This is a genomic window from Neisseria sp. HMSC061H08 (assembly GCF_001836795.1).
GTDB classification, from domain to species: Bacteria; Pseudomonadota; Gammaproteobacteria; order Burkholderiales; family Neisseriaceae; genus Neisseria; species Neisseria subflava_A.
Window position 1 is genome coordinate 33,628 of sequence record NZ_KV830576.1, and the last position, 42,802, is coordinate 76,429.

General features: G+C 49.2%; 33 protein-coding genes, 1 tRNA gene, 2 pseudogenes and 1 CRISPR repeat array. Of the genes and pseudogenes, 16 read left to right on the forward strand and 20 right to left on the reverse strand.

Features of this window, described 5'->3' with window-relative positions; genetic code table 11:
- A CRISPR array of direct repeats spans nt 1–614; the repeat unit is 29 nt; unit sequence GCCGCCTTCGGGCGGCTGTGTGTTGAAAC.
- 275 nt (nt 615–889) lie between these two features.
- The 3 genes and pseudogenes from HMPREF2675_RS06840 to fghA form a co-directional block, all read left to right on the forward strand.
- Nucleotides 890–1,150: pseudogene (locus HMPREF2675_RS06840) on the forward strand (CRISPR-associated helicase/endonuclease Cas3); the annotation flags it as partial.
- Between the two features lie 120 nt (nt 1,151–1,270).
- Nucleotides 1,271–2,380, forward strand: a complete 1,110-nt coding sequence (locus HMPREF2675_RS06845; RefSeq protein WP_210399853.1) for an S-(hydroxymethyl)glutathione dehydrogenase/class III alcohol dehydrogenase — start codon at nt 1,271–1,273, stop codon at nt 2,378–2,380.
- A gap of 8 nt (nt 2,381–2,388) precedes the next feature.
- Entirely contained in the window at nt 2,389–3,216 is an 828-nt protein-coding gene (gene fghA, locus HMPREF2675_RS06850; protein WP_070814516.1) for an S-formylglutathione hydrolase, read from the forward strand.
- Nucleotides 3,217–3,367: 151 nt separating this feature from the next.
- On the opposite strand, the gene rtcR is transcribed toward fghA, so the two are convergent.
- The 3 genes from rtcR to HMPREF2675_RS06865 all read right to left on the reverse strand — a co-directional run bounded on the left by rtcR (nt 3,368) and on the right by HMPREF2675_RS06865 (nt 11,184).
- A complete protein-coding gene (rtcR, locus tag HMPREF2675_RS06855) occupies nt 3,368–4,990 on the reverse strand; it encodes an RNA repair transcriptional activator RtcR (RefSeq protein ID WP_070814517.1) in 1,623 nt (540 codons plus the stop codon).
- An 88-nt stretch (nt 4,991–5,078) separates the two neighbouring features.
- Nucleotides 5,079–10,406 (reverse strand): RecQ family ATP-dependent DNA helicase, encoded by a 5,328-nt coding sequence (locus HMPREF2675_RS06860; RefSeq protein ID WP_070814518.1) that lies wholly within the window; start codon nt 10,404–10,406, stop codon nt 5,079–5,081.
- Nucleotides 10,407–10,428: 22 nt separating this feature from the next.
- Nucleotides 10,429–11,184: a tRNA(His) guanylyltransferase Thg1 family protein gene (locus tag HMPREF2675_RS06865; RefSeq protein WP_070814519.1), complete on the reverse strand. Its 756-nt coding sequence runs from the start codon at nt 11,182–11,184 to the stop codon at nt 10,429–10,431.
- Between the two features lie 830 nt (nt 11,185–12,014).
- On the opposite strand from HMPREF2675_RS06865, the gene HMPREF2675_RS11400 reads away from it, so the two are divergent.
- The 3 genes from HMPREF2675_RS11400 to HMPREF2675_RS06875 all read left to right on the forward strand — a co-directional run bounded on the left by HMPREF2675_RS11400 (nt 12,015) and on the right by HMPREF2675_RS06875 (nt 15,633).
- Nucleotides 12,015–12,084 (forward strand) — tRNA-Gly (locus HMPREF2675_RS11400).
- Nucleotides 12,085–12,493: 409 nt separating this feature from the next.
- Nucleotides 12,494–14,065: a TROVE domain-containing protein gene (locus tag HMPREF2675_RS06870; protein ID WP_070814520.1), complete on the forward strand. Its 1,572-nt coding sequence runs from the start codon at nt 12,494–12,496 to the stop codon at nt 14,063–14,065.
- 89 nt (nt 14,066–14,154) lie between these two features.
- Nucleotides 14,155–15,633: an RNA ligase gene (locus HMPREF2675_RS06875; RefSeq protein WP_070814521.1), complete on the forward strand. Its 1,479-nt coding sequence runs from the start codon at nt 14,155–14,157 to the stop codon at nt 15,631–15,633.
- Between the two features lie 32 nt (nt 15,634–15,665).
- Here the strand turns inward: HMPREF2675_RS06875 and HMPREF2675_RS06880 are convergent, their stop codons facing one another.
- Nucleotides 15,666–16,109 (reverse strand): RpiB/LacA/LacB family sugar-phosphate isomerase, encoded by a 444-nt coding sequence (locus tag HMPREF2675_RS06880; RefSeq protein ID WP_070585581.1) that lies wholly within the window; start codon nt 16,107–16,109, stop codon nt 15,666–15,668.
- A gap of 89 nt (nt 16,110–16,198) precedes the next feature.
- On the opposite strand from HMPREF2675_RS06880, the gene HMPREF2675_RS06885 reads away from it, so the two are divergent.
- From HMPREF2675_RS06885 to HMPREF2675_RS06895, 3 genes are all read left to right on the forward strand, one after another.
- Nucleotides 16,199–16,852, forward strand: coding sequence for a metallophosphoesterase (locus HMPREF2675_RS06885; RefSeq protein WP_070461665.1), 654 nt, complete (start codon nt 16,199–16,201; stop codon nt 16,850–16,852).
- A gap of 137 nt (nt 16,853–16,989) precedes the next feature.
- The gene (gene nudB, locus HMPREF2675_RS06890; RefSeq protein WP_070461666.1) at nt 16,990–17,454 is read left to right on the forward strand and encodes a dihydroneopterin triphosphate diphosphatase; all 465 of its coding nucleotides are present in this window, start codon (nt 16,990–16,992) and stop codon (nt 17,452–17,454) included.
- An 84-nt stretch (nt 17,455–17,538) separates the two neighbouring features.
- On the forward strand, nt 17,539–18,072 hold the full coding sequence (locus HMPREF2675_RS06895; RefSeq protein ID WP_003678634.1) for an inorganic diphosphatase: 534 nt from the start codon (nt 17,539–17,541) through the stop codon (nt 18,070–18,072).
- A gap of 200 nt (nt 18,073–18,272) precedes the next feature.
- Here HMPREF2675_RS06895 and HMPREF2675_RS06900 read toward each other — a convergent pair whose 3' ends face one another.
- A complete protein-coding gene (locus HMPREF2675_RS06900; protein ID WP_070814522.1) occupies nt 18,273–18,899 on the reverse strand; it encodes a hypothetical protein in 627 nt (208 codons plus the stop codon).
- A gap of 296 nt (nt 18,900–19,195) precedes the next feature.
- On the opposite strand from HMPREF2675_RS06900, the gene cysI reads away from it, so the two are divergent.
- Nucleotides 19,196–20,953 (forward strand): assimilatory sulfite reductase (NADPH) hemoprotein subunit, encoded by a 1,758-nt coding sequence (cysI, locus tag HMPREF2675_RS06905; protein WP_070814523.1) that lies wholly within the window; start codon nt 19,196–19,198, stop codon nt 20,951–20,953.
- Between the two features lie 128 nt (nt 20,954–21,081).
- Here the strand turns inward: cysI and HMPREF2675_RS06910 are convergent, their stop codons facing one another.
- The 7 genes and pseudogenes from HMPREF2675_RS06910 to HMPREF2675_RS06940 form a co-directional block, all read right to left on the reverse strand.
- The gene (locus HMPREF2675_RS06910; RefSeq protein WP_070814524.1) at nt 21,082–21,654 is read right to left on the reverse strand and encodes a hypothetical protein; all 573 of its coding nucleotides are present in this window, start codon (nt 21,652–21,654) and stop codon (nt 21,082–21,084) included.
- Between the two features lie 90 nt (nt 21,655–21,744).
- The gene (locus tag HMPREF2675_RS06915) at nt 21,745–22,251 is read right to left on the reverse strand and encodes a hypothetical protein (RefSeq protein WP_070814525.1); all 507 of its coding nucleotides are present in this window, start codon (nt 22,249–22,251) and stop codon (nt 21,745–21,747) included.
- A gap of 448 nt (nt 22,252–22,699) precedes the next feature.
- Complete coding sequence (locus tag HMPREF2675_RS06920; RefSeq protein WP_070814526.1) at nt 22,700–24,490, reverse strand: assimilatory sulfite reductase (NADPH) flavoprotein subunit; 1,791 nt, start codon at nt 24,488–24,490, stop codon at nt 22,700–22,702.
- A gap of 171 nt (nt 24,491–24,661) precedes the next feature.
- Nucleotides 24,662–24,982, reverse strand: a complete 321-nt coding sequence (locus HMPREF2675_RS06925) for a DMT family transporter (RefSeq protein WP_070814527.1) — start codon at nt 24,980–24,982, stop codon at nt 24,662–24,664.
- An 86-nt stretch (nt 24,983–25,068) separates the two neighbouring features.
- Nucleotides 25,069–25,218, reverse strand: coding sequence for a hypothetical protein (locus HMPREF2675_RS11695; RefSeq protein WP_349268257.1), 150 nt, complete (start codon nt 25,216–25,218; stop codon nt 25,069–25,071).
- Nucleotides 25,215–25,820, reverse strand: a pseudogene (locus HMPREF2675_RS11040) (ABC transporter six-transmembrane domain-containing protein). Before HMPREF2675_RS11040 ends, HMPREF2675_RS11695 begins: the two are co-directional and overlap by 4 nt.
- A gap of 11 nt (nt 25,821–25,831) precedes the next feature.
- On the reverse strand, nt 25,832–26,257 hold the full coding sequence (locus tag HMPREF2675_RS06940) for a MarR family winged helix-turn-helix transcriptional regulator (RefSeq protein WP_070814529.1): 426 nt from the start codon (nt 26,255–26,257) through the stop codon (nt 25,832–25,834).
- A gap of 182 nt (nt 26,258–26,439) precedes the next feature.
- Here HMPREF2675_RS06940 and yddG point away from each other — a divergent pair, with 182 nt between their 5' ends.
- Both yddG and HMPREF2675_RS06950 read left to right on the forward strand, forming a co-directional pair.
- Complete coding sequence (gene yddG / locus HMPREF2675_RS06945) at nt 26,440–27,351, forward strand: aromatic amino acid DMT transporter YddG (RefSeq protein ID WP_070814530.1); 912 nt, start codon at nt 26,440–26,442, stop codon at nt 27,349–27,351.
- A 101-nt stretch (nt 27,352–27,452) separates the two neighbouring features.
- Entirely contained in the window at nt 27,453–28,763 is a 1,311-nt protein-coding gene (locus tag HMPREF2675_RS06950; RefSeq protein ID WP_070814531.1) for a sulfate adenylyltransferase subunit 1, read from the forward strand.
- Nucleotides 28,764–28,833: 70 nt separating this feature from the next.
- Here the strand turns inward: HMPREF2675_RS06950 and glyA are convergent, their stop codons facing one another.
- Both glyA and HMPREF2675_RS06960 read right to left on the reverse strand, forming a co-directional pair.
- Nucleotides 28,834–30,084, reverse strand: coding sequence for a serine hydroxymethyltransferase (gene glyA / locus HMPREF2675_RS06955; RefSeq protein WP_070814532.1), 1,251 nt, complete (start codon nt 30,082–30,084; stop codon nt 28,834–28,836).
- A gap of 134 nt (nt 30,085–30,218) precedes the next feature.
- Nucleotides 30,219–30,590 (reverse strand): hypothetical protein, encoded by a 372-nt coding sequence (locus HMPREF2675_RS06960; RefSeq protein ID WP_070814533.1) that lies wholly within the window; start codon nt 30,588–30,590, stop codon nt 30,219–30,221.
- A 221-nt stretch (nt 30,591–30,811) separates the two neighbouring features.
- Between HMPREF2675_RS06960 and HMPREF2675_RS06965 the strand changes: the two genes are divergently transcribed.
- Both HMPREF2675_RS06965 and HMPREF2675_RS06970 read left to right on the forward strand, forming a co-directional pair.
- Complete coding sequence (locus HMPREF2675_RS06965; RefSeq protein ID WP_070814534.1) at nt 30,812–31,030, forward strand: HP1242/YdcH family protein; 219 nt, start codon at nt 30,812–30,814, stop codon at nt 31,028–31,030.
- Nucleotides 31,031–31,262: 232 nt separating this feature from the next.
- The gene (locus HMPREF2675_RS06970; RefSeq protein WP_070814535.1) at nt 31,263–33,464 is read left to right on the forward strand and encodes a FepA family TonB-dependent siderophore receptor; all 2,202 of its coding nucleotides are present in this window, start codon (nt 31,263–31,265) and stop codon (nt 33,462–33,464) included.
- Nucleotides 33,465–33,644: 180 nt separating this feature from the next.
- Here the strand turns inward: HMPREF2675_RS06970 and HMPREF2675_RS06975 are convergent, their stop codons facing one another.
- The 4 genes from HMPREF2675_RS06975 to HMPREF2675_RS11405 all read right to left on the reverse strand — a co-directional run bounded on the left by HMPREF2675_RS06975 (nt 33,645) and on the right by HMPREF2675_RS11405 (nt 36,573).
- Entirely contained in the window at nt 33,645–34,307 is a 663-nt protein-coding gene (locus tag HMPREF2675_RS06975) for an NAD(P)H-dependent oxidoreductase (protein WP_070814536.1), read from the reverse strand.
- Nucleotides 34,308–34,549: 242 nt separating this feature from the next.
- A complete protein-coding gene (gene aspA, locus HMPREF2675_RS06980; RefSeq protein ID WP_070585608.1) occupies nt 34,550–35,947 on the reverse strand; it encodes an aspartate ammonia-lyase in 1,398 nt (465 codons plus the stop codon).
- A gap of 89 nt (nt 35,948–36,036) precedes the next feature.
- The gene (locus HMPREF2675_RS06985) at nt 36,037–36,237 is read right to left on the reverse strand and encodes a hypothetical protein (RefSeq protein WP_003685538.1); all 201 of its coding nucleotides are present in this window, start codon (nt 36,235–36,237) and stop codon (nt 36,037–36,039) included.
- Between the two features lie 189 nt (nt 36,238–36,426).
- Nucleotides 36,427–36,573, reverse strand: coding sequence for a hypothetical protein (locus HMPREF2675_RS11405; protein ID WP_003685706.1), 147 nt, complete (start codon nt 36,571–36,573; stop codon nt 36,427–36,429).
- 298 nt (nt 36,574–36,871) lie between these two features.
- Between HMPREF2675_RS11405 and HMPREF2675_RS06990 the strand changes: the two genes are divergently transcribed.
- Both HMPREF2675_RS06990 and mfd read left to right on the forward strand, forming a co-directional pair.
- Nucleotides 36,872–37,564 carry a VIT1/CCC1 transporter family protein gene (locus tag HMPREF2675_RS06990; RefSeq protein WP_070814537.1) on the forward strand — a complete coding sequence of 231 codons (693 nt, stop codon included), beginning with the start codon at nt 36,872–36,874 and terminating at the stop codon, nt 37,562–37,564.
- 132 nt (nt 37,565–37,696) lie between these two features.
- A complete protein-coding gene (gene mfd / locus HMPREF2675_RS06995) occupies nt 37,697–41,101 on the forward strand; it encodes a transcription-repair coupling factor (RefSeq protein ID WP_070814576.1) in 3,405 nt (1,134 codons plus the stop codon).
- Between the two features lie 219 nt (nt 41,102–41,320).
- On the opposite strand, the gene HMPREF2675_RS07000 is transcribed toward mfd, so the two are convergent.
- Nucleotides 41,321–41,749, reverse strand: a complete 429-nt coding sequence (locus HMPREF2675_RS07000; protein ID WP_283127808.1) for a hypothetical protein — start codon at nt 41,747–41,749, stop codon at nt 41,321–41,323.
- A 274-nt stretch (nt 41,750–42,023) separates the two neighbouring features.
- On the reverse strand, nt 42,024–42,650 hold the full coding sequence (locus tag HMPREF2675_RS07005) for a hypothetical protein (protein WP_070814538.1): 627 nt from the start codon (nt 42,648–42,650) through the stop codon (nt 42,024–42,026).
- Nucleotides 42,651–42,802 lie beyond the last annotated feature (152 nt).

Genomic DNA, 42,802 nt, shown 5'->3' on the forward strand with positions numbered 1-42,802 from the left:
GCCGCCTTCGGGCGGCTGTGTGTTGAAACAGACGGCATGAGCAGCCTCAAAAACTGGGTAAAAGCCAGCCGCCTTCGGGCGGCTGTGTGTTGAAACTGTTGAACCTTTTTCCTGCAATTTCTCACAAATCCAGCCGCCTTCGGGCGGCTGTGTGTTGAAACAGAAAATTAGATTCTATGCTTTATGCCTTGTTATGACCAGCCGCCTTCGGGCGGCTGTGTGTTGAAACTCGTCAAGCAGTTTGCCGATTGTCTTGGCTTTTGCCAGCCGCCTTCGGGCGGCTGTGTGTTGAAACTACAAATGGCGTAGGGTTTGCATCAATAGAAGGGCCAGCCGCCTTCGGGCGGCTGTGTGTTGAAACACTTTATCAAGTCTGCTCATTTTCTTACTCCCAGCCCAGCCGCCTTCGGGCGGCTGTGTGTTGAAACTGTGATTAAAACAAACATCAGCAAAAACATTATCCCAGCCGCCTTCGGGCGGCTGTGTGTTGAAACGCCACGTGGCAGGCGGGCAGGAAATAAAAGCCTTCCAGCCGCCTTCGGGCGGCTGTGTGTTGAAACAACGAAGCAGAATTTAAAGGCACAGCGGTGTTGGCCTGGGCTGTGTGTTGAAACTCCAGCAACTACGAATTCTATGCAGACCTATTCCGTCAGCCACCTGAAGGTGGCTGTATGTTCAAATATCGTCCAAGCAGGCCACTTTTCTTTTGATCCTTCGCTTTCCGAAGCTTTAGTGAAAGCAGTGGAGGATATTAGAAGCAAGTTATAAAGATTAATAAATGACAATGCCGTCTGAAAAAGTTTCAGACGGCATTTTTTCTATTTACATGTTAAATTTAATATCATATTATCATTGCATGATATCAGTCTGAATTTTTTAGAATTTCAATATGAAACCTCTAATTTACTACGCTCATTCCGCGCAAGACGAACTCGGTAATCTCTTACCTTACGAACATTGGCAAACCTTGCAAAGCCATTCGGTCAATGTTGGGGAAATGGCGGCGGAGTTTGCTCGGGTATTTGGTGCGCAGGAACAGGCCTGCCAGACAGGACAGCTTCATGACTTAGGGAAATATTCGGAACCATTTGACCGCCGATTGCATGGTGGCCCATCAGTCGATTATGCTACCGCTGGAGTGAAAATTGCAAAAATGCTTGCTTTATAGTGGAGGTCAGAGTATAAGCTGTTGTTATCTTACTTTGGCTAGATAACTTTTTTAATGAATTAAAAGGCAAAAATAATGGAAAATAAACAAACCAATTCAACCATCAAATCTCGTGCGGCGGTGGCATTCGCACCAAATCAACCCTTACAAATTGTGGAAATCGACGTAGAAATGCCACGCAAAGGCGAGGTGTTAATTCGTAACACGCACACGGGCGTGTGCCATACTGATGCATTTACGTTATCAGGAAGCGATCCTGAAGGCGTATTCCCAGTGGTGCTTGGACACGAAGGTGCGGGTGTGGTTGTTGCTGTGGGCGAAGGTGTGTCAAGCGTAAAACCGGGTGATCACGTTATTCCTCTTTATACCGCTGAATGTGGCGAATGTGAGTTTTGTCGTTCAGGTAAAACCAACTTATGCGTCTCAGTGCGTGATACGCAAGGTAAAGGTTTAATGCCGGACGGCACGACGCGTTTTTCTTATCAAGGCCAGCCGATCTATCACTATATGGGCTGTTCGACTTTCAGTGAATACTCTGTTGTTGCAGAAGTTTCACTGGCAAAAATTAATCCAGAAGCCAACCATGAACAAGTATGTTTACTCGGCTGCGGCGTTACCACAGGTATTGGTGCGGTACATAACACAGCAAAAGTGCAAGAGGGCGACTCTGTTGCTGTGTTTGGCTTGGGGGCGATTGGTTTGGCGGTGGTGCAAGGTGCGCGTCAAGCCAAAGCCGGCCGCATTATTGCTATTGATACCAATCCCTCAAAATTCGAGTTGGCAAAACAGTTTGGTGCAACTGATTGTTTGAACCCGAACGATTACGATAAACCGATTAAAGATGTGTTGTTAGACATCAATAAATGGGGCATTGACCATACCTTTGAATGTATCGGCAACGTAAACGTAATGCGTCAGGCCTTAGAAAGTGCACACCGTGGCTGGGGACAATCCATTATCATCGGCGTAGCGGGTGCAGGCCAAGAAATTTCAACTCGTCCGTTCCAGTTGGTAACAGGTCGTGTTTGGAAAGGCTCGGCGTTTGGTGGTGTGAAAGGTCGCTCTGAACTGCCGAAAATGGTGGAAGATTCAATGAAAGGCAACATCGAGTTAGAACCATTTGTGACCCACACAATGACACTTGATCAAATCAATGAAGCCTTTGATTTAATGCATGAAGGTAAATCGATCCGTGCTGTTATTCATTACTAAGGTACGCGATGAAACTGATTGAACAACATCAAATTTTTGGTGGTTCGCAACAAGTTTGGGCACATCATGCCCAAACGCTTCAATGCGAAATGAAATTTGCCGTCTATTTGCCGGATAATCAGGAGAATCGACCGCTTGGTGTGATTTATTGGCTTTCCGGCTTAACGTGTACGGAACAAAATTTCATTACCAAATCAGGCTTTCAGCGTTACGCGGCAGAACATCAAGTGATTGTGGTTGCCCCCGATACCAGCCCTCGCGGGGAGCAAGTGCCGAACGATGCTGCTTACGATTTAGGGCAGGGTGCGGGCTTTTATCTGAATGCGACCGAGCAGCCTTGGGCGACGAATTATCAAATGTATGATTATATTTTGAATGAGTTGCCTAGTCTGATTGAGGAAAAATTTTCTACCAACGGCAAACGTTCCATTATGGGACATTCAATGGGCGGACACGGCGCATTGGTATTGGCACTGCGAAACCGAGAACGTTATCAAAGTGTTTCTGCCTTTTCGCCCATTTTGTCGCCAAGCCTTGTGCCTTGGGGAGAAAAAGCCTTTTCTGCCTATTTAGGAAAAGATCGCGAAAAATGGCAGCAATATGATGCCAACTCGCTCATCCAACAAGGCTATAAAGTGCAAGGTATGCGCATTGATCAGGGCTTGGAAGATGAGTTTTTGTCAACACAATTGCGTACCGAAGATTTTATTGAAACCTGTCGTGCGGCAAATCAACCGGTCGATGTGCGCTTCCACAAAGGCTATGATCATAGCTATTACTTCATCGCCAGTTTTATTGGTGAGCATATTGCCTATCATGCGGCATTTTTGAAGTAAACCAAAGAAGTGATTAGTGAATCGATCAAACGTTGGTATGAACGTTTATTTTTCATGTTAACGAAAATAAAAGGCATCAAATTGATGCCTTTTATTTTTTATAAATGATGAAAAATAATGCGATTAAAATGAGCTAGCTTGCACACTCTATTTAAATATCCCCCCATTCCAGTCCAAACCGTTGCAAATACTTTCTCAGTCGGTCGCTGTCATTGACTTTTGCCCTTTCTGTTCGGGAGACATTGAACAATGCACGGCCGGCAGCGGCCATATTGGGGTGTTTGCGGCATTCATCGATAACGTGTTGTAGTTGTAGTTTGTCGAACAAATCCAATGTGTCCCAATCGACTTTATCGGGGTAGTCTTGTGTTTTTTCAGACGGCCTTTTATGTAGGAGGCCGTCTGAAAAGGGTTCTTCCGACCATAACCATTTGAGGCGTTCGATTTCAGCTTGGACTTGTTCTACTTGTATCCTGCCTTGCGGCGCGAGTGTGGCCAGGCGCATGATGCTGGCGGCGAGGTCGCGGAAGTTGCCGCGCCACGGTGCTTGGTTGGAGTGGGCAAAGTCGAGGTAGGCGGCCAGGGCTTCTTTGTTGAAGCGGGTGGTTCGACCGAGTTCTTGCGAGGCTAGGGCAAGCTGGTGTTCGACGTTGGGTTCGATGTCTTCGCGACGGTTGGCGAGTGCAGGTAGTGGGTAATTCCAGATGTTGATACGGGCGAACAGGTCTTCTCGGAAGCGTCCGGCGCGAATTTCGTGGCGTAAGTCGCGGTTGGTGCCGGCGATGAGTTGGAAGTCGCTTTTGACTTCGCTGTCGCTGCCAACGGGATAAAAGTGTTTCTCTTCAATGGCTTTGAGTAACATGGCTTGTTCGTCCAAGCCCAATTCTCCAATTTCGTCTAAAAACAATACGCCGCCGTCGGCAGTTTTTAGATAGCCTTCACGTTTTTCTGCGGCGCCGGTAAAGGCGCCTTTTTTGTGGCCGAACAGGGCAGATGCTGCGCCGTCGCCGCGAAGGGTGGCGCAGTTTACATCGACAAATGTGCCTTTAATCAGATGGCGCGCTTTTTTCAACTCAAAAATCCTGCGTGCCAACATAGATTTGCCTGCGCCTGTCGGGCCGGAAAGCAGAATGGGGGAAGGGGAGTTGAGCGCGACTTGTTCGATTTCGGCAATCATGCGGTTGAAAGCGGCGTTTTGGGTGGAAATACCGCTTTTCAGGTAGCGCACTGCGTCATCGCGTACGGCGGCAAGGCGTTCTGCCAGTACGTCGTAACGAGCCAAGTCTAAATCGATGATTTCATAACTGCCGACATTGCCGTCCTCCATACTGCGTCTTTGATTTTTCGGCGGCGCAGTCTGCAACAGCACGCCGGGGATTTGACGCGATTCCACCAATAAAAACAGGCAGATTTGGGCAACGTGTGTGCCTGTGGTGATGTGGGTGAGATAGGTTTCTTCTTCTGTATCAAATGGATAGCTCGCCGCCCAATCGTGCAGTTTGGTATAAACCTCAGAGAAATCCCACGGGTTTGCCAGCTCCATAGGTACAAGATTGACGACCGTGTGCGGCGACACCTGCTGAATATCGGCTTTTACATGCTCCGCCAGGTCGCGATATTTCTCCGCATAAAACAGCTCCATGCGGTCAAGATGAAAATCTTGACGCTGATTCATGGCGACATTCGGCCGCCATTTCAACCAACGCCCTTGACCGAAACCGCTGTCCAATACCGTACCGAGAAAGCTGACGGCGACTTGTTTTTTGTTACTCATCTTTTATTCCGTTTATTCCGTTCGAGTCTCAGACAGCCTTGTATTCAAGCTGCCTTCTTCATGTTTGAGATAGCCTGAAAAACTCTTTTTACTCAGGCGGTATCACTAACATAGGAATAACAAGCGTCCATTTTTCCAGCTGTTTAGTACCGATTTTTTCTGGGATACGTTGGCGAAATGATTCTCCTACTTCGTCTAAATAACGTACTCTGAAAGTGTTGGCGTAGGCGGTAGTTTTTGTCGGCAACGGTGGTAATTTAACGGTACGGGCAACTTCAATATCATCAGAAAGGAAAATATATCTGCCATCCTCCGTTCGTTTCATTTCCAGTGGATCGTCTTTTTTCAGTTTCGCAGCAGTAAACAGGCGTTGTTTCACAGTTTCGACATTGTTGTGACAGACGATGAAGTCGATATCCAAATCACTTTTGCTGTCGACTTTTCCCTCGGCTGCCGTGTTTCGATAAGCCGCCAAACGTCTGTATTCGGTATTCAAATCAGGTAATTCGGTAAAGATTTGAGCTACTCTTTCAATATTATCAGGTAGCTTTGCCATCCAAGGATGCTCTGGAGTAGTTTGCAGTAGGGTCAATGTTTCTATGGCACGAGTCATAGCGACGTAATAAAGCCTCTGTTCGGCTTCGTCAGCTCCCTGCCAACCTCCGTCTAAAATGAAGACGTGCTTAAACTCCAATCCTTTGACTGCATGTGCCGTGCCTAGAAATATACCTTCCGAACGGGTTTCATGTTCATCACCTACATATTCGTAGAGCCAGCTTTTCAGAAAGGCAGACGAATATCGGTTAACAGTGCCACTACCGTTTTCAGACGACCCGTTGTCTTCTATGGGCGACGCTTGGATTTCTGCCTCACGACTCTCTGCAAGGTTATCCGACTTTTCAGGTAGCTTCTCATCTTGCAGTGGATATTCGTTTAAGAAATCAGTTTGTAATTGCCTAAACCAAACGCACCAACTGCCACCACTTTTTTTCACTTGTTCACTAATAAGTTCTGCGAAAGCTTGTGATGTAAAGCCTTCGGTTTGTTTTTCCACTCCTTCAATCAGGCGGACAAACTCACGGGTGTGGCGCAATTTGATTTTGCTGCTTTTGTCGGCACTCAAAAAATAAGGTATGCCGTTTTGTTCACACCATGCCTGCAGAGGTTTGAGACTGGCATTATGACGGGATAAAATTGCAATTTCATTCCATGCGACTTCGCTCAAGGTTTTCAGACGACCTATTTCAGTGATAACAGCTTGTCCCTGTATGTTGCTGCTGCTACCGAACGGCAGGCTGATGTGGCGCACACGCCCCTGCCGTATGCTGTCTGTTGCAGCCCATACGCCACCGTTGGGCTGTGTTTGACGTTCAGGGTTGATAACAATCGGATGCAGTGTTTTCAGACGACCTGTCAGACCATTTATCACGCTGTTGGCAGCGCTGATGATGTGCTGCGTACTGCGGTAGTTGTAGGTCAAATAGTCAGGTTGGGCAACGTCGTAGTCTTTTTGGAAACGGTGGATGTACTCGTTGCTGGTGCCGTTGAAGGCGTAGATGTTTTGGTCATCGTCGCCAACCGCCAGAATGGTCAGCTTGTCTTCTTCAGCCCGCTTCCTACCCGCAAGCGCAGAAACAAGCTGGTAGTGTTCTTCACTGATGTCTTGGTATTCATCTACCAGAATATAGCGGAAGCCCGCCATGATACGTTCGCGTGTTTCATCGTTACCATCATCGTTTTCAAGGTCGCCTGAAAGCATAGCGGCAGCCTGCCTGCACCATTCTTTAAACTGACTTTTGCCGTATTCTCGGTTGTTGCCGTCAAAGCGCACACCCAAAAGCCGCATTGCCATACCGTCATAAGTCATAACCGTAACGGCAGCAGCAAGAGGGCCGACCAGTCCGAACAGGCGGCGCTTGACCTCCTGCGCCGCCAAACGGTTGAAAGTCAATACAATGATGGCGGATGCGGGAACATGTTGCACCCGTAAAAGGTAGGCAACACGGTGTACAATAACTCGCGTTTTTCCTGAACCCGGTCCGGCAAGAATAAGACGGTTGCTGCCGCTTTGGTCGGTAACAACGGCTTTCTGCATCTCATTCAGCCCGTCTGTAATTTCACGCAGGGTTTGTGGCGATGCAGGCTCGTCCAATTCTTTCAGACGACCTTTAAACCATTTATTCTTAAAATTCTTTTCTTCCAAGCCAAAGTAATCACGCACCAAATTCAACCCTTCAGTAAGATTTTTCAGTGCGCGAAGGGCATATTCCTGCATCACATGGATTTGAAAGCGTTTTTCGCCGTAAAAAATGGAAAGCGGTTTATAGTCCTCCGCAAGATACTGGCGTTTAGCTGAGAGTGCTTTTGGATTGGGTGTAATAGTCATGGCATGTCTCAGAATGGTCATACCGTGATTGAGTTTGATAATGCCTTGTTTGTGCATAAACAGCAGTGTCTGCCTGAGCAGAAGCTCGCGACGGTCAGCCGGGATTTGTACCGATAATACCAAATCGTCGGCAAGCTGCTGCACCAATTCACCCATACGGGTTTCAACCATTACGTCTTTTTGACGCACTCCATTGGTTTTTGTCATTAGGAATGGTAAAAGGCACAGACCGATATTACGGCGAAGTTCGGCATTGTTTTGTAGGTTTTCCCAACTGTCGCTTTGGGGATTCTTGAAACGTACTTTCAAAAGGTTGTTGCCAACATCACGGATTTGGAAACTTCCACTGCTGTTTGTTCGCTCTGCTGCTTTATCATCGGCAAGCGACTGCATCAGAAGTTTGATTTCAGCAGGATTGGTTTCTAAACCTACCTCATGCATTTGGTGGCAGACAGCGCTCAATGAGAGGTTTTGCCAAATACCTTGATCTGCTTCTGGAATTTCGTTTTTTAAAATCTGCCAGAGTTTTTCCTCACAGGCGATAACTTGTGCCAGACGTTTGTCGGCAGGCTTTATGTTATCGGTACGCAAAATGATCGTCATATGCGTATCGTTGGTAAGGATACCCAATTCCTCCAGCTTTTTTAGATGACCTCGCAATTCGGTGAAACTACATGCTGTTGCCTGCACCAAATCATCGGTACTCAAAGGCGCGTCCTCTGGCGCTTTAAACACAATTTCGGCAATCGTTTGGTAAATTTCCGAGATACGCTTGCTGAACTTGTTTTTTTCAATAATTGCCAGCACCTCATCTAGATTCAGACGACCTGAGCGTGCGGGGAAAATACGGGTTTGATTTTCCTTACGTTCCAATAAGTCTGCACGTTCCAACCATGCCAATACGGTTTTGACTTTGGTATCTGCCTGTCTATCATCGCTGTCAAAACTCATGTACTCCTCGGTGTCGCGCAAAATTTCGCCACCTGTTGCCACGATTTCACCGCAATGGTCTTTGCCGTATGCCGCCTGATTCAGCCAACCAACTTTCTTCCACACTGATTTCAAATCGCGCAATTCGATTTGCGACATTTTGCTGATGGAAAACTGCGTATCCACGTCTTTGCCGTCATACAGCAACACGCATTTTGCCTCTGCCTGATCACGCCCTGCTCTGCCCGCTTCCTGCAAATAATTTTCCAGCGAGCCGGTGATTTCAGCGTGAATAACCAAGCGTACGTCAGGTTTATCCACGCCCATACCAAAGGCGTTGGTGGCGACAATAACGCGCAAATTACCGCCAATAAACTGGTTTTGAATATCGGCTTTTTCGTTGTTCCCCAAGCCTGCGTGGAAATGCTCACATGCCCAGCCTTGTTCTTTCAGATAATCTGAATAGGTTTCCGCACTTTTCCGCCGCCCGACAAATACCACTGCACCTCCGCTTTGATGATCAAGTTCACGATGCAACAGTTCGTTGATTTTTTGCTTTTTAAGGTCATCTGAAATTTCCAGCACATCATAAAACAGATTGTCGCGCTCGTTGTCACCAATAAATTGGCGGAATTCAATACCAGCCTCTTCACGGAAATGGTTAGTGATGTCGGCGAGGACATCAGGTTTGGCAGTAGCAGTAAAACAACTTATCGGAGCAACCGTACCGTTGTTTTTGCTGTGTTTAGCGATAAATTTGACTGCGTATAGATAGTCTGGACGGAAATCATGGCCCCATTTAGACAGACAATGTGCCTCATCGAATACCCAGCCGTTGATTTGGCGTTGCGAAATAGCGTTAATAAAACTGGTGTTGCGGAACTGTTCAGGCGCGACAAACAAAATGCCGATATCGCCTAAGGCTATTTTGTCTAAAATTTGGGCGCGCTCAACCACCTCAACCAAGCCGTTAAGCATAGCAGCGCAGGTAGCTCCTTTTTTCTCCAAACCGTCCAACTGATCTTTCATCAGCGATTGCAAAGGTGAAACAACTATTGTCAAGCCTCCGTTGCGGTAGTAGCGGTTGAGTGCTGGCAACTGATAACACAAGGATTTGCCGCCGCCCGTGGGTAGCACCGCCAGCGTATGCAACCCCTTCATACCTGATTGCACCACAGCACGTTGTCCACCATCAAATCCTTTTACATCGCGAAAAGTAGGTAGTTTGAAATAACGCTGTAACTGCGCTTCAGGATTGAGTGTATCCTGACAATAACGGCATTCCGTACTACCGCAATCATGGTCGCGCAATTCGGCAATCAGCCGAGCCGTATCGGGAAACTGGTGCCTCACCCACGGAGCTAACACAGAATTACCACCAGAGACATTTAACCAAGATAAGGCATAGCTGAGGGAAGGATATATGGCAGGATTGCGGATGTCAGTTTTCATTAACTCCAAAAAACGTGTACGGCAGACTTTCAGACGACCTTGATCATTGTTGTCCTGCATCATCAACCAAATAGTGTCGATCAGTTTCTTGACATCTGGCGATGTATCACGCTCGGGAATCATAATGTCTTCTGAAAGACGATACGGCAGGGGTATATCAGACAGGGCTGTCCACAGCGCAAACTCCTCGGGCTTTTCGGCTTTGATTTTTCCGAACGCAGTGCATTGGTCTTGAAAAAGCTGCCAGCAAGCGTGACAGTCGGCAAGCGGGGAATTAATTTCAGAAGAGATGATTTTATGGTTTTTGATTAGTCGGTGATACGGATTTTGCGGAAATGCCAAAGGCGAGAGCCATAGCGTATCGATAACAGGCACTTTAAGCCATGCGGCTTCGGGCACTACGGCCTTCAAATATTTTAAATCGTGCCCGAGGATGTTGTGCCCCATCAGCCACTTTAATCCACTGGTCAGATGAGCCATTTCACACAAGGCGGTATGAAAACCCTTTTCTCCACGAAAAGCTTTTTCAAAAAACAAACCTGAGTCGGGGCGGAATGCACCAATTTTGAACGGCTTGTCGGTTTTTGGATCGACTTCCAAATCAATGATAAGAACAGCGGGGATTTGTCCTTTTGTAGCAGTATTCATTTTTAGACGATCTCTAAACAATTTAAACAATTCTTTCCAAGACAAATGCGCCGTAATCATCGCCCAACGGCAGCTCGAAATCCGTATGCAGGATTTGGCGTTTGACTTGTACGGTTTCGTCAGTTTTCGGATTAAAACCTTCTTTTAAGGCCGTCTGAAAATACACACCGAAGCCACGTTTCTGCCACGCAGGCAGTTCGTTGAAATTGATATTGTTTTCAAATAACAAATCGTGCTTTTGCACGCGTGTCAGGCCGCTGACGGCATCTGTAGCGCGGGACACGCTTTCTCCTTTCTTGCGCAACATCCAATAGCAGTGGGCGTTGAGCGCGTTACGGTATGAGTCTTCATGCCGCCAGCGGAAGTAATCGACCACCAGTTTCTCATTCGGCAAAACGCAAACCCGTGCATCAAAAGCGGCGGGCTGCCCGTGTGCCACCGAAAAGGCGGCGCTGGCTTCGCCCGCCAATACCGAAATGATTTTGCGCGTTTTGCGTTTGAACGTATCGTCGTCGCGGCGCAACAGCAGCGAGATTTCGTCGCTTTCGGAATAGCCGTACGCCACATTGAAGCCGCACTGCATCAGATGGCGGACAGTGTGTGCCATCAAATCGCGGAAACGGATGTCGAACGGGGCTTCAAACTGCCAAATTTCCTTGGTCAGCCGTGTAAAACCGCGCCCGTCCAAGCGCACTACAATGAAATTTTCCTGCGGCACGCAGAAATCGTAAGCGGTTTCGTATTGCCGCAGGCGTTTGTCCAAATCGTCGAATCGCATCGCGTTTCCTCCGTATATCTTATCTTCTATATTAGTATCTTAAAATCTATTTTTCGGCATTCTACGCCTTCCGCAGCAAAAGGCTACCTGAAAATATCTTCTTTTTATTTTCAGTATATTATAAACAATTTTCTCTATTTTTCCCACGCTTGGCACGGCTATTGCAATATGGTTTTCAGGCACCGGCAAATGCCGGAGGAATTACAGCCTACCGATGCTCGAGGTCGCGGGTTCGAATCCCGCCTCTGCCGCCAACGATGGCAGAGTAGCTCAGAGGATAGAGCGCGTAACAATTTCTCCACCTCTAGTTGCCGAGGTGCCCCCTACGGGCGGATGCCGGCAGGATTACATTGTCTGGAAACAGCGGGTTCGATTCCCGCCGCCGGAAACGGCGAAATCCTGCCAATCTAGCCGCCCACCTTTTTTCGCGGCATGGAAAAACAAATGCTTTGGAAACTACATTGGTCGCAGGTTCGAGTCCTGCCCCGCTTTCGGCGGGTAGCTCAGTCTGGTAGAGCGGTTAAACGTTTCCCAAAAACTCGTTGTTTGCTGTGCCGCCCCTTTAAATATTTTCAGGTGGCCTGAAACAGGATGTTTGTTATGAACACTTGGCAAATCATCGATGTATACATGATTGAAAGCAAAAGGCCGTCTGAAAGCGTAACTTCAACAAAGTTGCCGAAAGAAGCAGAGTTTCTGCGGAGTTAAAACCAATATACGCAAGTTTTACGGGCGGATGCCGGCAGGATTACATTGGATAAACAATCGTCGTACTAATAATACGAAGCAGGAATCCTGCCACAGCCTAGCTGCCCACCCTTTTCCGGTACGGCAGACAGATGCCGGAGGAATTACATTCCACGTCCGAAGGTCGCGGGTTCGAGTCCCGCCCTGCCGCCAACAAACTTCTATGGCAGGATAGCTCAGGGGTAGAGCATCGGAAGAGAATTTCTCCAACACCTAGCTGCCTGCTGTACCACCCCTTTCCGGTACGGCAGACAGATGCCTTGGGAAACTACAGTTAATCCGCGTGTCGCAGGTTCGAATCCTGCCCCGCTCCAAGCGGGTAGCTCAGTTGGTAGAGCATCGGCTGTTTCCCAAAAACCTAGCTGCCCGCCGTACCCCCTTTTTACGGCGGCAGGCGGATGCCTGAAGAGATTACATTAACCTTCCACGTTAAAAAACCGTATCTCTTCAAATACTAACCGCCGCGCCGCCACCCGTTCGAGGCCGTCTGAAAGCACAGCTTCAATGAAGTTTCTACGGAGCTAAACCCCCAGACCACCCAAAACCAACAACACAAAAGGAAATGAAAATGGCTAACACCACCTTGTTCCAATCCGTTAAAACCCGTTTGACTGCCGCCAATACCCGCAACGAAGCAGGCGGCATCGCCTACACGCTGACACCCAAACAACAGCTCGCCCAGCTTGCCGCCACCGGCTGCCTGAACAGCACTTACTACACCGATGCGCAAGACCAGCTTGAGCAAGTATTGGAATTGGCGGAACAACTGGATGCCGAGTTTATCGCCAAAACCGCCGTGTACGCGCGTCAAAAAGGTTTCATGAAAGACATGCCTGCGCTGTTGCTTGCCGTATTGGCGCAGAAAGATGTGAACATGCTTGCCCGCGTATTCGACCAAGTGGCGGACAACGGTAAAATGTTGCGCAACTTCGCACAAATCATCCGCAGCGGCGCAGTCGGCAGAAAGTCCTTCGGCAACCGTCCGAAAAAACTGATGCAGACTTGGCTTTTGACCGCCACCGAAAAACAACTGTTGAACGCAGCCGTCGGCAATTCGCCGTCGCTGGCGGACGTGGTCAAAATGGTGCATCCCAAACCGCGTGAAGCATGGCGTGCCGCCTGGTTTGCGTGGCTTATCGGCAAACCGTACGACCGCGAAGCATTGCCGCCCATCACCCGCGCTTTTGAAGACTACAAACAAAGCCGCCAAGGCGCATTGCCCGACGTTCCGTTCCAAATGCTCACTGCCTTGGAATTGAACAGCGGCGACTGGACGCAAATCGCCCGCAACGGCTCATGGCAGCAGGTTCGCCAAAACCTGAACACATTCCTGCGCCACGATGTGTTTGCCAAAAGCAAAAACATCAAAATGGTGGCAGAAAAACTACGCGACAAAACCGCCATCCGCCGCGCCCGCGTCCTGCCTTACCAATTGCTGACCGCATATCAGGCGACATCCGAACAGATGCCGTCTGAAATCCGCGAAGCACTGCAAGATGCGATGGAAACCGCCGTACAAAACGTACCGGCCATCCGAGGCAAAGTCGTGGTTTGCCCGGACGTCTCCGGCTCCATGCACAGCCCGGCTACCGGCTATCGCGGCAGCGCGACCAGCAGAACCCGCTGCATCGACATCGCCGCACTCGTGTCTGCCGCCATGTTGCGTACCAATCCGCAAGCCCGCGTAATACCGTTTGAACAAATCACGGTAAACGTGCAGCTCAACCCGCGCGACAGCATCATGACCAACGCCCAAAAACTCGCCAATATCGGCGGCGGCGGAACGGCATGCAGCGCACCGCTTGCCCTGCTGAACCGCGAAAAAGCCGATGTGGACTTGGTCGTCATCGTGTCTGATAACGAAAGCTGGGCAGACCTCGGACAATGGGGCGGCAAAACCGGTCTGATGAAAGAGTGGGACATCCTGAAACAACGCTGTCCCGAAGCCAAACTCGTCTGCTTGGACATCCAACCCTACACCACTGCACAAGCGCAAAACCGCCGCGACATCTTGAACATCGGGGGCTTCTCCGACCAAGTGTTCACGCTGATCGGCTCGTTCGCCGAGCAAGGTATGGGCGCGGATTTCTGGGTGGAAGAGATTGAGAAAACCGAGCTGGCGGCGGTGAACTGAAGCTAAAGGCCGTCTGAAAATAGGGTAGAAATATTTTTCAGACGGCCTATTTATTCAGGGCAAGCTGAGAAAAAGAATAAGGAAACAAAATGCAAAAATTCATCTTAATCCGTGGACACCAAGGTTCGGGAAAATCAACTTTCGCCGAACAAAAAGCCGCCGAATTTAAAGCGAAGTACCGTGATGCCGAAATCGTCCGCATCGAAAACGACTTGTTCATGACCGATGAAAACGGCGTGTACCGCTGGTCGGGCGAGGCGGTGGATAAGGCGCAGAAACGCGGTAATGCTTTGATGACCGAAACCTTGAAAGTCGGACGCCAAAATCCGAACCGCAACATTTTAATCATCCATTCCAACACCAACCAAAAAGCTTCGCGTTGCCGCCATTTGTTGGATCTGGCGAAAAAGAGCGGTTTTGAAACAGAAATCTACCGTATGCACAATTTCTATCCCAACCTGCACGGCGTGAAAGAGCATGACGTGTTGGCGGCGTATATCAAGCTGAACCAAAACCGCGTGGCAAACGAAATCCACGTCGATGCCGTGCAGCCCGCCAGCGCGGAACAACTGGAAAAAATCAAGCAAATGCAGGCTTTCGAGCGGCAACCCCTGCCGTTTGACGAAGCGCAGCAAACCTTCGTCACCGAAAATTATCTGCAACACGGCAGCCGCAACTTTACCGCCAAAGCATCCAAGCGTTATCCCGAATTGCGCGTGTTGAAATACGCCCGCAGCGTGTTCTACGACAACCGCTTCGACGATGCGCTGCTGGAAATGCGCGGTTTGATTATCGACGCGCACAACCGCATCATCGTGCGCCCGTTTAAAAAAGTGTTCAATTATTCGGAGCGTATTGCCAAAGGCAGCCGTTACCCGATCCGCGTCGGCGACGAGCGATTGGTGGATGCGGTCGTAAAAGTGAACGGCTTCCTCGGCTGCTGCACTTTCGTCTCGCTTTCAGACGACCACCCGTCCAAAGGCGCGGCGTTTGACGGCAAAGTGCTGTATTCGACCACCGGTTCGCTTGATAGCGCGTTTGCAGACATGACCGCCGCACACTGCGCACAATACGAAACCCTGTTCCGCGCTTATCCGAATCACACTTTTTTGTTTGAAATCACAGACGCAAAAGACGTGCACATCATCCGAGAAGAATTGGGGGAAACCTTAATCGGCTGCATCGACGTGGCGAGCGGCCGTCAATTTTCTGAAGCGGAATTGGACGAGATCGGCAAACAATACGGCATCCGCCGTCCAGAAATGCTGAAAAACATCACGTTCGGCGAGCTGAAAGGCCGTCTGAAAAATGTGGAACACGAAGGTTTTATGGTGTTTGATGCCCAAAACGGCGAAATGCTGTTCAAACTCAAATCGCCGTATTACCTGATTTCCAAGTTTCTGGGACGAAGCAACGAAGGCAACATCGGACGCAAGCTCGACAAACGCCACGTCGATGAAGAGTTTTATCCTTTAATCGACTACATCCACGAGCATCAGGAAGCGTTCAACGCTATGCCGGAATTGGATAAAATCGCGTTTATTCAGGCGTTTTTGAAGCAGTTGTAAGGCTGTCTGAAAATATATGGAGCAATGCGTATTTATTTTCCGCGCTCATACGCTTCGATTTCGCCAACCTTAGGTGCATAGCCGCTGCTTGTGTCGTGGCGCAAGTCAAACCAGATATCGACCAATGCCCAAGCGGCCGGAGCGGCAATGACGTTTTGCCCCATACATAAAACCTGCGCATCATAATTTTCCACCGAGCCGCGGAGCGTAAGTAAATCATGCGCTGTCGCCGCCCGTATGCCGCGCACCTTATTGGCGGCGATTGCCGTGCCCACGCCGGTGCCGCAAATCAACAGCGCACGGTCGGCGCGTCCTGCCGCGACTTCTTCGGCCGCGGCAAACGAGAGTTGCGGATAGCTTCCTTCGGGTGAGGATAAATCGACCAAGCTGCTGACGCGCGGGTCGTTTTGCAGATGCGCTTTGAGCGCGTCTTTCAATATTGCGCCGTTGGCCGGCGCGGCAATAACCAAACGCATACGAACTCCTTGAAGCATATAATAATAAACATTCCTCAGCATACGCCCGCGCGTGATACGATTCAAGCTTGCAACGCAGAGAGCACGGCATGAGCAAAACCTACTTCACATCAGACCTACATTTCTCACATAAAAACATTGCCAAATTCTGCCCGCAATTTCGACCGTTTGATAACGTGGAGCAGATGGATGAATTTTTAATCCAAACGTGGAATGAAACCGTTACGCCTGAAGATACGGTGTACAACTTGGGCGATTTTTCCTTTGCCCAAGACCATAAGCAGATAGAGCGCGTTTTGTCGCGTTTGAACGGGCAGCATCACTTGATTTACGGCAATCATGATCATGTGATTCGGCAGCATGCCGATTTTTTCCGCAGCCAAACCAAGCATGACGGCCATCCGCTGCTGTCGTCCATACGGCCGTATTTGAAACTCAAATTGCCGGAAATTAAGAATACGCTGGTTCTCTTTCACTATCCGATACAGGAATGGGACGGCTGCTATCAGGGTTGGTATCACTTGTATGGCCATTTGCATGACAGGGTGGCGGAAATCAAAGGGCGTGCTTTAAATGTCGGATTCGATTTGCACGGCCGCTTTTTGACGGCAGAAGATGTCGATAAGTTTTTGTGTGATTTGCCTAAAATTTCGTATTTTGGCGAAGCAGGGTTGAAGGCCAAGTCGCCGGAAGAAGCAGCAGAGCTGGTGTCTCGGAAACTGGCGCAATTAAATCAGGTATAATTTCAGACGGCCTTTGCGGATTTACGGCAAAGGCCGTCTGAATATCAATTTCCCATTTTTGAGTGATACATGGAAAACCTTTTGGTTTACTTACTACAAAAAATCAGCCTCCCCAACCAAACCGGCAAGGACAAGTCATGAGCGGTAAGCCTTTGAAGTATCCCGTTTCCGCTTTGGTTGTCTTGCATGATGAAGACGGCAATATCCTGCTGATTGAACGCACGGCGCCGCAAGGTTTTTGGCAGTCGGTTACCGGCAGCTTGGAAGAAGGCGAGCGTATCGAAGAAACCGCATGGCGCGAAGTGTGGGAAGAAACCGGTATCCGCCTTGCAGACGGTCTGCTGGAAAACTGGCACGACAGCACCGTTTATGAAATCTATCATCACTGGCGCCATCGCTATCCCAAAGGTGTGTTTGAAAACCGCGAACACATCTTCTCCGCCCAAATTCCGCGTGATACGCCCATTGTCCTGCAACCGGACGAACACGTTGCCTACGGTTGGTTTGGTGCGGAAGAAGCGGCGGAAAAAGTGTTTTCGCCTTCCAATAAACGCGCAATTTTAGAATTGATTAAAAGGCTGAATGCCAAAAAGGCCGTCTGAATACGACAGTTTCACATTTTCAGACGGCCTTGGGTTTGTTATACTTTCGCCGTTTGACTCTCTTTAAAATCAAAGGAAACCATCATGGCAGACTTCAACAAAATCCTGACCCCAGGCGATGTGGATGGCGGCATCATCAACGTTGTCAACGAAATCCCTGCGGGCAGCAACCACAAAATCGAGTGGAACCGCAAACTGGCCGCGTTTCAACTCGACCGCGTTGAACCGGCAATTTTCGCCAAGCCGACCAACTACGGCTTCATTCCGCAAACTTTGGACGAAGACGGCGACGAATTGGACGTATTACTGGTGACCGAGCAGCCTTTGGCAACCGGTATTTTCCTGGAAGCACGCGTTATCGGCGTAATGAAATTCGTTGACGACGGCGAAGTAGACGATAAAATCGTCTGCGTTCCAGCCGACGACCGCAACAACGGCAACGCCTACAAAACTTTGGCCGATTTGCCGCAACAACTGATCAAACAAATCGAGTTCCACTTCAACCACTATAAAGACCTGAAAAAAGCAGGTACCACTAAAGTTGAATCTTGGGGCGATGTAGAAGAAGCGAAACAAGTCATCAAAGAATCTATCGAACGTTGGAACAAACAAGCCTAATCAGTTTGTCCCATCCAATATCAAGGCCGTCTGAAAGCAAAGTTCAGACGGCCTTTTTATGTCTCAGCAGCCTATTAATTTCTTCAAGAATTTTCAAACTGATATTTCAAATGAATCAATCATATTATTTTAAATAATTGTTTCTTAAAGTCAAAATTTCAGACGGCAGAGAATAGGTTTTTTAGATTGCAATTACAGCATCAGCCCCAAAACGCTTTTTCAAATCCTGCTGCGCATTCCGGTGGCAGTTCCCGTTGTAGTAAATCATGCAGAGCAGAATATAATGCTGAAGGTATGTCACAGCTTTCTTCATCGTAAAACTCTCCGCCTGCTTTCCGCCATTCGCACTCAAAATCATAAATTGCCAATAAGGTTTGCATTAGTATTGCTATGGAAGGAGCGACAAGGCGGCGGTTTTCTATCGTACCGTAACCTGTTATCAGCCAATAAACAGGACTGTCAGGGGCGGCAGTATCGGCAAAAAGAATTGAATCGTCGAACATTATGCCAAATATCGCCCATTCTTCACGCCAGCCTTGTGTAGGCAGATATTGCTTGGTCTTCCTATCCCAGCTGAAGGCCCAATCGTGCCAACTGTTGGGCAACTTGGGATAAGTTACCCAATGTAAAAACAGAGTTTCCATCTCCAGCCAATAATCGGCAAGCGGATTGTCGGAATGCCATGTACCGTCCATATGGCGGTAGAAATCTGCTAATGCACCCAAATGTAGATGACGGTTGTCTTCCAGAGGGGGCAGTTCTTGCAACGTTTCTGTATAGGGAAAACCAAAAGTTTGAGCGAAGGTGCGTATAAGGGAGTGAGACATAAAGTTTGCTTGCTGTATTTTTACGGTTTAAGCCCGTGGAAAATAATGGATTATAGTGGATTTAATTAGAATCGGGCTTGATGCAGGCTAATGATGTAAGCCATTTGTTTAATTTATTTCTAATCTGCCAACGTTCATCAGTCAGAACATAAATATAGTAAATTCAAATTAGCTATAGGTAAGTGCGGCATTTTACCAATATAACAAAATCGTCTTTAAAACAAACAAACCATTCTTTCCCATTTTCAGACGGCCTCATTAAAGTAACGCCTATACCAAAAATAAGGAGTACTTCAATGACTGCTACCACGACCGACCCGCGCGCCAAACTGCCTGATACACCGCTTTCCGGCAACGAAGCCTTGAAAGAACGCAGCGATTATCTGCACGGCACCATTAAAGAAGAGTTGAAAGACGACTTTACCGGCGGCTTTACCGCCGACAACTTTCAACTTATCCGCTTCCACGGCATGTACGAACAGGACAACCGCGATATCCGTGCCGAGCGTACCGAACAAAAGCTTGAGCCTTTAAAAAACATGATGTTGCGTTGCCGTTTGCCCGGCGGCATCATTACGCCGAAACAGTGGCTGGGTATCGACAAATTTGCCGGTGAAAATACGATTTACGGCTCTATCCGCCTGACCAACCGCCAAACCTTCCAATACCACGGCATTTTGAAAACCGATTTAAAACAGGCACATCAAGCATTGCACAAACTAGGTCTCGATTCCATTGCCACAGCCAGCGATGTCAACCGCAATGTGTTGTGTACCAGCAATCCGGTGCAAAGCACTTTGCACCAAGAAGCCTATGAATGGGCGGCGCGCATCAGTATGCACCTTCTGCCACGCACGATGGCATATGCCGATGTGTGGCTGGACGGTGAAAAAGTGTTCACGACCGAGCCGACCGCGCCGCGCAATAGAGAAATTGCCGACGATGTAGAGCCGATTTTGGGCAAAACCTATTTGCCGCGCAAATTCAAAACCGCCGTCGTAATTCCGCCTGATAACGATGTGGACATTCATTCCAATGACTTGGGTTTCGTGGCGATTGCAGAAAATGGCAAGTTGGTGGGCTTCAATGTATTGGTCGGCGGCGGTTTATCCAGCGAACACGGTAATACCAAAACCTATCCGAACACTTCTTACGAATTTGGTTTCGTTCCGCTCGAATACACCCTCAACGCCGCCGAAGCCGTCGTCAGCACCCAGCGCGACTGGGGCAACCGCAGCGACCGCAAAGCCGCCCGTACACGCTATACGCTGCAACGCGTCGGAGTGGATGTGTTCAAAGAAGAAGTCGAAAGGCGCATGGGCATTAAGTTTGAACCTATCCGCCCTTACGAGTTTTCCCATCGCGGCGACCATATCGGCTGGGTACAAGGGCATGAAGGCAACTGGCATTTGACTTTGTTTATTGAAAACGGCCGCCTGCTTGATTATCCCGGCAGACCTTTGAAAACCGGCGTGCGTGAAATTGCCAAAATCCATCCCGGCGACTTCCGTCTGACGGCCAACCAAAATCTGGTGGTTGCCAATGTACCGCCCGAATTGAAAGACACGATTGATAAAATCGCCAAAGATCATGGCCTTATCAGCAAATCGATTACCATCCAGCGTGAAAACTCAATGGCTTGCGTTGCCTTGCCGACTTGCCCGCTGGCAATGGCGGAGGCCGAACGCTTCCTGCCGACATTCTCCGATAAAATCGACGAAATGTTCGCCAAATACGGCTTAGAAGACGAATACATCGTTTTACGCGTAACCGGTTGCCCCAACGGTTGCGGCCGCGCCATGCTGGCGGAAATCGGTTTGGTCGGCAAAGCCGTCGGACGCTACAACCTTTACGCAGGCGGCAACCGCGAAGGTACCCGCATCCCGCGCCTGTTTAAAGAAAACATTACCGAACCTGAAATCCTTGAAATTGTCGAAGGCTGGGTGGCCGATTGGGCGCAAAACCGACTCGATGATGAAGGCTTCGGCGATTTTGCCGTCCGCACCGGTATCGTCAAACCCGTATTGGATGCACCTCGCGATTTCTGGGCATAATGCATACAAACAGACCCACAAGTCTGCAATAAGAAAATAGAGAAGGGCTAAAGGCCGTCTGAAAATCAGATTTTCAGACGGCCTTTTATATTGTGCGAGTTTATATCAAAGATGGGGTATAAACCGAATCAGCGACGGCGGCCAAAGCCTCGGCCCATGCTGGGGCGGCGGTAGTTGGAAGGCTGACGCGTAGTTTCGCGGTATCGTTGTTGCTGCTGGGCGTTTTGTTGCTGGACACGCAGGGTGCGTGTATTCAGCTGTTGGCTGGTGCGTCCGTTTGGACGTGCGCTTTGATAATAGTTGGCACGGGCTTGACGGGCAATCGGGCTGTTTTGATTTCGCGCCTGTGTGAATTTATTGGCCAATGCGTTGCCGATAAATGCACCGGCTGCAGTACCCACCAAGCTTTGCAGCAGCCAGCTGCCGGTGGATTGGTCGTAGATGTATTGTTGACCGTCTGTACCGGTTACCGGTTGGCCGTTGTTGCCGTTGGCTTGTGCCTCGGCAGGAATGGTGTCTTTCACGGCTTCAGGCGTGAGCTGGTAAACCGTATTGTCTTCTTGTTGGCCGTTTTGTTGTGCCAACTGTTGTTGCAATGCTTCGATTTGTTTTTGTTGCTGCTCAAGCTGCGCTTGGGTATTGTCTTTGCAGGCAGCGAGGGCAAAAGTGGAAAGGGCGGCTAAGGCAATCAGTTTTTTCATTGTTTTTCCTGAGAGAAGTTTGTCTTTGCCGAGATTTCGGCGGAGTGTTTTTGCCTAATATTAAACCATTTCCCTGTTTTTCAAGTGGTTTTACAAAATAATATTGGAAAGTTGCGCTGCAAATGCACGGCTGTTGGCTGCCAGATTGCCCAGTGCAGGCATTTCGTGTTCGGTTTCGATAATTAGCAGGTTGGCAGGGCGGCGGGTGTGCAGGGACATTTGCATTTCAGCGGGAGAGAAGGGCATGTGATGGCGTTTGGCGAAGGCTTCGGCGCGTTTGTTGGCGGTTTTGAGCATGGGCAGCAGGGTAATGTCCAAATGGAAACGGCGTACGCCCAAAACCAAAATACGCGCCGCAAAGAAGTCCGCTTCATCAGTAAAAACGTTGGGGCTGCTTTGATTGAAGTCGTGACGCTCTGCGGCAATCAAAGTCGCGATGGTGCGCACTTGCGGAATCAAGGCTTCGCTGATGAGGCTGTCAGGCGAATCAGGCAAAGTGTGCATGTTGAGCATGCTGTGGTGGCTGTTGCTGTCAACGACCATGCGGCAGGTGTGTAACATTTGTATTTGGCTGTGGATTTTAGTTGAGGCAGTCATGGCTGTATTCCTTATTTTTTAAAATGGGTGGATTTAAGCGGCCATGGTGGGTATAAAAAAAGCCGCTCAAATGAGGCGGCTCTAATTTGCGTATTTTCAATTTGGTCTGTTTCAGACAAGCGCAAAAAAGTACCGCACGTTTGTGTGGTACCAATAGAAGAAAGTAGCGGAGCATTGCGCGATTTGCATGATGAAAATACGTCTTTAATGTATAAAAGTATGGAACGTAGTTTAAAACAAGAATGCCAGTAATTTCAATATCCAATCGACAAAACCCACCAATAAATCTACAAGTTGTTGTAATCCTTCCAATTTATTTTCTTTCGAGTGAGTCAAATTTGCACAATTATAATGCAAAACCGGGTAAATTGATAACAATCTGAGCAGGCTCTTTAAAAAGGCCGTCTGAAAACTGAATTTCAGACGACCTTTATTTTTGTTGATCCAATCAATAAACGTCGCGTTGGTAGCGTTTGTCTTCGCGCAGGTCGTTGAGGTAGTCTTCGGCTTCGTCGCGGCTGAGTTTGCCTTGGGTTTCGATGACTTCGATCAGGGCGTTTTCGACATCGCGCGCCATGCGTGCGGCGTCGCCGCAGACGTAGATGTGTGCGCCTTGTTGCAGCCAGTTCCAAACTTCGGCGGCGCGTTCGGAGATTTTGTGTTGGACATAGACTTTGTGTTCGCCTTGGCGGCTCCATGCGAGGTCGGCGCGGGTGAGGAGGCCGTCTTTACGCCAATCGCTCCATTCGAGTTGGTAGAGGAAGTCGTCGGCCAGGCGTTGGTTGCCGAAGAAGAGCCAGTTTTTGCCGCTGTCGCCATTGGCAGCGCGTTGTTGCATAAAGGAGCGGAAGGGGGCGACGCCTGTACCTGCGCCGATCATGATGATGGGTGTATCGCCGTTTTGCGGTAGGCGGAAGTTGGGGTTGGGTTCGACAAAGACGCGGACTTCGCTGCCTTCTTCGAGGCGTTCGCCCAAGTAGCCGGATGCTGCGCCGGTGTAGGTGTGGTCGTGGTGGTCGAAACGGACGACGCCGATGGTGAGGTGGACTTCTTCGCCGACTTCGTCTTGTGCGGAGGCGATGGAGTAAAGGCGCGGGGTTTGTGGGCGGAAGAGGCTGTATAGGGTTTGTGCGTCCAGTGGGTGCGGATAGGCTGCGAATACGCCTACGGGCGGTGTGGCGGCGAGGTAGGCATTCAGTTGGGCTTTATCTGCGGCTATGGCTTTGAGTTCTTCGTTATTTGTTAATTCGGCGTATTGTTGGACGAATGCCGGTGTGTTTTGGGTGATGTCTGCGGATTCGGTCAGGGTGGTGCGGATGTCGGTTTCGCGGCCGTCTGAAAGTTGGACGGTTTCGCTGCCGGTCAGTTGGTTGAGGTCGAGGATTTCTTGAACGAGGTCGGCGGCATTCAGCGGCCATACGCCGAGTGCGTCGCCTGCCTGATAATGCAAACCTGAGCCGCTGAGGTCAATTTCGATGTGTTCGACGTCTTTTTCTGCGGTGCGTGAGGTGATTTTTTGGCGCACGGAGAGGGTGGCTGTGTAGGGGTTTTCTTTGGTGTATGCGGTGCCGCTGCTTGGGGTGGCCGGGCTGTGTGCTGTGGTGTTTGCACTAGGGCTTGCTGCTTGGGCGGTCAATTCGGCTACTTTGGGTACGACGGCGGCTACCCATGCGTCGGCATTTGCTTGGAACTCTAAGTCGCAAATGCCCAAGTCGTTCAGACGGCCTGCGCCCAGTTCGGCAAATTTGGCATCAAAGTCTTTGCCTGCTTGGCAGAAGTTGGGATAGGAGGAGTCGCCAAGGCCTAAGACGGCAAAGGTGAGTTTGCTGAGGTCGGGTTTCTTTTTGCCGTAGATGAATTTGTACAGGGGCAGGGCTTCTTCGGGCGGTTCGCCTTCGCCTTGGGTGGAGGTAACCAAAAGGACGATGTCTTCGTCGGGCAGGGTTTTGCTTTTGAAATCGCCTGCGCTGCTGAGGCGGGCTTCTACGCCGGCGGCTTGAAGTTTGGCGTGTAAGGATTCGGCAACGCTGCGTGCGTTGCCGGTTTGGGAGGCGGAAAGGACTAATACGCGGCGGCTGACTGTCGGGGCGGCTGCTTGCAGGGCAGATGGTTCGGCTGCTGCGCCGGATACACCTTGGCTTTGCGCCCAGCAATAGCCGGAGAGCCAGGCAAGTTGGGTGGGGGATAGGGCGGAGAGTTGGGCGGAGAGTTCGGCAGGCAGTGGATTGGCTTGGCTCATTTTGTTTCCTTTGTTGGGACGGCTATAGCCGATTGTTTGAATAATGAACAGTCGCTACTTTAAACAGGCCGTCTGAAAAAAGGAAAGAATGCTTGGTTTTAATTTAAGATGATTTCGTTATATTCGGAATATAAGAAGGCCGTCTTGGTTTCAGACGGCCTTTGCGGTTTTTTAATGGCTGGAAAGTTTCATGACGATTACGCCTGAAATAATTAAGAATGCGCCGAGCCAGCGGCCGAAGTTGGCGGCATCGTTGAAAAAGGCTACGCCTACTAAAAATGCGCCTGCCGCGCCTATGCCTGTCCAAACGGCATAGGCCGTCCCCATGGGTATGTTTTTTTGGGCGAGGAACAGAAAGAATCCGCTGCCGACAATGCAGGCCAGGGCGGCTGCAATACCCTGCCAACGGTAGCCTTCTTGTTGTGCCAATTTCAGCCCCAAGGGCCAGCCGATTTCCAGTATTCCGGCCAGTATCAGATAAAGCCAACTCATAATATGTCCTGATAGTGTATTAAGTTTTCAGACGGCCTTGGAAAGATTATTTTCTTCCGAGAGTTCAACGCGTTGTCCAATATCTTTTAGATTGGATATTGTTCGACCAAGCGCGGTACATCGTCCAAGCTCATTGCAAACATCCATAAATAAGTGCTGACGGAATAGATATGGCCGGCGCTGCCGTAGCCTTTAAGCGTCATGTGTATAAAGGCGAAGCCGAACAATACGCTCATCGCCATGCCGATACTGAGATAGCCTAAGGCTTCGCGGTTGGAAATCAGCACGCGTAGTTTGGCAACCCAGCCGTAGTGGCGGTAGAGCTGATGTTCGTTGCCGTCGCGGATAAAGTGATTGTCGCGTTCAAGCCGGTTGTTTAAACGGAAATATAGATTTTCGCTGATGGCGGCAAAACGCGGCAGCAACCATAAAAACAGGGCAAGTATCGCGACAGCCAATACGCCCACCCAAAATTCCAATATCAGCAACATCATACATGCACCGACTCACGCGATAGGGCAACGCGTGCGGTAATGGCGGAATGCGGTACTTCTCGTTTGCGCTGTTCCAAAACGACCGGGACGGCGATATCGGTATAGATTTGGGTAAACGTACGCGTATCGGCTGCTCGACGGGCGGCACCGATTATCCACATTAATAAAACCACCACACCATACAACATTGCCTGCCAGACGTTGCCTTCCATAACGGCATTAATCGCCCAGCCGCCAAACACGGGATAAACCAGCAAGAGCAGATTATCCAAGCCGACGAGAGAGAAGGTAGTGATGAGTTTGCGGTGGTGTGTTTGACCGATGTGTTTCAACATTTTCCACATGGCTGCCCTCCTTATTTAGTATTGAGGGTTTGCGCCATTAATTCGGCCAACGCGTCCAAATCGGTAAACAGTCGGGCTGCACGTTTTTCACCGAAGGCAGTAAAAATTCGTTTGCTGAATTCCTGCATATTTTGCACCAATGGTGCGGCGGATTCCTTACCTTGCTCGGTCAGCGACAATAAACGTTCGCGTTTGTCTTGTTCGCTTTCGTGAAATGTCAGCAAGCCTTGTTCCGCCAGCGTTTTGCATGTGCCGGAAACAGTTTGCTTGGGCAGGCTCCATTCTTCGCCTATGTATTTTTGAGTGCGGCTGCCTTCGGTGGCCAAGGTGTAGAGAACGGCGAAGGTATTGTAGTTGGTGTTTTGCTGTTTAATCCATTGGTCAAATGCGCTGTCTATGTGGCTGATGCGCATGCCGAGTTGGTCGAGCTGATTCATAAATTGGTCTCAATATTGACTAATTGGATGCGGATTATAGTCATGTTTAGGACTAATTGCAAATAGAGGGCCGTCTGAAACAATCATTTTCAGACGGCCTTGAAACCGTTAAAATAATTAATGTAGAAACAATATATTCAAACTACGATAAACCTAATAAAACCATCTTTAGCACATACGCCATGATTCATTTCTTATCTCAAAACATCTCCTCTAAACAAGCCACTGCCATCGGGCTGCTTGCCGTTGCTTTGTGGAGCTTCGTCATTTCTCTGATACGCTCTTTGAGCCTGCATATGGGGGCAGTGGGCGGCGCGGCAATGATGTACACCCTGTCTACCGTATTGATTTGGTTGATTTTTGGCAGGCCGCATTTGCGTAATTACAACCGCGGCTATTTGCTTTGGGCGAGCATTTTTTTTGTCGGTTGCGAACTGTGTTTGTCGTTGTCGGTCGGTTTTGCCCAAAATGCCCGACAGACGGTTGAGATCGGCATGGTCAATTATTTGTGGCCGACGTTTACTATTTTAGGTGCGGTCTGTTTCAACGGGCAGCCGGCAAAATGGTGGATAGGCATAGGCTTTGTATTGTCGTTTTTCGGGATTGCCACGGTATTGGGCGGCGACGGCGGATTGTCGCTTTCGGGGATTTATCACAATGTCCGCACCAATCCTGCCGGTTATCTGATGGCATTGGCCGATGCACTTTTTTGGGCGGCATATTGCACGCTGACGGCGCGCGTGAAGGCGGAAGGAAGCAGCGTGGGCTTTTTCTTTATGCTGGTGTCGCTGCTTTTATGGGCGGAATATTTTATCGGCGGGACACACAGTCTGAATTTTGATGCGGAGTCCGTCGGCTATGCCCTGGCCGCCGCGTCTTGCATGGGTTTGGGTTATGCGGTTTGGAACATCGGTATTTCGCGCGGGAACATGACGGTATTGGCGGGTGCATCTTATTTTATCCCTGTGTTTTCTGCGCTGGTGTCTTCGTTTGTCATCAGTGCGCCGCTGTCTGTGCAGTTTTGGCAGGGGGCAGGGATAGTGTGTGCAGGTTCGGTTGTTTGCTGGTTGGCCACGCGCCGAAAATCGATATAACAAAAATATCTTTTTTAACAACCAAACATTCTTTCCCATTTTCAGACGGCCTGTTTAAAGTAGAGACCAGTTTGAGAAATCACGAGAAATAGGAAAGAACCATGACCGCAACCACCGCCCCGCTTTTGCGCTTCATTACCGCCGGCAGCGTCGATGACGGCAAATCCACCCTCATCGGCCGCCTGCTCTACGACAGCAAAACCCTGCTGACCGACCAGCTCGACAAACTCAACCGCGCCGCCGAAAACGGCGAAACGCCTGATTTTGCCAGCCTGACAGACGGCCTTGCCGCTGAGCGCGAACAAGGCATCACCATCGACGTCGCCTACCGTTATTTCGCCACGCCCAAACGCAAATTCATCATTGCCGATACGCCGGGACATGAACAATACACGCGTAATATGGTTACCGGCGCATCGACTGCCGATGCCGCCATTATTTTAGTCGATGCTACACGCGTCGATTTTTCAGGCAGCGAGCCTGTCCTCCTGCCCCAAACCAAACGCCACAGCGCGATTCTGAAACTTCTGGGCTGTCCCAACATCATCGTCGCCGTCAACAAACTCGACCTGCTCGACTTTGACGAAGCCAAATATCAAGCCATTACCGAAGCCTACCGCAAACTGGCGGAGCAAATCGGCCTCCAAGCCCAAATCCACTTCCTGCCCATCAGCGCCTTAAAAGGCGACAACATCGTCAATGCCAGCAGCCAAACCCCTTGGTATCAAGGTTTGCCGCTTCTGCCTTTGCTTGAAAGCCTGCCCGTCAACCGTCAAAACGCCGCCGACCAAGCCGCGCATTTTCCCGTACAACGCGTGGCGCGCCAAGACGGCAGCAGCAGCGACGACTTCCGCGGCTATCAAGGCAGATTGGAAGCGGGCCGTCTGAAAGTGGGCGATGAAATCAAAGTCCTGCCCAGCGGCCATGTTGCCAAAGTTGCCGAAATCTACAATGCCAACGGTAAAACCGAATCTGCCGAAGCAGGGGAAGTGTTGACCGTCGTTTTGGATACGGACATCGATATTTCACGCGGCAACAGCATTGTTTCAGCCGACAGCGCTATTGTTCCCGAGCAACAATTCCAAGCCGCGCTTTGCTGGTTTGACGATATTCCACTCAATCTGCGCCGCAAATATTTGCTGAAACACACGACCCAAACCACGCCCGTAAAAATCAGCGAAATTGCCTACGTTTGGGACGTCAATACCCTCAGCCGGGTCGAATCCGCCGAAACGCTCAAGCTCAACGACATCGGCAGCGTCAGCTTCAAAACCCAGCAGCCGCTTGCCGCTGCCGCATACGAAGACAACCATGCACAAGGCGCGTTTATTTTGATTGACGAAGCCACCAACCATACTGTCGCGGCAGGCATGATACGCAAAGTCAGCGAAACAAACAGTTTTGAAATTTAAAAGAAAAGTTGCAATAAAAAAGGCCGTCTGAAGTTTCAGACGGCCTGTTATTTTATCCAAGGCGAAATGCTTATGCGCCGTAAACCGGATATTTATTGCACAAAGCAGTCACTTGTTCGCGGACTTTGGCGAGGTTGGCTTCGTCTTCAGGGTTGGCCAATACGTCGGCAACCAAGTTCGCCAATACGCGCGCGTCGGCTTCGTTAAAGCCGCGTGTGGTCATGGCGGCGGAGCCGATGCGGATGCCGGAGGTAACAAATGGTTTTTCCGGATCATTCGGGATGGCGTTTTTGTTGACGGTGATGTGTGCTTTGCCCAACGCGGCTTCGGCGGCTTTGCCGGTGATTTTCATCGGTTGAAGGTCAACGAGGAAAACGTGGCTTTCGGTACGGCCGGAAACGATGCGCAAACCGCGTTTGACCAACTCTTCCGCCATTGCTGCGGCGTTGATTTTCACTTGTTTTGCGTATTGTTTGAACTCGGGTTGCAACGCTTCTTTAAACGCTACGGCTTTGGCGGCGATAACGTGCATCAACGGACCGCCTTGCAGGCTTGGGAAGATGGCGGAATTCAACGCTTTTTCGTGGGTATTGTCACGACACAAAATCACACCGCCGCGAGGGCCGCGCAGGGTTTTGTGGGTGGTGGTGGTGACGAAGTCGCAGAATGGTACCGGGTTAGGATATTCGCCACCGGCAATCAGACCGGCATAGTGCGCCATGTCGACAAAGAGGTATGCACCGACTTTATCGGCGATTTCGCGGAATTTTGCCCAGTCGATTTGCAACGCATAGGCAGATGCACCGGCCACAATCATTTTAGGTTTGTGTTCAAGAGCCAAGCGTTCGACTTCGGCATAATCGAGAACTTCGTTTTCATCCAAACCATAAGTAATGGCGTTGTAGAGTTTGCCGGAGATATTAACGCTTGCGCCGTGGGTCAAGTGGCCGCCGTGTGCCAGAGACATACCCAAAATGGTGTCGCCCGGTTTCAAAACAGAAGCATATACGGCTTGGTTGGCTTGGGAGCCGGAGTGTGGTTGAACGTTGACATAGGCGGCGCCAAACAGTTCTTTTACGCGGTCAATCGCTAATTGTTCAACAATATCAACGTATTCACAGCCACCGTAGTAACGTTTGCCAGGATAGCCTTCAGCGTATTTGTTGGTCAATTGCGAACCTTGGGCTTCCATAACGGCACAGCTGACGTAGTTTTCAGAGGCGATCAGCTCGACGTGGTCTTGCTGGCGCTTGTCTTCTTGGGCAATGGCTGCTGCCAAATCGGGGTCATATTGTGCGAGGGTAACGCTTTTTGAAAACATGTTCTCGATTCCTTTGTGATGGGCTGAAAATATTAGGATGGAGTGCTGCGGATTGGTTCAAGATGAACTATTTTTCTTGCATTGTCAACAATTGTGTCGGGTGTTTGGTTTCAGACGGCCTGAGATTGAAGGACTCATTTGAAAATATCGTCTTGTTTTAAATGAAAATCCATTTTTTCCAAAAGCGCGGCCAAATCGGCTTCGGCTTGGGCAGCTTGAAGATTTTTTGCCAGCTCTACCAAGGCTACCGCATTTAATCGTTCTTTCTCCAGCCGTAGAGCTTCTTCGCTGAAGATTTTGATATTGTCTGCCGATTCGGCATCTATTTTTTCAAATGGATAAAACGATTCTTCGTGCACGGCCAAACCGTCGGGCAGGGGCGCGGCATGGTTGAAATCGGCATCATTGACCGGCATCCATGAAGGATGGTTCTCAAGCAGGATAAATTGTCCGTCCATGCCGTTGATATGACGGAATAGGGTGGTTCGGCCATTGTGTAAACGCATAAGTCCGATTGTATGCCCAAGTCGGCAAGCCGTCTATAAAGCCGTTTCTTTCTATTTTGGCGCTAACTTATGTTGATATTATTAATTTTGATGTAAAACAGTTTCGACTTAAAAAAGACTGGATAAAACGCCCGTGTTTGTTATAATGAAGCTAAAGATTGATTCGTCCTAGTTTTTGACAGCAGTACTTTTTTATTTAATTAACAAGAGAGGAAAACAAAATGTTTCCAGAATATCGCGATTTGATTTCTAAACTGAAACAAGAAGATGCACACTTTGCCCGTTTGTTTGACGAGCACAATGAGCTGGACGATAAAATCACCGGTTTGGTGAATAACGTGGTAACCAGCGGTGCCGAAGAGATTGAAGAACTGAAAAAAGCCAAACTCAAACTCAAAGACGAATTGTATGCTATTCTGCAAAAAGCAGCAGGCAAATAATTAAGAATTGAATAAGGCCGTCTGAACGGTATGATAGGAATCTCGGATTTCGTTTCATGCCGGTTCAGACGGCCTTTTTAGTTGTTTGGTATTTTGTTATTTTTTATTAGCGTAATTTAACTATTAATTGTAAATCACTCTTAATTGCATTGAAAATTCTGTTAAGTTTATTTAAAATCCAAAATAATTTTCATTTTAATTTTAAACAAACAAAACCAAGAGAAACAATGCAATGAAAACATTCACACTCGCCATTTTGCCTTTGGCGTTAATCAGCGCATTCTCACACGCAGCTGAAGAGAAAGCCGTTGAGCAGGCTGAAGTCGATACCGTTTACGTTACTGCCGAGAAGCAGTTGCAACAGTCGCTCGGCGTATCGCGTATATCTAAAGACGATATCGACAAACGCCCTGCAGCCAATGATATTTCCGAATTTGTCCGCACCATGCCGGGTGTCAACCTGACCGGTAATACGGCAACAGGTCAGCGTGGCAACAAACGCCAAATCGACTTGCGCGGTATGGGTCCTGAAAACACTTTGATTTTGATTGACGGCAAGCCGGTTAATTCGCGCCAGTCCGAGCGTATCAGTATGCGCGGTGAACGCAATACGCGTGGCGACAGCAACTGGGTGCCGGTTGAAGAGATCGAATCCATTACCGTCTTGCGCGGTCCGGCAGCGACCCGTTACGGCTCCGGCGCGATGGGCGGCGTGGTCAATATTGTCACCAAAAAAGTGTCTAAAGAATTTAAAGGCCAAGTCAATCTTTACGCCAATCAGCCGCAAGACAGCAAAGAGGGCACAACCCGCCGTATCGGCTTTAATTTAAGCGGCCCGATTATCCAAGATACTTTGGGCTTCCGCATTTACGGCAACCTGAATAAAACGGATGCAGATGCTGCCGATATTAATGCTGGACACGGCAATGATAGCGCGGCCGGTGTCGAAGGCGTACGCAATAAAGACATCGCAGGCCGTCTGCAATGGAAAATCAGCCCAGCGCAAACGCTGATTTTAGACAGCAGTTACAGCCGTCAGGGCAATATCTACAACGGCGATACGCAAAACAGCAATCCGCGTTCTGCTTTGGTTAATTCTTTGGCCGACAGCAAAGCCGAAACTGCCCGTTTATACCGTTCTGCTTATTCCTTAACGCATGACGGCGCATGGGAATGGGGCGATACCAAAAACGTGATCAGTTATGAGCGCACAGTCAACAGCCACTTGCCTGAAGGTTTGGCCGGTGGTCCGGAAGGCAGCTATACAGGCTTGGATTTTGTTCAAAGCCGTCTGAAAAACTTGCGTTTCAGTAGCGAAGCAAATATTCCGTTTAAACTTGGTGTCGATAATGTATTGACGGTCGGTGCGGAATTTACCGACAGCAAATTGGATGATCCTGCTTCCAATACTCAGGGATTTAAAGACCAAGGTAAAACCGATGCATTCAACGGTATCTCCGCAACGCGCGGCGGTAAGGCTTCGCAACGTAACTGGGCGGCCTACGTTGAAGACAATATTTCGTTGACCGACAAAACCCATCTGATTCCGGCCATCCGCTTCGACCACAACAGTGACAGCGGCAGCAACTGGAGTCCGGCTTTGAACTTCTCGCATCAAATTGGCGAAAACTGGTTGGTCAAAGGTGGTGTTGCCCGCGCGTACAAAGCACCAAACCTGTATCAAACCAATCCTGACTTTATCCTGTACACACGCGGTCAAGGCTGTCCGCTCAATGCGCCGAACAGCGTCCGTTGCTATTACATGGGCAACAGTAATTTGAAACCTGAAACAAGCATCAATAAAGAGATTGGCCTTGAGTTCAACAAAAACGGCTGGCAGGCTTCTGCGACTTATTTCCATAATGCGTACCGCAATAAAATCGTAATTGGCGACCAGCTTATTGCCACCAGTAATATCGGCAACTGGCTCCTGCAATGGGAAAATACGCCGAAAGCGACTATTTCGGGTATCGAAGGCAACTTGGTGATTCCGTTGCATGACACACTCAAGTGGAGCAACAATTTCACTTACATGCACAAATCCGAAGATTATCAAGGCAATCCATTGTCTTTGGTGCCGAAACATACCATCAACAGCACACTGTCTTGGACGCCGAACGAACGCTTTGATGCCAACCTGACCTTTACCCACTATGGTCGCACCAAACCGCGCGGCGTAGCGATTAATAGATTGGAACGAGACGGCAATCCTCGTGCAGGCGTGGCAGCGTTGTCTTCCGAACACAGCCAAACTCAAGTCGGCTCTTACGGCATTTGGGGTATCAATGCAGGCTACAACTGGAACAAACGCGTGGCCGTCCGTGGCGGTATCAGCAATCTGTTTGACAAAAAACTGTACCGCACAACTGCCGGCGCACAAACTTACAACGAGCATGGCCGTGCCTTCTACGGCAGTTTGAAAGTATCGTTTTAAGTAGAAGCGTATTAAATCAGGCCGTCTGAAGCGGTGTGAAATGAAATCTAGGATTTCTGACATATGGTTTCAGACGGCCTTTTCGATTTTAAATTTAGAAGTATTTGTTGTTACGGAATTTGCTTCACTTTTTTAAAAAGTAAAAAGGGCGACACTCGCCGCCCTGAGAATACAAACTGCTTATTCGACCCAAGTCACCATTTCTTCAATCGGTTTGCGTGATTTTTTGGTGATTTCTTTGGCACGATAGCCGAATGTTGCCGCTACGGATACACCCCATTCGTTGGCATCAAACAGGCCTTCTGCTGCTAATACTTCGTTCATTTTGTCGTAGTTGAAGCCTTCGATTGGGCAGGAATCGATGCCGATGGCGGCTGCACCTGTGAGCATGTTGGCCAAAGCGATATAGGTCTGCTTGCCGCTCCAGTCGAAGAGTGCGCGTTGGTCGTCGGCAATTTTAATATCGGTTTCTTGGAAGCTTTTGTATCTTGCCAACGCTTTTTCCAGCTGCTCTCCTTGCAGACCCCTGCGTTCGGCAGCACTGTGGAAGAACGGGGTATCGTAACGGGCATTTTTCTTGGCAAGGATAATCACCAGATGGCTGCAGTCGTCCAGTTGGAATTGCATCCCCCAGCTGAAAGGCTTGATTTTCTCACGCAGCGCTTTGTTTTGAATCACCAAGAATTTCCATGGCTCGGAGCCGACAGAGCTGGGCGAGAGGCGGGCAAATTCTAAAATTGCTGCAAAATCTTCTTGGCTGATTTTTTTGTTGGGATCGTAATAACGGGTGGCGCGGCGATTTTCGAATACTTGCAGCATTTGTTCGCGTGTAATTTTACTCATTGGTTTTTCCTAATAAATGAAGATGTTATTTTGACCGTTTTGCCGATATCCGGTTTGCGTGAATTGAAGGAGGAAACAGGATAGGGCAGCACCATGTTAAATCAAACCCTGCGGTTAGGCTATCTTTAAATTCTGAATTTCGCAAAAAAATTCGATAAATATCAATATCAATATCAATATGAAAAGGCCGTCTGAAACTTTAAACGTTAAAGTTTCAGACGGCCTTTGATTTCAAATCCTGATTACAGATGAGGATTCATCAGGTTTTCCGGGGAGAGGATGCGGTTGAGCTCTTCTTCGCTCAACAGGCCGCGCTCCAATACGACTTCGCGCACGCCTTTGCCGGTTTGGGCGCAGATTTTGCCGACCAAGTCGCCATTGCGGTGGCCGATGTATGGGTTCAGATAAGTGACCAAACCGATGGAGTTGAAGACGTAGTGTTCGCAGATTTCGCGGTTGACCGTAATACCTTTGACGCATTTGTCGGACAGGTTGACCGCGGCGTTGCCCAAGAGGGAAATGGTTTCAAACATACATTGGGCGATTACCGGCTCCATAACGTTCAGCTGCAACTGACCTGCTTCGGCTGCGAAAGTGATGGTGGTGTCGTTGCCGATGACTTTGAAGCAGACTTGGTTGACGACTTCGGGAATCACGGGATTGACTTTGGCAGGCATGATGGAAGAACCGGCCTGCAATTCAGGCAGGTTGATTTCTTTCAAACCGGCGCGCGGACCGGAAGAGAGCAGGCGCAAGTCGTTACAGATTTTGGACAATTTGACGGCTGTGCGTTTCAATGCGCCGTGTACCATCACATATGCGCCGCAGTCGGAGGTCGCTTCGATCAGGTTTTCAGTCAATTTGCAAGGCAGACCGCTGACTTCGGAAAGTTTCTCAACGACCAAAGCCGCATAGCCTTTAGGCGTATTCACGCCCGTACCGATGGCGGTGGCGCCGAGGTTGACTTCAAGCAGTAAGGAGCGGGTACGGTCGAGGTTGAGGATTTCTTCTTCCAACAACACTTGGAAAGATTGGAATTCTTGGCCGGCAGTCATTGGTACGGCATCTTGAAGCTGGGTGCGGCCCATTTTCAAAACGTCTTTAAATTCTTCGGCTTTGGCGGCAAAGGCATTTTTCAGGACGGCCAGTTTGTCGAGCAATTCGCCGATGCTGTAATACACGGCAAGGCGGAAGCCGGTAGGGTAGGCGTCGTTGGTGGATTGACTGGCGTTGACATGGTCCATCGGATTGACGATGTCGTAGTGGCCTTTTTCATGTCCCAAGACTTCCAGTGCGAGGTTGGCAATGACTTCGTTGGTATTCATGTTGACCGAAGTACCGGCGCCGCCTTGATAAACGTCGGACGGGAATTGGTCGAGGCAGCGGCCTTTGACCAATACTTCATCGCAGGCTTTTTCGATGGCGGCCGCAATTTCCGGCTTGATGGCACCCAATGCGCCGTTGGCTTGCGCAGTGGCTTTTTTAACCATGACCATGCTGCGGACAAATTGCGGTACGTCGGAAATTTTTTGTGTGGAAATTTTAAAGTTTTCAATGGCGCGCAAAGTATGGATGCCCCAATATACTTCAGCAGGGATCTCGCGGTCGCCCAGTAAATCGTGTTCGATTCGTACAGTCATTTCTCTTACCTTCTCGTATAGTTGTGTTGGTGTGCATTATGCGTTTGGAACATTAGCCCAGTTCGGCAAGATTGTCCAGTTAATAAGGCTTAATCGTCAGGATGAAAGCGCGCCGCTTCGCGTTCCTTGGCAACCGTATCTTTGTCTTTCAGCTTCGCGCCCAGACCCAACATTTTTTCGTATTCGGATTGCGGCGTGCCGTCTTCCTGCATACCGAACGCGCTGGCATTGACCCAGAGGGCGAGTAGGGAAACGATAATGGCGAAAAAGCCGACGATATACCAAAACATTTTTTCTTCCTTGTGTGTCTGCGTGTGCAGATTGTTGTGGTTTGTAAAGATGTGAATGTAGCACAAACGCGGTTGGGTTTAAATTCTTCTCCCGCATCCTTTCATTGATTTACCTGTAAGTGTTTAGAAAGGAAAAGGCCGTCTGAAAAGTAAGACTTTTCAGACGGCCTCGGGGCTTTATCGGCAAGATTAGCCGCCGCATGCGCCGCAGCAACCACCTTCGCTGTGACCGCCGCGTTTTTCTTCATTGTTGATAACGGGCAGCTCGGTTTCTTCGGTTTGCTCTTTTTTATCTTCAGGCAAATCGTTTACTTTGATTTTGTTTTCTTCAGCCATGATACATCCTTTCAATGGATTGAGGAGTGGAAAGATTCATAAAGATAGCATCTTTAAGGCGATAAACCAAGCAGTACAAAACTGCCTTGTGATAATGCCATGACTTGGAACAATAAATTTACTTGTAAAAGCGTTAAGGCCGTCTGAAAAACCCCAAAGAGGAGTGTTGGCTTTTATGGTTTGAAATGGCAGCAGAAAGATTTACGAATGCTTGATCTGAAGGGATAAACTGACATTGATTTCAAAAAACAATACAATGTTATCATCATCTGGAAACAGCCAATTTATCGGAGCATATATGTATTCACATCACAGCGAACGCCACTTCAGCGACCGCAACAACTGGCTTCGGGCAAGCGTATTGGGTGCCAATGACGGCCTGATTTCCACTGCCTCGCTGTTGACGGGCGTAGCCGCAGCCGCGCCAGATTTCCAAACCCTACTTTTGACGGGCGTTTCGGCGCTTATCGGGGGCGCGGTGTCAATGGCGGCGGGGGAGTATGTTTCCGTGTCCAGCCAATCGGATACGGAAAAAGCCGATTTGCACAAAGAACGCTACGAATTGGCAAATAATCCTGATGCGGAGTTGGAAGAGCTGACTGAAATTTACCGCCTCCGCGGTTTGTCCGATTCGCTCGCCGCAGAGGTGGCTAAAGCCTTGATGGAACACGATGCACTCGCCGCCCACGCGCGCGACGAAATCGGTATTACCGAAGCCTCTGCCGCCCGTCCCATGCAGGCTGCGCTGGCTTCTGCCGCTTCATTTTGTGCCGGCGCAATTTTGCCTTTACTGGTTGCGTTGACAGCTTCTAGCGCCATTGTTCCGGCCTTGGCAGTCTCCACTTTGTTCGGCCTGGCATTACTGGGTTATGTCTCCGCCAAACTGGGCGGCGCGCCTGTTGTTCCTGCCGTTTTGCGCGTGTGCCTGTGGGGCGTGGCGGCATTGGTGATAACCGGATTTATTGGAAAACTGGCAGGCGTGGCCATCTGAATGTAAGGCCTTATATTCTTTTAAACCTGTATCCAGTAAAATTGAGAATTGATTTGATCGCTAAAGGCCGTCTGAAAATTTTTCAGACGGCCTATGGTGCTTGTATTTACTTATTACAAACTGTTTTTTGTCATGACCTATCCAATTCCCAAACCCCGTGAAAAATCCCGTTGGCTCAATCTGTCTCAAGGCTCGCTGCCGCTGGCTTTGGCGCGTTATCTGCCGCATAAGCAGCTCAAAGTCGTGCTGACTCTAGATGCGGAACAGGCGTTACGCCTTCAGACGGCCTGGCTGTTTTTCCGTCCGCACGACACGGCGGTGTTCCTGCCGGACTGGGAAACTCTGCCTTACGAGCGTTTTTCGCCGCATCAGGATTTGGTGTCGGAACGTCTCTCGGCGTTGTGGCAGATTAAAAGCGGCGCGGCGGACGTGTTGTTCGTGCCGGTTGCCACGGCGATGCAGAAGCTGCCGCCCGTGCCGTTTCTGGCGGGGCGCACGTTTTGGCTGAAAACGGGGCAGACTTTGGATATAGGCCGTCTGAAAACCGATTTGGTGGATGCGGGCTACAACCATGTTTCCCATGTTGTCGCGGCGGGCGAGTTTGCCGTGCGCGGCGGCATTGTCGATTTGTTCCCGATGGGCAGCGAAATGCCGTACCGCATCGATTTGTTCGACGATGAAATCGACAGCATCAAAACCTTTGACACCGAAACGCAGCGCACCATCTCGCCCGTTTCCGAAATCCGCCTGCTGCCGGCGCACGAGTTCCCCACCGACAGCGAGGCGCAAAAGATTTTCCGCAGCCGCTTCCGCGAGGAAGTCGATGGCAATCCGAACGATGCCGCCGTGTACAAAGCCGTCAGCAACGGCCACTTTGGCGCGGGCGTGGAATATTACCTGCCACTGTTTTTTGAAAACGAGCTGGAAACGCTGTTTGACTATATCGGTGAAGACGCTCTGTTTGTCTCTTTGGGCGATGTTCACGCCGAGGCAAACCGTTTTTGGAGCGACGTCAAATCGCGTTACGCCATGGCGCAGGGCGACGAAACCTATCCGCCTTTGCTTCCACAGCATTTGTATCTCTCTGCCGATGTATTCGCAGGCCGTCTGAAAAACTACGGACAAGTGCTGCCCGATGTTTCCGGCAAGGAACACACCTTGCCCGACCTTGCCGTGAACCGCCAATCCGACGAGCCGTTGCAGGCATTGAAGGATTTTCAGACGACCTTTGACGGACGGATTTTGCTGTGTGCCGAAAGTTTGGGGCGACGCGAAACCATGCTCGGTTTCTTGCGGCAAAACAGTTTGAAAACCAAACCTGTGTCCGACTGGCAGGGCTTTTTATCGGCGCACGAGCCGCTGATGATTACAGTGGCGCCATTGGCTTACGGGTTTAAATTAGAAGATCAAAATATCGCGGTTATTACCGAATCCGATCTTTATCAATATGTCGCCCGTTCGCGCAAACATCATCGCAAGAAACATGCCGCCGTTTCAGACGGCCTGTTGCGCGACCTTGCCGAAATCAACATCGGCGACCCCGTTGTGCACGAAGAACACGGCATCGGGCGGTATATGGGCTTGGTAACGATGGATTTGGGCGGCGAAACCAACGAAATGATGTTGCTCGAATACGCGGGCGAAGCGCAGCTTTATGTGCCTGTTTCGCAACTGCATTTAATCAGCCGCTACTCCGGCCAGGCGCATGAAAACGTCGCCCTGCACAAGCTCGGCAGCGGCGCGTGGAACAAGGCAAAGCGCAAAGCCGCCGAAAAAGCGCGCGACACCGCCGCCGAGTTGCTCAACCTCTACGCCCAACGCGCCGCCCAATCGGGACACAAGTTTGAAATCAACGAGTTGGACTATCAGGCGTTTGCCGACGGCTTCGGCTACGAAGAAACCGAAGACCAGGCCGCCGCCATTGCCGCCGTGATTAAAGACCTGACGCAGGCGAAGCCGATGGACCGCCTTGTGTGCGGCGATGTCGGTTTCGGCAAAACCGAAGTCGCCCTGCGCGCCGCGTTTGTGGCGGTGATGGGCGGCAAACAGGTCGCCGTACTCGCTCCGACTACGCTTCTGGTCGAGCAGCACGCGCAAAATTTCGCTGACCGCTTCGCCGATTTCCCCGTGAAAGTCGCCAGCCTTTCGCGTTTCAACAACAGCAAAGCCACCAAAGCTGCTCTGGAAGGCATGGCGGACGGCACGGTCGATATCGTTATCGGCACGCACAAATTGGTGCAGGATGACATAAAATTCAAAAACTTAGGTTTAGTCATCATCGACGAAGAACACCGCTTCGGCGTGCGCCAGAAAGAGCAGCTCAAACGCCTGCGCGCCAATGTCGATATCCTCACCATGACCGCCACGCCGATTCCGCGCACCCTCAGCATGGCGCTCGAAGGCCTGCGCGACTTCTCGCTGATTACCACCGCGCCCAGCCGCCGCCTCGCCGTAAAAACTTTTGTCAAACCGTTCAGCGAAGGTAGCGTGCGCGAAGCCGTGTTGCGCGAACTCAAACGCGGCGGGCAGGTATTTTTCCTGCACAATGAAGTGGATACGATTGAGAATATGCGCGAGCGGCTGGAAACCCTGCTGCCCGAAGCCCGCATCGGCGTGGCACACGGACAACTGCGCGAGCGCGAGCTGGAACAAGTCATGCGCGACTTTTTGCAGCAAAGATTCAACGTGTTGCTCTGTTCCACCATCATCGAAACCGGCATCGACATCCCCAACGCCAACACCATCATCATCAATCGCGCAGACAAATTCGGGCTGGCGCAACTGCACCAGCTTCGCGGGCGCGTCGGCCGCAGCCACCACCAAGCCTACGCCTACCTGCTCACGCCCGAATACATCACCAAAGACGCAGAAAAACGCCTCGACGCCATTGCGGCGGCAGACGAACTCGGCGCAGGTTTCACCCTCGCCATGCAGGATTTGGAAATCCGCGGCGCAGGCGAAATCCTCGGCGAAGGACAATCCGGCGAAATGATACAGGTCGGCTTCACGCTCTACACCGAAATGCTCAAACAAGCCGTACGCGACCTCAAAAAAGGCCGCCAGCCCGACCTTGACGCGCCATTGGGCATTACCACCGAAATCAAACTGCACAGCCCGGCATTACTGCCTGAAGACTACTGCCCCGACATCCACGAGCGGCTCGTCCTCTACAAACGCCTCGCCGTCTGCGAAACCGTACAGCAAATCAACGCCATACACGAAGAACTCGTCGACCGCTTCGGCCTGCCCGAACAACCCGTCAAAACCCTCATAGAAAGCCACCACTTACGGCTTGCGGCAAAAGAATTGGGTATCGATGCCATTGATGCGACCAGCGAATCGGTAACGGTAACCTTTGGAAAAAACAACAATGTCGATCCAACCGAAATCATCCTGCTGATTCAGAATGACAAAAAATACCGCCTTGCCGGCGCGGATAAGCTGAGATTTACCGCGGAGATGGAAAATATCGAAGTGCGGATTAATACAGTGAAGAACGTATTGAAGACTTTGAAAGAAAGAGTGGTAGCAAAGTAGAGGTTGATGAAGAAAAGGTCGTCTGAAAAATTTTCAGACGACCTTTCCTTATCCAAAATTTGTAGGTCGAATACTTGTATCCGACAAAATCTCCCATGAAGCTATCGGATTCGAGAATCCGACCTACACCTACCGCTCTTTTTTAAAAGATGAACTAAATCAATTACATAATTGTATTAATTAGCTTTTCATCATTTAAATTTTCAAAATTTCCATCAATTATCTGTATTCATTATAGACAATAGAATTATATAGAACGCCATTCTTGTCAAAAACAGGCAGTAATTTAATTAGATACCAGTTTATATCCACTATTTTATTATAAATTTCCTTAATATTAATGCTGAATAAGAATTCAAAATTAGGAAAAAATAAGACGTTTCCACCGATATTGGTATCAGACCATGTCATTACAAACCCGATAACTTCATCCGAATTACTTTTGATTTTTAAAAAATCAAAAATTTCTTGTTCCGACATAGAGGCCGAATTCCAATCCCAGTCGTCATTACCAACCAGCAAATAAGTAAATTGTCCATTATCGAGAAAACGCCAACCACCCTCCCATAAATATTTCAGTATTTCATAACGAGAAATTTTTTTGTTATTCATCGATAAATCAATACTTAAACCTATATCTCTCGACATCTCGAATCTCCTGTAGCTTTTAATTTTTAATATTTTTAGAAGGGGTGTAAGCAAGCCTTAGCCCGCATTAAACCTATAAGTAGAGTGTATACGGCACGCACAAACGTGGGCTTTAAGCGTAATAAAAAAGGTCGTCTGAAACAATTTTCCGACTTTCAGATGACCTTTTATCAAATGATGCGGAATATCACTTATCTAACCTTCTAACCTCGTGCGCACCTCAGCCCCACCTTCAAGTTTTGGGCAGACTACGACTTGTATCGTTTGTTTATTTTTATAATTGCTGAAATTTCCAATAATCCCGTCCTTCAATTTTCCAATAACAAAATTCGTCCGGTATCAAATACCCAAAGTCCATTGCCTTAGAAAACCAACCATCATAGACATAATCTTCATGGCATCTGTCCCAATCCATATGAAGGTAAACTTCCGTATTAAAATTAATATAGAACAATGGCAGCCTCGAAGAAATCTGATTGATTTTTAAGAAATCACTTTGCAGGCCGGAGTCTGAGATAGGTTCATTGTACGACAACTTATTTTCGACAACGGAATATAACCTTACTGCTTCAGCAGAAGTAAACCCCTGAAACATCAGTTCCTTCAATTCATCTTTTTTTAATACAATGACTGAATCTGATTGAAGATAGTTTTCAAAATTGTCCTTAGTTAACTGCCAGATACCATTACGGTAGTTTTTATAATCACAATCATATTGCTCTTTAGTTATAACTCCCTCTTTTAAATAAATATCAAAAGATATTTTTGCATCCAACTCAAAATTCTCTTTATAATCAATTATATAATATATATTTTTCTTATAGACAAAAATGGATATACACTGAATGTACTCAAAGATGTTTTCCAATAATTCAGATTTAAATTTCTCAATCTTTCCCATATTTGCCAAATTCCTTAATAACTTTATCACCAGCAAGCATTAGTCTGCATGAAAGCTGCAGGTAGGGTGTGCGCGGTACGCACGTACGCGTGCTTTAAGTGTAAATACAGAAGCAGTATAAAAAGGTCGTCTGAAAAATTTTCAGACGACCT

Excerpts from the sequence above, each read along its gene's own strand:
- fghA (WP_070814516.1), top strand. The coding sequence starts at position 2,389 with ATGAAACTGATTGAACAACATCAAATTTTTGGTGGTTCGCAACAAGTT.
- rtcR (WP_070814517.1), bottom strand. The coding sequence starts at position 4,990 with ATGAGTAACAAAAAACAAGTCGCCGTCAGCTTTCTCGGTACGGTATTG.
- HMPREF2675_RS06860 (WP_070814518.1), bottom strand. The coding sequence starts at position 10,406 with ATGAATACTGCTACAAAAGGACAAATCCCCGCTGTTCTTATCATTGAT.
- HMPREF2675_RS06865 (WP_070814519.1), bottom strand. The coding sequence starts at position 11,184 with ATGCGATTCGACGATTTGGACAAACGCCTGCGGCAATACGAAACCGCT.
- HMPREF2675_RS06870 (WP_070814520.1), top strand. The coding sequence starts at position 12,494 with ATGAAAATGGCTAACACCACCTTGTTCCAATCCGTTAAAACCCGTTTG.
- HMPREF2675_RS06875 (WP_070814521.1), top strand. The coding sequence starts at position 14,155 with ATGCAAAAATTCATCTTAATCCGTGGACACCAAGGTTCGGGAAAATCA.
- HMPREF2675_RS06880 (WP_070585581.1), bottom strand. The coding sequence starts at position 16,109 with ATGCGTTTGGTTATTGCCGCGCCGGCCAACGGCGCAATATTGAAAGAC.
- HMPREF2675_RS06885 (WP_070461665.1), top strand. The coding sequence starts at position 16,199 with ATGAGCAAAACCTACTTCACATCAGACCTACATTTCTCACATAAAAAC.
- nudB (WP_070461666.1), top strand. The coding sequence starts at position 16,990 with ATGAGCGGTAAGCCTTTGAAGTATCCCGTTTCCGCTTTGGTTGTCTTG.
- HMPREF2675_RS06895 (WP_003678634.1), top strand. The coding sequence starts at position 17,539 with ATGGCAGACTTCAACAAAATCCTGACCCCAGGCGATGTGGATGGCGGC.
- HMPREF2675_RS06900 (WP_070814522.1), bottom strand. The coding sequence starts at position 18,899 with ATGTCTCACTCCCTTATACGCACCTTCGCTCAAACTTTTGGTTTTCCC.
- cysI (WP_070814523.1), top strand. The coding sequence starts at position 19,196 with ATGACTGCTACCACGACCGACCCGCGCGCCAAACTGCCTGATACACCG.
- HMPREF2675_RS06910 (WP_070814524.1), bottom strand. The coding sequence starts at position 21,654 with ATGAAAAAACTGATTGCCTTAGCCGCCCTTTCCACTTTTGCCCTCGCT.
- HMPREF2675_RS06915 (WP_070814525.1), bottom strand. The coding sequence starts at position 22,251 with ATGACTGCCTCAACTAAAATCCACAGCCAAATACAAATGTTACACACC.
- HMPREF2675_RS06920 (WP_070814526.1), bottom strand. The coding sequence starts at position 24,490 with ATGAGCCAAGCCAATCCACTGCCTGCCGAACTCTCCGCCCAACTCTCC.
- HMPREF2675_RS06925 (WP_070814527.1), bottom strand. The coding sequence starts at position 24,982 with ATGAGTTGGCTTTATCTGATACTGGCCGGAATACTGGAAATCGGCTGG.
- HMPREF2675_RS11695 (WP_349268257.1), bottom strand. The coding sequence starts at position 25,218 with ATGAGCGTATTGTTCGGCTTCGCCTTTATACACATGACGCTTAAAGGC.
- HMPREF2675_RS06940 (WP_070814529.1), bottom strand. The coding sequence starts at position 26,257 with ATGAATCAGCTCGACCAACTCGGCATGCGCATCAGCCACATAGACAGC.
- yddG (WP_070814530.1), top strand. The coding sequence starts at position 26,440 with ATGATTCATTTCTTATCTCAAAACATCTCCTCTAAACAAGCCACTGCC.
- HMPREF2675_RS06950 (WP_070814531.1), top strand. The coding sequence starts at position 27,453 with ATGACCGCAACCACCGCCCCGCTTTTGCGCTTCATTACCGCCGGCAGC.
- glyA (WP_070814532.1), bottom strand. The coding sequence starts at position 30,084 with ATGTTTTCAAAAAGCGTTACCCTCGCACAATATGACCCCGATTTGGCA.
- HMPREF2675_RS06960 (WP_070814533.1), bottom strand. The coding sequence starts at position 30,590 with ATGCGTTTACACAATGGCCGAACCACCCTATTCCGTCATATCAACGGC.
- HMPREF2675_RS06965 (WP_070814534.1), top strand. The coding sequence starts at position 30,812 with ATGTTTCCAGAATATCGCGATTTGATTTCTAAACTGAAACAAGAAGAT.
- HMPREF2675_RS06970 (WP_070814535.1), top strand. The coding sequence starts at position 31,263 with ATGAAAACATTCACACTCGCCATTTTGCCTTTGGCGTTAATCAGCGCA.
- HMPREF2675_RS06975 (WP_070814536.1), bottom strand. The coding sequence starts at position 34,307 with ATGAGTAAAATTACACGCGAACAAATGCTGCAAGTATTCGAAAATCGC.
- aspA (WP_070585608.1), bottom strand. The coding sequence starts at position 35,947 with ATGACTGTACGAATCGAACACGATTTACTGGGCGACCGCGAGATCCCT.
- HMPREF2675_RS06985 (WP_003685538.1), bottom strand. The coding sequence starts at position 36,237 with ATGTTTTGGTATATCGTCGGCTTTTTCGCCATTATCGTTTCCCTACTC.
- HMPREF2675_RS11405 (WP_003685706.1), bottom strand. The coding sequence starts at position 36,573 with ATGGCTGAAGAAAACAAAATCAAAGTAAACGATTTGCCTGAAGATAAA.
- HMPREF2675_RS06990 (WP_070814537.1), top strand. The coding sequence starts at position 36,872 with ATGTATTCACATCACAGCGAACGCCACTTCAGCGACCGCAACAACTGG.
- mfd (WP_070814576.1), top strand. The coding sequence starts at position 37,697 with ATGACCTATCCAATTCCCAAACCCCGTGAAAAATCCCGTTGGCTCAAT.
- HMPREF2675_RS07000 (WP_283127808.1), bottom strand. The coding sequence starts at position 41,749 with ATGTCGAGAGATATAGGTTTAAGTATTGATTTATCGATGAATAACAAA.
- HMPREF2675_RS07005 (WP_070814538.1), bottom strand. The coding sequence starts at position 42,650 with ATGGGAAAGATTGAGAAATTTAAATCTGAATTATTGGAAAACATCTTT.